The organism is Ensifer sp. Root31 (assembly GCF_001424825.1).
Classification (GTDB): domain Bacteria; phylum Pseudomonadota; class Alphaproteobacteria; order Rhizobiales; family Rhizobiaceae; genus Ensifer; species Ensifer canadensis.
In genome coordinates this window covers 54,968-112,638 of the sequence record NZ_LMCO01000001.1, presented here as the reverse complement: position 1 = coordinate 112,638, position 57,671 = coordinate 54,968, and the positions used below count along the sequence as shown (strand labels likewise).

Annotated in this window: 45 protein-coding genes (2 of these 45 running past the window's edge); 25 read left to right on the top strand and 20 right to left on the bottom strand. The window is 62.9% G+C overall.

What is annotated here, in order from left to right; all coding sequences use genetic code 11:
- The 5 genes from ASD00_RS00535 to ASD00_RS00515 all read left to right on the top strand — a co-directional run.
- A protein-coding gene (locus tag ASD00_RS00535; protein WP_057204260.1) for an SEL1-like repeat protein crosses the window boundary here: on the top strand, nt 1-3,498 show its 3' portion. The gene continues 291 nt to the left of window position 1, outside the view; only the last 3,498 of its 3,789 coding nucleotides appear in the window; the start codon falls outside the window, past its left edge; its stop codon occupies nt 3,496-3,498.
- Nucleotides 3,499-3,745: 247 nt separating this feature from the next.
- Nucleotides 3,746-4,672 carry a sulfite exporter TauE/SafE family protein gene (locus ASD00_RS00530; RefSeq protein ID WP_025425825.1) on the top strand — a complete coding sequence of 309 codons (927 nt, stop codon included), beginning with the start codon at nt 3,746-3,748 and terminating at the stop codon, nt 4,670-4,672.
- On the top strand, nt 4,672-5,475 hold the full coding sequence (locus tag ASD00_RS00525) for a TIGR02186 family protein (protein WP_025425826.1): 804 nt from the start codon (nt 4,672-4,674) through the stop codon (nt 5,473-5,475). Before ASD00_RS00530 ends, ASD00_RS00525 begins: the two co-directional genes overlap by 1 nt.
- Before the next feature lie 184 nt (nt 5,476-5,659).
- The gene (locus ASD00_RS00520) at nt 5,660-5,896 is read left to right on the top strand and encodes an Lrp/AsnC ligand binding domain-containing protein (RefSeq protein ID WP_025425827.1); all 237 of its coding nucleotides are present in this window, start codon (nt 5,660-5,662) and stop codon (nt 5,894-5,896) included.
- A 203-nt stretch (nt 5,897-6,099) separates the two neighbouring features.
- Complete coding sequence (locus ASD00_RS00515; protein WP_025425828.1) at nt 6,100-6,678, top strand: dihydrofolate reductase family protein; 579 nt, start codon at nt 6,100-6,102, stop codon at nt 6,676-6,678.
- 36 nt (nt 6,679-6,714) lie between these two features.
- Here ASD00_RS00515 and pdeM read toward each other — a convergent pair whose 3' ends face one another.
- On the bottom strand, nt 6,715-7,440 hold the full coding sequence (pdeM, locus tag ASD00_RS00510) for a ligase-associated DNA damage response endonuclease PdeM (RefSeq protein ID WP_025425829.1): 726 nt from the start codon (nt 7,438-7,440) through the stop codon (nt 6,715-6,717).
- A 47-nt stretch (nt 7,441-7,487) separates the two neighbouring features.
- Nucleotides 7,488-10,031, bottom strand: a complete 2,544-nt coding sequence (locus ASD00_RS00505; protein ID WP_057204258.1) for a ligase-associated DNA damage response DEXH box helicase — start codon at nt 10,029-10,031, stop codon at nt 7,488-7,490.
- 108 nt (nt 10,032-10,139) lie between these two features.
- Between ASD00_RS00505 and ASD00_RS00500 the strand changes: the two genes are divergently transcribed.
- Complete coding sequence (locus ASD00_RS00500) at nt 10,140-10,643, top strand: Rrf2 family transcriptional regulator (protein ID WP_025425831.1); 504 nt, start codon at nt 10,140-10,142, stop codon at nt 10,641-10,643.
- A 32-nt stretch (nt 10,644-10,675) separates the two neighbouring features.
- On the top strand, nt 10,676-11,140 hold the full coding sequence (locus tag ASD00_RS00495; protein WP_025425832.1) for a carboxymuconolactone decarboxylase family protein: 465 nt from the start codon (nt 10,676-10,678) through the stop codon (nt 11,138-11,140).
- Between the two features lie 64 nt (nt 11,141-11,204).
- Here the strand turns inward: ASD00_RS00495 and ASD00_RS00490 are convergent, their stop codons facing one another.
- Both ASD00_RS00490 and ASD00_RS00485 read right to left on the bottom strand, forming a co-directional pair.
- Nucleotides 11,205-11,840 (bottom strand): YitT family protein, encoded by a 636-nt coding sequence (locus ASD00_RS00490; protein ID WP_025425833.1) that lies wholly within the window; start codon nt 11,838-11,840, stop codon nt 11,205-11,207.
- Nucleotides 11,841-11,947: 107 nt separating this feature from the next.
- Complete coding sequence (locus ASD00_RS00485; RefSeq protein ID WP_025425834.1) at nt 11,948-12,886, bottom strand: class I SAM-dependent methyltransferase; 939 nt, start codon at nt 12,884-12,886, stop codon at nt 11,948-11,950.
- A 424-nt stretch (nt 12,887-13,310) separates the two neighbouring features.
- Here ASD00_RS00485 and ASD00_RS00480 point away from each other — a divergent pair, with 424 nt between their 5' ends.
- From ASD00_RS00480 to ASD00_RS00470, 3 genes are all read left to right on the top strand, one after another.
- Nucleotides 13,311-13,577 (top strand): DUF6460 domain-containing protein, encoded by a 267-nt coding sequence (locus ASD00_RS00480; protein WP_057204256.1) that lies wholly within the window; start codon nt 13,311-13,313, stop codon nt 13,575-13,577.
- A gap of 2 nt (nt 13,578-13,579) precedes the next feature.
- Nucleotides 13,580-14,083 (top strand): CAP domain-containing protein, encoded by a 504-nt coding sequence (locus ASD00_RS00475; protein ID WP_025425836.1) that lies wholly within the window; start codon nt 13,580-13,582, stop codon nt 14,081-14,083.
- 342 nt (nt 14,084-14,425) lie between these two features.
- Complete coding sequence (locus ASD00_RS00470; protein ID WP_025425837.1) at nt 14,426-15,784, top strand: MATE family efflux transporter; 1,359 nt, start codon at nt 14,426-14,428, stop codon at nt 15,782-15,784.
- Here ASD00_RS00470 and ASD00_RS00465 read toward each other — a convergent pair.
- Together ASD00_RS00465 and ASD00_RS00460 are read right to left on the bottom strand one after the other, a co-directional pair.
- Entirely contained in the window at nt 15,760-16,848 is a 1,089-nt protein-coding gene (locus tag ASD00_RS00465; protein WP_025425838.1) for a quinone-dependent dihydroorotate dehydrogenase, read from the bottom strand. The two genes, ASD00_RS00470 and ASD00_RS00465, sit on opposite strands and share 25 nt — an antisense overlap.
- Nucleotides 16,845-17,192 carry a DUF952 domain-containing protein gene (locus tag ASD00_RS00460; protein ID WP_025425839.1) on the bottom strand — a complete coding sequence of 116 codons (348 nt, stop codon included), beginning with the start codon at nt 17,190-17,192 and terminating at the stop codon, nt 16,845-16,847. Before ASD00_RS00460 ends, ASD00_RS00465 begins: the two co-directional genes overlap by 4 nt.
- A 122-nt stretch (nt 17,193-17,314) precedes the next feature.
- Between ASD00_RS00460 and ASD00_RS00455 the strand changes: the two genes are divergently transcribed.
- Both ASD00_RS00455 and ASD00_RS00450 read left to right on the top strand, forming a co-directional pair.
- Nucleotides 17,315-17,734, top strand: coding sequence for a hypothetical protein (locus tag ASD00_RS00455; RefSeq protein ID WP_025425840.1), 420 nt, complete (start codon nt 17,315-17,317; stop codon nt 17,732-17,734).
- A gap of 75 nt (nt 17,735-17,809) precedes the next feature.
- A complete protein-coding gene (locus tag ASD00_RS00450) occupies nt 17,810-18,460 on the top strand; it encodes a response regulator transcription factor (protein ID WP_025425841.1) in 651 nt (216 codons plus the stop codon).
- Between the two features lie 125 nt (nt 18,461-18,585).
- Here the strand turns inward: ASD00_RS00450 and ASD00_RS00445 are convergent, their stop codons facing one another.
- Entirely contained in the window at nt 18,586-22,089 is a 3,504-nt protein-coding gene (locus tag ASD00_RS00445; protein WP_025425842.1) for a PAS domain-containing hybrid sensor histidine kinase/response regulator, read from the bottom strand.
- A gap of 271 nt (nt 22,090-22,360) precedes the next feature.
- Here ASD00_RS00445 and mscL point away from each other — a divergent pair, with 271 nt between their 5' ends.
- From mscL to galE, 3 genes are all read left to right on the top strand, one after another.
- Nucleotides 22,361-22,789, top strand: a complete 429-nt coding sequence (gene mscL / locus ASD00_RS00440) for a large conductance mechanosensitive channel protein MscL (protein ID WP_025425843.1) — start codon at nt 22,361-22,363, stop codon at nt 22,787-22,789.
- Between the two features lie 257 nt (nt 22,790-23,046).
- Complete coding sequence (locus ASD00_RS00435) at nt 23,047-24,213, top strand: pyridoxal phosphate-dependent aminotransferase (protein WP_057204254.1); 1,167 nt, start codon at nt 23,047-23,049, stop codon at nt 24,211-24,213.
- A gap of 286 nt (nt 24,214-24,499) precedes the next feature.
- The gene (gene galE, locus ASD00_RS00430; protein ID WP_025425845.1) at nt 24,500-25,522 is read left to right on the top strand and encodes a UDP-glucose 4-epimerase GalE; all 1,023 of its coding nucleotides are present in this window, start codon (nt 24,500-24,502) and stop codon (nt 25,520-25,522) included.
- A gap of 9 nt (nt 25,523-25,531) precedes the next feature.
- On the opposite strand, the gene ASD00_RS00425 is transcribed toward galE, so the two are convergent.
- From ASD00_RS00425 to ASD00_RS00390, 8 genes are all read right to left on the bottom strand, one after another.
- Nucleotides 25,532-25,849 carry a chorismate mutase family protein gene (locus ASD00_RS00425; protein ID WP_025425846.1) on the bottom strand — a complete coding sequence of 106 codons (318 nt, stop codon included), beginning with the start codon at nt 25,847-25,849 and terminating at the stop codon, nt 25,532-25,534.
- 442 nt (nt 25,850-26,291) lie between these two features.
- On the bottom strand, nt 26,292-27,296 hold the full coding sequence (gene cydB / locus ASD00_RS00420) for a cytochrome d ubiquinol oxidase subunit II (RefSeq protein ID WP_057204252.1): 1,005 nt from the start codon (nt 27,294-27,296) through the stop codon (nt 26,292-26,294).
- On the bottom strand, nt 27,286-28,689 hold the full coding sequence (locus ASD00_RS00415) for a cytochrome ubiquinol oxidase subunit I (protein WP_025425849.1): 1,404 nt from the start codon (nt 28,687-28,689) through the stop codon (nt 27,286-27,288). The genes cydB and ASD00_RS00415 overlap by 11 nt, the downstream gene beginning before the upstream one ends.
- A gap of 326 nt (nt 28,690-29,015) precedes the next feature.
- Nucleotides 29,016-30,185 (bottom strand): M20 aminoacylase family protein, encoded by a 1,170-nt coding sequence (locus ASD00_RS00410; RefSeq protein ID WP_025425850.1) that lies wholly within the window; start codon nt 30,183-30,185, stop codon nt 29,016-29,018.
- Between the two features lies 1 nt (nt 30,186).
- Complete coding sequence (locus tag ASD00_RS00405; RefSeq protein ID WP_057204250.1) at nt 30,187-31,011, bottom strand: ABC transporter permease; 825 nt, start codon at nt 31,009-31,011, stop codon at nt 30,187-30,189.
- Complete coding sequence (locus ASD00_RS00400) at nt 31,008-31,733, bottom strand: ABC transporter permease (RefSeq protein ID WP_025425852.1); 726 nt, start codon at nt 31,731-31,733, stop codon at nt 31,008-31,010. Before ASD00_RS00400 ends, ASD00_RS00405 begins: the two co-directional genes overlap by 4 nt.
- A gap of 59 nt (nt 31,734-31,792) precedes the next feature.
- Nucleotides 31,793-32,575, bottom strand: a complete 783-nt coding sequence (locus ASD00_RS00395; RefSeq protein WP_025425853.1) for a transporter substrate-binding domain-containing protein — start codon at nt 32,573-32,575, stop codon at nt 31,793-31,795.
- A 37-nt stretch (nt 32,576-32,612) separates the two neighbouring features.
- Nucleotides 32,613-33,386: an ATP-binding cassette domain-containing protein gene (locus ASD00_RS00390; protein WP_025425854.1), complete on the bottom strand. Its 774-nt coding sequence runs from the start codon at nt 33,384-33,386 to the stop codon at nt 32,613-32,615.
- A 285-nt stretch (nt 33,387-33,671) separates the two neighbouring features.
- On the opposite strand from ASD00_RS00390, the gene ASD00_RS00385 reads away from it, so the two are divergent.
- The 8 genes from ASD00_RS00385 to ASD00_RS00350 all read left to right on the top strand — a co-directional run bounded on the left by ASD00_RS00385 (nt 33,672) and on the right by ASD00_RS00350 (nt 42,849).
- Nucleotides 33,672-34,295 carry a TetR family transcriptional regulator C-terminal domain-containing protein gene (locus tag ASD00_RS00385; RefSeq protein ID WP_025425855.1) on the top strand — a complete coding sequence of 208 codons (624 nt, stop codon included), beginning with the start codon at nt 33,672-33,674 and terminating at the stop codon, nt 34,293-34,295.
- Nucleotides 34,296-34,312: 17 nt separating this feature from the next.
- Nucleotides 34,313-35,503 (top strand): pyridoxal phosphate-dependent aminotransferase, encoded by a 1,191-nt coding sequence (locus ASD00_RS00380; RefSeq protein ID WP_025425856.1) that lies wholly within the window; start codon nt 34,313-34,315, stop codon nt 35,501-35,503.
- Nucleotides 35,500-37,104 carry a 5-guanidino-2-oxopentanoate decarboxylase gene (locus ASD00_RS00375; RefSeq protein ID WP_057204248.1) on the top strand — a complete coding sequence of 535 codons (1,605 nt, stop codon included), beginning with the start codon at nt 35,500-35,502 and terminating at the stop codon, nt 37,102-37,104. The genes ASD00_RS00380 and ASD00_RS00375 overlap by 4 nt, the downstream gene beginning before the upstream one ends.
- A 171-nt stretch (nt 37,105-37,275) precedes the next feature.
- Nucleotides 37,276-37,701 carry a hypothetical protein gene (locus tag ASD00_RS00370; protein WP_025425858.1) on the top strand — a complete coding sequence of 142 codons (426 nt, stop codon included), beginning with the start codon at nt 37,276-37,278 and terminating at the stop codon, nt 37,699-37,701.
- 101 nt (nt 37,702-37,802) lie between these two features.
- Nucleotides 37,803-40,343 (top strand): protein translocase subunit SecD, encoded by a 2,541-nt coding sequence (gene secD / locus ASD00_RS00365; RefSeq protein WP_057204246.1) that lies wholly within the window; start codon nt 37,803-37,805, stop codon nt 40,341-40,343.
- Nucleotides 40,344-40,853: 510 nt separating this feature from the next.
- The gene (locus tag ASD00_RS00360; protein ID WP_025425860.1) at nt 40,854-41,066 is read left to right on the top strand and encodes a hypothetical protein; all 213 of its coding nucleotides are present in this window, start codon (nt 40,854-40,856) and stop codon (nt 41,064-41,066) included.
- Between the two features lie 171 nt (nt 41,067-41,237).
- Entirely contained in the window at nt 41,238-41,693 is a 456-nt protein-coding gene (locus ASD00_RS00355) for an Rrf2 family transcriptional regulator (protein ID WP_025425861.1), read from the top strand.
- A 145-nt stretch (nt 41,694-41,838) separates the two neighbouring features.
- Entirely contained in the window at nt 41,839-42,849 is a 1,011-nt protein-coding gene (locus ASD00_RS00350; RefSeq protein ID WP_038575867.1) for a KpsF/GutQ family sugar-phosphate isomerase, read from the top strand.
- A 31-nt stretch (nt 42,850-42,880) separates the two neighbouring features.
- On the opposite strand, the gene ASD00_RS00345 is transcribed toward ASD00_RS00350, so the two are convergent.
- Genes ASD00_RS00345 through ASD00_RS00325 form a run of 5 tightly spaced genes read right to left on the bottom strand, consistent with a single transcriptional unit; the run spans nt 42,881 to nt 55,737 of the window.
- Complete coding sequence (locus ASD00_RS00345; RefSeq protein WP_244495990.1) at nt 42,881-44,182, bottom strand: capsule biosynthesis protein; 1,302 nt, start codon at nt 44,180-44,182, stop codon at nt 42,881-42,883.
- A gap of 40 nt (nt 44,183-44,222) precedes the next feature.
- Nucleotides 44,223-45,857 (bottom strand): LTA synthase family protein, encoded by a 1,635-nt coding sequence (locus ASD00_RS00340; RefSeq protein ID WP_038575873.1) that lies wholly within the window; start codon nt 45,855-45,857, stop codon nt 44,223-44,225.
- Between the two features lie 55 nt (nt 45,858-45,912).
- Entirely contained in the window at nt 45,913-46,731 is an 819-nt protein-coding gene (locus tag ASD00_RS00335) for an SDR family oxidoreductase (protein WP_025425865.1), read from the bottom strand.
- Nucleotides 46,732-46,783: 52 nt separating this feature from the next.
- Nucleotides 46,784-48,199: an aminotransferase class I/II-fold pyridoxal phosphate-dependent enzyme gene (locus tag ASD00_RS00330; protein WP_057204242.1), complete on the bottom strand. Its 1,416-nt coding sequence runs from the start codon at nt 48,197-48,199 to the stop codon at nt 46,784-46,786.
- Nucleotides 48,196-55,737, bottom strand: a complete 7,542-nt coding sequence (locus ASD00_RS00325) for a type I polyketide synthase (RefSeq protein WP_057204238.1) — start codon at nt 55,735-55,737, stop codon at nt 48,196-48,198. The genes ASD00_RS00330 and ASD00_RS00325 overlap by 4 nt, the downstream gene beginning before the upstream one ends.
- A 405-nt stretch (nt 55,738-56,142) precedes the next feature.
- On the opposite strand from ASD00_RS00325, the gene ASD00_RS00320 reads away from it, so the two are divergent.
- Together ASD00_RS00320 and pncA are read left to right on the top strand one after the other, a co-directional pair.
- Nucleotides 56,143-57,324, top strand: a complete 1,182-nt coding sequence (locus tag ASD00_RS00320; RefSeq protein WP_025425868.1) for a polysaccharide biosynthesis/export family protein — start codon at nt 56,143-56,145, stop codon at nt 57,322-57,324.
- Nucleotides 57,325-57,506: 182 nt separating this feature from the next.
- Nucleotides 57,507-57,671, top strand: the beginning of a protein-coding gene (gene pncA / locus ASD00_RS00315) for a bifunctional nicotinamidase/pyrazinamidase (RefSeq protein WP_025425869.1). 435 nt of this gene lie beyond the right edge of the window; only the first 165 of its 600 coding nucleotides appear in the window; it begins with the start codon at nt 57,507-57,509; the stop codon falls past the right edge of the window.

Below are 57,671 nucleotides of genomic sequence, written 5' to 3'. Positions count from 1 at the left end.
GATCGCCTGGCCCAGCGCGAGCCCGAGCGTTACGTCGACGATATACGGCCCCAGCCGGTACGTGCGCCCGTCGCCCGGCCGGCGGCGGCCGTCAACGATATCGCCGAGGCACTCGTCGGATTGCGCCAGGACCTCAAGCGCGACATCACCGAAGGCGTCACCCGCGAGATGAACTCCCTGCGCGCCGAAATTCGCGGCATCAAGGTGCAGGCCCAGGACCACAGCTTCGCCGAGGACGTGCGCGGCGACATGCAGCGCCTTGCCGACAGCATCCAGCAGCTCGGCCGCCAGGCGTCGCCTGCCCAGGCGGATGCGCTGCGCAGCGACTTTGACGATCTGCGGGCGATGATCGACGGCTTGGCGCGCGAAGACAGCGTTCGCCGCATGGAAAGCCGCTGGAACGGCGTCGAGGATCGGTTGATCGCCTTTGACCAGAACCGCGACGACGAGCTGGTGGCGCTGGCCTACCGTCTCGACGAGATCAAGTCGCAGATCGGGGCGCTGGGCAACAGCTCTGCGGTCGACGTGCTTGAAGACAAGATGATTGCGGTCGCCCAGGCGATCGAGATGCTCGGCCGCCAGATACAGCCGGACGACCGGCGCCTCGTGTCGCAGTTCGCTGACCTCGACGCGCGGCTTGACGAAATCAGCCGGGCGATTGCCGCCAACAGCCGCAGTGCCAGCGGCCTCGAGGGCGGGTTCGCCAATCGCCTGGAGACCAGGCTCGGCGACCTCTCGCGGCAGATCGACGGATTGTCCCGCCCTGTTGATTCCGGTCTCGGTGCCCGCCTCGAAGCCTTGGCCGCACGGGTTGAGGATCTCGCCGGCGAGAAGGCTGCGGCCGGACTGGAAGAACGCCTCGACCAGCTTTCCATGCTGATGGAGCGCAGCCACCGAAATGTCCAACCGGACCTGACGAACTACCTCAACGACATCTCCCGCAAGATCGAAGCGCTCGATCAAGGCAGCGTCAACGATGCTCTGGCCGAGCGGCTCGACTATCTCGCCCGCCGCATCGACGACCTCGACACGCTCAGCGCACACCCCGTCGCCGATCCGCGTTTCGACCGTCTTGAAGATCGCCTCGCTGGCATCGCGCAGCGGCTGGAAGAAACCTATGCGGCGCCGTTCGACGACCGCGCCGCGCTGCACAACCTCGAAGCGCAGATCGCCAACCTGTCGACCCTGGTCAGCCAGCCCCGCAGTGAGGCGGGTGCCGCCATGCCGGTGGAATTCGAGAGCCGCATGAATGCGCTCGAAGACTATTTCGCCACCAGCGACGAGTACATCGTCGAGGCCGCGCGGCAGGCGGCCGAGGCGGTGATGGAGGCATATTCCAGGAAGGGCATGCCTCAGTCGGCCGGTGGCGGCGATCTCGCGGCGATCTCGGCGCTGGCGGAAGACCTGCGCACGCTCGAAGATCTGAGCCGCTCCAGCGACGAGCGCACGGCGCGCACCTTTGAAGCCCTGCATGAAACCCTCGTTCACATCGCCGACAAGCTCGAGCGTATCGAGGGCCGCGAGCCCGCCATGGCCGCGGCGCATTACGAGGCGCCGGTGGCGCGCGAAATTGCTGCGATGCCCAAGGCAGCTCAACCGGAATTCAACGACCCGTTCAGCGGCGCCGATCTCGATGACCGCTATCAGGATCTGCAGCGCAACGTCCGCGCGCTCCAGGCGGAAGACGACGGCGTCATTGCCGCCGCCACCGCATCTGCGCATGCGACTGCGTTCGCCGGTGACGAAGGTCAGGTTTCGACCATCGAGCCCGATGGCGCGCGCGAACGGCCGGCTACCGCCCGCACGGGCCTGCTTGCTGGCCTGACCCGGCGCTTTTCCGGGAAGCGTGCCGAGCCCGCACAGGAGCTGGCACGACAACTGGTCGAGCCCGCCCCCTCCATCGACCCATCCGAAATGCTGGCACCCGAAGAGGCCAATCAGCTGCTCGAGCCGGGCTCTGGTGTTCCCGACGTCAAGAAGATTCTCGAGCGTGTTCGCGCCGGCCAGATGAACCGCGGCGGCAAACAGGCGGCAGACGGCGACAAGGCGGACTTTATCGCCGCCGCCCGCCGGGCAGCGCAGTTGGCGGTCGAGGAAGCCGATACGCTCAACAAGACCAAGGACGGTGGCGTTGCCAGCGGCGTTGGTGGTGCCTTTGCCCGCCATCGCCGCCCGATCTTGATGGCTGTCGGCGCCGTGCTGCTTGCGATCATGTCCTATCCGCTCGTCGGCGCCATGCTGAAGGGCAGCGATGCGCCCGTTGCCGAACCGGTGGCGATCATCGAACAGCAGTTGGCGCCCGTCGCTGAACAGCCGGCGATCGCCAACGCAACCAAGGTCGCGGGCGACCAGGCACCGGCGGCAGCCGCCGTAGCGACCGAAACACCGGTCGAAGCGCTGCAGCCCATTCCCGAAGCGCCGCTCGATTCCGTCGAGCAGCCGTCAAGCGCCGTTGAGACGCCAGCCGCCGCGACGCCACCGGCCGACACATCCGCATCGACGAAGGCGGTAAACGAAACGCAGGCGCCGTTGCTCCAGCCCGTGCCGGAAGCCAAGGGGCCGGTCGCCGCTTCGACGTTCCAGGCCGCCCCAGTCGATGCCGCGCAGGCCGGAACCTTTGCGCCGGTCGCAAAGGCTGCCGAAGTCGTCCTGCCCGATGGTTTCGGCCCGGTTGCGCTGGTGACGGCCGCCAAGGGTGGCGATCCCCTGGCTTTCTACGAGATCGGTGCGCGCTACACAGAAGGCCGCGGCGTCAATGAAGATCTGGCGGAAGCCGCCAAATGGTATCAGCGCGCCGCCGACGCCGGCGTCGTGCCGGCCGAATACCGGCTCGCCAGCATGTATGAGAAAGGCTCGGGTCTGACGCGCGACGCTGCCAAGGCCAAGGTTCTCTACCTGAAGGCCGCCGAGCAGGGCAATGCCAGCGCCATGCACAATCTCGCGGTCATGCTGGCCAGCGGCCGCGATGGCTCGCCGGATTTCGCCGAGGCGACGAAATGGTTTGCCAAGGCAGCCGAGCTCGGCATCCGCGACAGCCAGTTCAATCTGGCTGTCCTCTATGCCCGCGGCAACGGCGTGCCGCAGGATCTTGAAGCATCCTACAAGTGGTTTTCCGCCGCCGCCCGCGAGGGCGACATGGATGCTGCGGCCAAGCGCGACGACGTGGCCAAGGCGATGAAGCCCGAGCAACTTTCGAGCGCCAAGGCCAAGGCCGACGCATGGAAGCCGCAGGCGGTCGACGCCAAGGCGAACACGGTCGACGTGCCGGATGCCTGGGTAGGACCGGCCAACAAGACCGCCTCGATCGACATGAGCAAGGCCATTCGCAACATCCAGGCGATCCTCAACAATAACGGCTTCGACGCCGGCAAGCCGGACGGCCAGATGGGCAAGAAGACGGTTGCCGCGATCAAGGCCTTCCAGACATCCGTCGGCCAGGAGCCGACCGGTGAAATCACCGACCAGCTGGTGAAGGAATTGCTCAAGCGCAATTCCTGATCCGGCAGGGTCTGCCGCCGCAATAAAGCCGCAGAACCGGGTGACACGGTTCGCGGAGCCGAAGCTGTACGCCATGTGGCTGAAAAGGTTGACAGCTCCGGCCCAGGAGCGCATGACGGAAGCCTATGCCACCTCGCCCTCGGGAGGGGTGTCGGCTTTCAGAGATAATCCCCCCTCCGTGGTGAATTACTTGCCACTGTGACGTTTTTTGCCCGCACCGCGGGCCGTTGGCATATTGAGGTCCGGCGTGACGATTTATCTGCCCATCGCAGAGTTGTCGGTGAACATACTCATCATCCTCGGCATGGGTGCGGCCGTCGGCTTTCTATCGGGCATGTTCGGCGTCGGTGGCGGGTTCCTGATCACGCCTCTCCTGATCTTCTACAACATTCCCCCCGTGGTTGCCGTTGCGACCGGCGCCAACCAGGTCGTGGCCTCCTCGATCTCGGGTGCCATCACCCACTTCCGGCGCGGCACGATCGACATCAAGCTCGGCACGGTGCTTCTGTGCGGCGGCCTTGCCGGGGCAACGGTCGGCGTCTGGCTGTTCTCGCTCTTGCGTCGCGTCGGTCAGCTCGATCTGGTCATCTCGCTGCTCTATGTCGTGCTTTTGGGCTCGGTCGGCAGCCTGATGCTGTGGGAGAGCGTGCGCGCCATGCGCAAGGCGGCCAAGAACCAGGCGACGCCGCTGCGCCGTCCCGGGCAGCACAACTGGGTTCACCGGCTGCCGCTGAAGATGCGATTCAAGAAATCGAAGATCTATCTGAGCGTCATTCCCGTCGCTGCCCTCGGCTTCTGCATCGGTGTCCTGACGTCGGTCATGGGTGTCGGCGGTGGCTTCATCATGGTCCCGGCGATGATCTACCTCCTGCGCATCCCGACCAATGTGGTTGTCGGCACCTCGCTGTTCCAGATCATCTTCGTCTCCGCCTACACGGTCATCGTCCAGGCCTCGACCAACTATACCGTCGACATCGTGCTCGCCTTCGTGCTGATGATTGCCGGCGTCGTCGGTGCGCAATACGGCGTCCGGGTCGGCCAGAAGCTGCGCGGCGAGCAGCTGCGCGCGCTGTTGGCGCTGCTGGTGCTTGCCGTCGGCATTCGTCTGGCAATCGAACTCGTCATTCCGCCGAAGGACATCTATTCGGTCGTGTCAGCGGGGTTCGGCTTCTGATGCGCCGCCTCATCAATATCGCCCTCGCAGCCCTGACGCTCTCCTTCGCCGCTCCGGCCAGTGCCCAGCTGCAGGACGAGAACGCCAACGACTTCACCGAGAAGCTGGAGATCGGCATCTCGACCGACGAGATCGCCATCACCTCGGATTTCCGCGGCGCGGATCTGACGATCTTCGGCGCGGTCGACGGTTTCAATCCCAATCTCCTGGCGCAGGGCAAATACAACATCATCGTTTCGCTCGAGGGGCCGAAGGATAATGCGACGGTGCGCAAGAAGGAACGCGTCTTCGGAATCTGGGTAAACACCAGCTCCATGACCTTCGAGCTGGTGCCGGAATCCTATTCGCTGTCGAGCACGCGTGACATCGAGACGATCGCCCCACCGGGTGAAATGGGCAACATGGGCATCGGGGTCGACCACATGCGGCTTGTGCCCCTCGGCTTCGTCGGCGACGGCAGCAATCTCGGCGAGTTCCGCAATGCCTTCCGCCGCATCCGCGAGACGAGCGGCGTCTATGAGCGCGATCCCGGTGGTGTGCAGTTCATCAGCTCCAGCCTGTTCAAGGCGTCGGTGCGCCTGCCTGCCAACGTGCCGAACGGGGTGCATGTTGTGCGCGCCTATCTCTTCCGCGACGGCACCTTCGTCGCCGCCAAGGCGCTGCCGCTGCGCGTGGTCAAGACGGGTTTGGAGCAGGTGATCACCGAGACGGCGCATGGGCAGCCGCTGTTCTACGGCGTTTTTGCCGTGCTGCTCGCTGTCATCACCGGCTGGGGCGCGAGCCTGCTCTTCCGCAAGGAATAGTCCTCGGCGGCAATCGGCCGACGTTCCCTTTTGGGCGCCGGACGGGTAAAGAAGGCCTACTGAATAGTTCCTTAAATCGGAATCGATTTAAGGAGAAAACGATGCAGCAGTCTAAAGCGTTGCAGCGGCCTTAGCGCGTCATTCTTGTCGCGCGGCGCTGCAAGGCAGAAACAGAGGAAACTCCATGAAAGCGATTTTCGTCCAGTTGCAGTGCGCTCCCGGCAAGACCTACGAGGTTGCCGACGAGATCTACCGCAAGGAGATCGTTTCGGAAATGTATTCGACGAGCGGCGACTACGACCTCCTGCTCAAGATCTACATCGAAGAAGGCCAGGACATCGGCAAGTTCATCAACGACAACATTGCCACGGTTGCGGGCATCTCCCGCTCGCTGACGACGCTGACCTTCAACGCGTTCTGAGCTAGCGGGCGGCCCCGCTTTACCCGGCAGGCCTCACGCTCGACGGTGAGGCACGCCTCTCGCGCTGTACGAAAACAATCCGCGATCATTGCACAGCCCGTCGGCGGAGCACCCACGGCTGTTCGATTTTTCCGAAGGTCAAAACTGCTTGCAATTTGATATCAGTTTGATATCGTCAAACTGCTTCAATTATGCAACCAGTTTTGAAAGAGCGGAAAAATGGAAAACTCATCGTCTGGAATCTGGTGACGCTCGACGGTTACTTCGAAGGCGCGAAGAAATGGGATCTCGATTTCCACAACAGTGCCTGGGGTCCTGAACTAGACGAACTCAGCCGTGAGTTTGGACAAAAGACCGAGGCGCTGGTCTTCGGTCGCGTGACCTACGAAGGCATGGCCGCCTATTGGTCGACGACCGAGGAGGAGGGCGAGGTCAAGACCTATATGAACGCTCTGCCAAAGATCGTCGCATCGCGAACGATGGATAGGGCAGAATGGAACAACAGCCGTGTCGTCAGCGATATCGCCGGCGAACTGCGGCGGATGAAGCAGGAAGCCGCGAAAGACCTCTATATTTTCGGCAGTGCCGAACTGGTCGATTCATTGCTGCCGGAAAATCTGATCGACGAGATCATGCTGTGCGTCGTTCCGCTCCGGCTTGGCAAAGGCACGCCGTTCTTCAAGAGTGCCGAAAACGCGATGTCGATGGCGCTTCTGGAAGCGCGACCGCTTTCTACCGGCAGCGTGATCCTGCGTTACGCGCCGCAACCTGTTGCGGCCTGAAACACCGAACGTCGCCGGCGTGAAGTCCGGTGCGCCTCAGGCGATCAGGTTTGTGAAGCGGACCGAGTAGATCCGATCGCGACCAAGCATGTGGGCGACCAGCTTGGCGCGATCGAAGAGGCCGGTCATTGCCCGGTGGCGCAGATCGAGGCCGCCGGTGGTGACGCCGAAGGCCGGCATCAGCAGCCGTTTCCCATCGGTAGCAAAGCAGGCGCGGCGCACCGATTTCTCGCGCCGGACGACCGTCGCTGCCGGGTGCAGGTGGCCGGCAACTTCCCCCGATGCCTCGCCCCTCGATGGTTCATGACGAAAGGTGAGGCCGGCGTGTCGGAATTCGTCCAGCGATATGCCGGGCAGACCCGAGGCGCCATCGGGGTCGTGATTGCCATTGATCCAGACCCATTCCCGTCCCATCGCCATCGCGGCGATCATGTGGCGGAAGGTATCGGGCATCGCCGCGGATCCGACCCGGTCATGGAAATTGTCGCCGAGGCTGATGACCAATCTGGGGTCATGGCGGGTTATCGCCGCTTCGAGCACGCGCAAGGTGGCAAGGGTGTCGTAGGGCGGCAGCATCATGCCGCGCCGGGCAAAGGCCGATCCCTTCTCGAGATGCAGATCGGAAACGACAAGCGTTCTCGTCTCCGGCAGATAGAGGCTGCCGAGCGGATCGCAGACCGCTTCGACGCCGTGGACGATGGCGCGCGCGGAAGCCGCCGTGCCGTCTGTCGGAGCCGATAGTGCGTGAGCGAGCCTGTGCATGCGTCTCTTCACCGTCCTTGTCGTGTTCGCATGAACACGGGGCTATTCTATAGCGGCTCGCCGCCCATCGCTTCGTTGATCAGGTCGTCTGCGGCTTCGGAAAGCAGGAAATCCTGCGCCTCGCCCTGGATCGCCTCCTTGCCGATCTCCAGCATGACGGGAACGGCAAGCGGCGAGATCCGGTCGAGCCGGCGATGGGTGATGTGGCCCTTGATTCGCTTCAGCATATCCCCAAGACGGCCGATGTCCAAAAGCCCGGTTGCCGCATCGTTGCGCGTGGCCTCCAGCAGCAGGTGGTCCGGCTCGTGCGCGCGCAATACGTCGTAAATGAGGTCGGCCGATACGGTCACCTGGCGGCCGGTCTTTTCCTTGCCAGGGTGTCGCTGGTCGATCAGCCCGGCAATGACCGCGCAGTTGCGAAAGGTCCGCTTCAGCAGAAAGGATTCGTTCAGCCAGGCCTCAAGGTCGTCGCCAAGCATGTCCTCGTCGAAGAGATCGGCGAGCGCCTTGCGGCGCAGTTGGAATGTCGCGCCGAGATCGTCCAGCGCCCAGACCGCCAGCGAGTAGTCGGTGGCGACGAAACCGAGCGGTTTCAGGCCGGCACGGTCGAGCCGGCGGGTGAGCAGCATGCCAAGCGTCTGGTGTGCAAGCCGCCCCTCGAAGGCGTAGATCACCATGTAGTGCCGGCTGCCGCGTGGAAAGGTCTCGATCAAAAGTTCGTCCTCGCGCGGCAGCATCGATACGTCCTTCTGCAGCGACAGCCAGTCACGGACCTGTTCGGGCAGTGCCGCCCGCCGGGCCGGGTCGGCCAGCATCTTGCGCACCTGTTCGGCGAGGTAGGTCGACAGCGGAAACTTGCCGCCGGCATAGCTTGGTACCTTCGGGTCGAAGGAAAGCGCCTGGCTGACGAGGCATTCGCTTTCGCGGATGCCTTCGAAACGCAGCACCTTGCCGGAAAACAGGAAGGTGTCGCCCTGCGACAGCATTTCGAGGAAATATTCCTCGACCTTGCCGAGCGACATGCCGCCGCGGCCGAGCGAACCGCGCTGGTTGCGCTTGACCATGCGCACGTTCAGCATCGGCGATTCGACGATGGTGCCGACATTGAGGCGGTATTGCTGCGCGACCAGCGGATTGGAAACACGAAAGAGCCCCTCCTTGGTCTTGCTGATGCGGGCATAGCGCTCGTAGGTCTTCAGCGCATAACCGCCGGTCGCGACGAAATCGACGACGCGCTCGAAGGTTTCCCAGGTGAGCGACGCATAGGGCGACGCGCTGGTGATTTCCTCGTAGAGCGACAGGGGACCGAACGGTGCGGCACAAGCCATGCCGAGCACATGCTGGGCAAGCACGTCGAGCGCGCCCTTGCCGACCGGCGGCGTATCCTGCGCACCGATGTAATTGGCGTCGAGCGCCGCCTGGCACTCCATCACCTCGAAGCGGTTGGCCGGCACCAGGATCGCCTTCGAAGGCTCGTCCATGCGGTGGTTGGCGCGGCCGATGCGCTGAGCGAGCCGGCTTGCCCCCTTGGGCGCGCCGACATGCACGACGAGGTCGACATCGCCCCAGTCGATACCGAGGTCGAGCGTCGAGGTGGCGACGACGGCGCGCAGCCGGTTCTCCGACATAGCCGCCTCGACCTTGCGCCGCTGTGCGACATCGAGCGAGCCATGGTGAAGTGCGATCGGCAGGTTGTCGTCATTGATGGTCCAGAGTTCCTGGAACAGCAGCTCCGCCTGGCTGCGGGTGTTGACGAAGAGCAGGGTGGTGCCGTGCTCCTTGATCGCGGCGTAGACGTCGGCGATGGCGTAGCGTGCCGAATGTCCAGCCCAGGGGACGTGTTCGTCGGTGCGCAGGATGGAGATATCAGGCTTGGCCCCACCCTTAACGGTCACGAGGCCGGCATGGTCGCTTCGATCGGGTGACTGCGGCGCCAGCCAGCGCTGCAGGTCCATCGGGTCGGCGACCGTCGCCGACAGCCCGATCGTCTGCAGCCTGGGCGCCAGTCTGCGCAGCCGGGCAAGGCCGAGCGACAGCAGGTGCCCGCGCTTCGAGGTGACCAGCGAATGCAATTCGTCGAAGACGACGTAGCGCAAATCCCGGAAAAAGCGCTCTGCCTCGCCGTTGGCAAGCAGCAGCGCCAATTGCTCCGGCGTCGTCAGCAGGATGTCGGGCGGGTTGAGCTTCTGGCGCTGGCGCTTTCCCTGCGGCGTGTCGCCGGTGCGGTTTTCAACGCGAAGCGGCAGGCCCATTTCGTCGACCGGCTTCATCAGATTGCGCTCGATGTCGACGGCAAGGGCTTTCAACGGCGAGAGGTAGAGCGTGTGAATGCCGGTAAAGGCGGAGCCCGGAGGGATTTTTCCGCGCCGGGTGAGATCGACGAGAGAGGGGAGAAAGCCGGCGAGCGTCTTGCCGGCCCCGGTCGGCGCGATCAGCAGCGTGCATTCGCCGGCCTCCGCCCGCGCCAGAAGTTCCAGCTGGTGGGCGCGCGGCTGCCAGCCCTTCTCGCCGAACCAGCGAAGGAAGGGGGCGGGCAAGGCCAACGCGTCGCCTTGCGGGCGCGGGGAATCGATCCTGTTCACGGAGAACAAAGGTAGATCAAATCCGGCAAAAGAGAAGCCCGCGGCCTCGGCGATCCCAGGGCGATTGACTCTTCGGTAAATCGTGGATAAAGAATATCCACGATATGGAGGCGGCGAATGAAACTCGGGGACGGTGTCGAGCAGGCGATCCACAGCATGACGATGCTGAGCTGTCTTCAGCCCGGCAGCACGCTGTCGGCGGCAGCGCTCGCCGAATTTCACGGGGTTTCAACCAGCTATCTCCTGAAGCATCTCCAGGCCATGTCCGGGGCAGGGCTGCTCGAAGCGGTTCCCGGCCCGAAGGGTGGCTACCGGCTCGCCCGCCTGCCGGAAAAGATCAGCCTGCTCGATATCGTGCTTGCGGTCGAAGGGCCGGAGCCGGCGTTTCGTTGCAACGAAATCCGGTTGCGCGGCCCCCATCCCTATGCCTGCAAGCCGAAGGCGGCGTGCACGATCAACGTCGCGATGCTGAAAGCCGAGCAGGCCTACCGCGCCGAGCTTCGGCGCGTGACCATTGGTGACATCATCGCCGATCTCAACGCCATAGATGACGGCAGCATCTCGGCGCGGACCAACACATTCCTGGCGGTCAACGAACGCAAGTCGACCGCCGGCGCCTGAAACAACGATCCCAACCACCTGAAGGAGAAGACATGCATCCGCGTTTGAACTTCGTCAAAGCCGCTCCCGACGCTTACAAGGCTGCGGCAGCCTTCGACAGCTACATCATCAAGGAATCCGAACTGGAGCCGCGCCTGATCCACCTGATCAAGTTGCGTGCCTCGCAGATCAACGGCTGCGCCTATTGCATCGATATGCATGTGAAGGAGGCGCGTCATACCGGCATGAGCGAGCAATGGATCCACCTGATCTGCGCCTGGCGCGAATCGCCGATCTATGATGCCCGCGAACGCGCGGTGCTCGCCTGGACCGAAGCGCTCACCAACCTTGCCCAGACCGGTGCGCCCGACGCGGACTTCGAGCCGCTGAGAGAGCATTTTGACGAAGCCGAGATCACCAAGATCACCATGGCCATCGGCGTCATCAATGTCTGGAATCGCGTCGCCGTCGGCCTGCGTTCGCAGCATCCGGTCGATGCGCCGGCAAAGGCCGCCTGATACCTTCGAGGCGGGCCGAAAGCACAGCCCCGAAGTCTATTCGGGGCTATCGGCAAGTGATGTTCTACAGGGCGATGTAACGATCGGCGCGGTGGTTGATGGCCACGAACAGGTTCAGGACCACAGCGCCGAGCACCGACCAGGCAACCACTGCGGGGGACGTCACGCCGAAGGCGGCGACCAGCACGACCATGTCGATGGCAAGCTGCACCAGCCCGGCGCGAACGCCGAAACGCTCCTGCAGGTAGATGCCGAGAATGCCGACGCCACCGAGGCTCGCGCGGTGGCGATAGAGCGCCAGCAGGCCATAGCCGAGAAGCAGGCCGCCGATCAGCGCCGCCCAGGCCGGGTGGATATCGCCGATGTGGAACAGGCGCGACTGGATGTCAGTCAGGAACGAGGTCACGCCGATGGCGATGAAGGTCTTGACCGTGAAGGCCGGCCCAAGCCTCTTCAGCGAGAGATAGAAGAACGGCAGGTTGAGCAGGAAGAACGCGAGGCCGAAGTTCACGCCGGTCGCGTAATGCAGCAGGAAGGCGACGCCGGCGGTGCTGCCGGTGAGCAACCCGGCGCTTGCCAGGAAATACAGGCCGAGCGCGGCGATCAGGCTGCCGGAGAAGATGCCCTGCAGGTCCTCGATCGGCGTGTGCCGGGTCGGGCTGGTGTTCCAAAGACCGAAAACGCTGCTGCTCAGAGCCATGGCAAAAACCTCGATTGCGATGCGCCAAGCAATGCTGCAACGCACAAAAACAATCAAGAAAAATATGTCAGCAATGCTGACGTAATTTTGCGAACCAGCCCTGCGTTTTATGCAGGCTTGCGGGCCAAAAACAGGATGCCCGAGATCGGCTGGCCAGCATCCATGCGGATGATCGTGCGCTCGACAGCCACCATTTCCAAGCCGTGGGATTGGAGAAGCTCGCGGATATAAGCCTCGCTATGGGCGTAGCGCAGCGACGGGCGCAGGACGAAACCATCGTCCGTGCCGGCATCCTCCACCGAGAAGGCAAACAGGCCTCCATCGGAAAGCAGCTTGCCGACGATCTCGGCGACGCCATCGAGGCTGCCGAGATACATCAGCACGTCCGCGGCACTGACGAGATCGGCGCGGGCTGCCGCGAAATTCCCGAAGACATCAGATTGTTCCGGAGGCAGCGATAGGTCGGCCCGCGCCAGCCGGTCATAGACGGCTTTCGTCTCTGCCTTCGACAGCATGTTGGCGGAAATGTCGAAGCCTTCGAGAAATGCCGCCCGCTCGCGGATGCGCTCGCCGAAGAGCCCGGTGCCGCAACCGAGGTCGACGACATGCTCGAAATGCCCGCCGGCCGTTGACGTCTCGATCAGCGCAGCGAGCTTTTCCGGCACGCTGTAATCGAGCTTCTCGACGAGCGCCTGGTCGAACCGGTCGGCGTAGTCATCGAAAAGCCGCTCGACATAAAGGCTCGGCGGTTGTTCCGGCATCTCGGTCGCGCCGAGCAGCGCCAGCTTCAGCCCCGCGCCAAAAATGTCTTTCGGATTGAGGCGCAAGGTTTTGCGCAGCGCGTCGATCGCCGCCTCTTTCCGGCCCGATTTTTCCTCATAGTCCGCCAGCCGGAACCAGCCGGCAGCCCATTCCGGGACACGCTCGAGCGCCTGGGCCATGAGATCGGCCGCGCTCTCGGGCTCGCCGGCCTCGGCAAGCATTTTTGCGTAGTCGGCGCGGCGATCGGCGATCAGGTCGCCGGAGGAGAGCTGGTTGAGCGTCATCAATGTGAGATGTTGGTTGCGATCAGCGCTTCTGACGCCGGACCGGGCAAAACACAAGCGGAATCTGAAAACCGGGCATAATACCAACCTGCGCTGATATTGACCTATTGCGTGGGACCGTCTGCGGTCATCCGGCGAGGAGCATACCGCAAGAGCGATGCCTTGGCATCGGTCGAGGATTGCGACGCTGCCGCTGGCCGACAGACGGCCCACCCGAAGGGCCGGGCGCTTTTGGCCTCCGGATAGCGTCGATAATCCTCACCGGACCACTTGGTCCGGTTCCGGTTTTCTCCTTGCCGGAAACCAAAATCGCTCCGGCGCAATAGGTCAATATCAGCGCAGGTTGGTATAAGCCCGCCTTTTCCGGTGACTTGCGAGGGTGCGAATGGCAGCTTATGTGAAGGGAAACAGGAGTATTTCGCCGATGTCGGACGGAGTGAACAAATTCTTGGGGGATTCGCCGCTGCGCGTCCTCGTCAAGCTCGTCGTGGTGTCGATCCTGGTCGGGTTCGTCATGACCGTTTTCGGCTGGTATCCCGCCGACATCTATTTCGGCATCCGCAACTTCCTGCTCGACCTCTGGCACACGGGCTTCTCCGCCCTTGGCCGGGTCGGCGACTATCTGCTGCTGGGCGCTGCGATCGTCATTCCCGCCTTCGTCATCCTGCGTGTCATGAGCTACCGGCGTTGAGCATGAAGGATCAGCTTTTCCTCATCGAGCGCCGCGGCTTTCTGCGCGCCGGTGCCGTGCTTTCGCTTGGCGCTCTCGCCGGCTGCACCACATCCAACGTGCTGTCGCCGGCAACTGGCACCGGCAGCGACCAGACCGCGGCGAGCCTCGGCTATGTCAACGTCCTGCGCAAGAACAAGGGCCTGTCGCCGCTGGTGGCGGACAAGGCGGCTTCCGCTGCGGCCATGAGCCAGGCGGCGAGAATGGCCAAGGTCGGCAAGATGCAGCACCTGATCGGCTGGAACGACAGTTTCTACGACAGGATGAAGAGCCAGGGCGTGGTCCTTCCGGCTGCCGAGAACATCGCTGTCGGCCAGGACGACGCCGAACGCGCCTATGACGCCTGGTACAAATCGCCGAAGCATCTGGAAAACATGCTTGGCAACTATCGTGGTCTCGGCGTGGCCGTGGCGCAAAACGCCGCTTCGGGCAACCGGCCCTATTGGGCCATGGTGCTGGCGGGCTGATCGCTCGTTTCTCTGTCACCGCGTTCGAGGCCGCCCCTCATCCCCCGGACCTTCTCCCCGCGGGCGGGGAGAAGGGACGACGCTCTACCGTTTTGCCTTCCATCGGGACGTTGCGTTTTCCCGCGGGCTTGCCGGCAGCTCCAATCTTGCCTGCAAACCTACGAGGCATTCGGCATCTGTCGCCCGTGTGCGTCCTCTCTCCCCGCAAGCGGAGAGAGAGTTAGGGTGAGGGGCCATCGTGGCGCTGAGGTATCGACTGCTGTCACCAACCGCAGTCTCTTGCGCCCGCCTATGATCTTTCCCTAAAACGGTCGTCACGCACTCATTCCCCTGGACCGTTCGATGACCGCCATTTCTCCCGCCGCGCAGACCGAAACCGCCGGCCCCTTTGAGGTCACCCACCGGCTGATCCTGGCGATTGCGCTGCCGATGACGCTGGGCTTTCTGACCACGCCGTTGCTCGGCCTCGTCGATACCGCGGTGGTCGGCCGCATGGGCCAGGCGACGCTGCTGGCCGGACTTGCTGTCGGGGCGATAATCTTCGACCTGATCTTCACCACCTTCAATTTCCTGCGCGCCGCCACGACGGGCCTTGTCGCGCAGGCCTATGGTCGGGGTGACCGGCGCGAACAGCAGGCCGTGTTCTGGCGCTCGCTGGTGATCGCGCTTGCGGCCGGTGTTACGGTTGTCGCCCTGTCGCCGCTTTTGCTCGCCGGTGGTCTCTGGCTGATGGACCCACCGGCAGAAGTGGAAGCTGTTACGCGCACCTATTTCCTCTGTCGCATCCTCTCGTCCCCGGCGGCACTTGCCAATTATGCTATCCTCGGCTTTGTGCTCGGGCGCGGCCAGGGCACGACCGGGCTGTTGCTGCAGGCTTTGATCAACGGGGTCAACATTGTGCTGTCGATCCTACTCGGATTGATCCTGGGCTGGGGTGTCGCCGGTGTCGCGATCGCAACCGTGACCGGCGAGGTCATCGGCGCTCTGGTCGGCTTTGCCATCGTCTATGGCCGCTTTGACAGGACGGACGCGCCGAGCTGGGCGATGATCTTCGACCGCGAACGGCTCCGGCCGCTGTTCGGGCTCAACCGCGACATCATGATCCGGTCCTTCGTTCTCGTCGCGGCCTTCGCGCTGATAACGCGGATCGGCACAGCTTTCGGCCCGGTGACGCTGGCGGCGAACGCGGTGCTGATGACCATTTTTCTCGTTGCCGGCTATTATCTCGACGGGCTTGCCAATGCGGCCGAGCAACTGATCGGCCGTTCGATCGGTGCCCATTACCGTCCGGCTTTCGATCGGGCACTGAAGCTGACGATGGCATGGTCGCTCGGTCTCGCCGCCTTGACGACGATGGCGCTCCTGCTTTTCGGCCGCGGGATGGTCGATCTCTTGACCACGGCGCAAGACGTTCGCATGGTCGCTTACGAATATCTGCCCTGGGCGGCCCTGACGGCGATGACCGGCGCGCTCGCCTTCCTGATGGATGGGGTCTTCATCGGCGCTACCTGGTCGCGCGACATGCGCAACATGATGCTGGCAGCCCTGGTCGGATACATAGCCGCCCTGGGGATCCTTGTCCCCGCCTTCGGCAATCACGGCCTATGGGCGGGGCTCAACCTGTTCCTGCTGATGCGTGGCCTGTTCCTGCTCGCCAGAATTCCGGCAAAGGCCGGTCAGACCTTTCGTTCGGTCCAGTAGTCGAGGCGGCTGTCACGAAGGTCGCGGATCGATGTCAGGCCCTGGCGATCGCAGAGCTCGGAAAGCCCGCGCACGATCCGGCCGGGCAGCGCCGGACCTTCATAGACCATGCAGGAATAGAGCTGGACCAGGTCGGCGCCGGCGCGGATCTTCTCTGCAGCCGTTTCGGCCGAACTGACGCCGCCGACACCGATGATCGGCAGGGCCGGGCCGACGCGCTTGCGCATCCGGGCAAGAACGGCCGTCGATTTCTCGAACAGCGGCTTGCCGGAAAGGCCGCCGGCTTCCTTCGCCTGGGCCTGGTCTTTGAGGCCATCGCGCGAAAGCGTCGTGTTCGAGACGATCAGCCCGTCGAGATCTTGGGCGAGCACTTCGGCCGCGATGTCATCCAGGCCTTCCTCGGTCAGATCGGGAGCGATCTTGAGGAAGACCGGCACGCGCCTGTTGCTGCGCGAGGCTTCCTCGTCGCGCGCGGCAAGCACGGCCGAAAGCAGCGTCGCCAAACTTTCGCGCGCCTGCAGGTCGCGAAGACCGGGCGTGTTCGGCGAGGAGATGTTGGCGGTGAAATATCTGGCGACGGAGTAGAAGGTGTGGATGCCGCTGACATAGTCGCCGATGCGATCGGCACTGTCCTTGTTGGCGCCGATATTGACGCCGATCAGCGCGTCGCGCGAGCAGGCCTTGAGGCGGGCCAGGGCTGCGCCGTGGCCCTCATTGTTGAAGCCGAGGCGATTGATCACCGCTTCGTCTTCCACCAGGCGGAAGATGCGCGGCTTGTCGTTGCCCGATTGCGGACGCGGCGTCACCGTTCCGATTTCGGTAAAGCCGAAGCCGATCTTCAAAAGCGCTTCCGGCACCTCGGCATTCTTGTCGTATCCAGCTGCCATGCCGAGCGGATTGGGGAAGGCAATACCGGCAACGGTCTGGGCAAGCCGCTTGTCCTGTCTGGACGGACAGCTCGGCACGAGGCCGGTCTTCAGTGCCTTGATCGACAGTCCGTGGGCTGCCTCCGGATCGAAGAGGAAAAGGCCGCGGCGGGCAAGATTGGCAAAGGGATTGGTCATGCCTCGAGTTCCGGGAAGACGTGAAGGCCATCGGCGCCGAGCGGCAGCGGCTTTTCCCACAGGACGGCCGAAAGGAACAGCGGTGCGTAGAGATGCGGGAAAAGGGCACCGCCGCGTGACGGCTCATAGACCAGCTCTTCGCCGAGCGCATCGCCATCGATCGCCACCAGCAGCAGGCCTTCCTGCCCTTCGAAGTGGCGGGCGGCGGTTTCGATCGCCTGCTCGCCGGTCGAAAAGTGGATGAAGCCGTCCGCGAGGTCGATGGGCGCGCCATCAAAACGGCCGGTGCGTTTGGCTTCCTGCCATAGTGCGGCCGGAACGATCTTGTATATGATTGAGCTCATGATGCCCGCTTGTCCGTCGTGATATCCTGTCGTGGCCTTGCCGCAAATATCGGCGATTGTCCATTGCTGAAGATCTTTCACCGGCGGATTTCCGCCCGTATGTCCGCAACGGAGAGGAAATCATGAGAAGAGCAATTGCAGTCATGCTTATAGGCGGCAGCCTCGGCCTTGCCGCAGGCGCACGCGCCCAGGAACCGGCGCCCGGTCGCTACGCCATGCAGAAGTCGGACACCGGCATTGCCCGGCTCGACACCCAGACCGGCGAGGTCTCGCTCTGCCAGGAGAAAGACGGTCAGCTCGTTTGCCGCATGGCTGCCGATGAGCGCACGGCTTTCGAATTGGAGATCGATCTCCTTACCAAGCGGGTGGAAGCGTTGGAAAAGGCCGCTAAATCCGGTGGGGCCGTCGCAAAACCGGACCTTCCGACCGACGAAGAGATTGACCGGACAATGGGCATCATGGAAAGAATGATGCGCAAGTTCATGGATATCGTGAAGGATCTTGAAGGCAGCAGCGACGGAACGTCGCCGCAGAAGACCTGACGGGTCGGACGGACTGTGCGGCTACAACCGGCGTGGGGACGCGGGCTGCAGCCGAAGCTCTTGGGAGGGAGCGACATGACGCCGGACATGACCATCATCATCGCAGACGACCACCCGCTCTTTCGCGGCGCCATGCGGCAGGCATTGAGCGGCATGGCCGGCGCGCCTGCCATCGTCGAAGCCGGCGACTTCGCTGCCGCGCGCAAGGCCGCCGCCGATTGTCCCGACGCAGACCTGATGCTGCTCGACCTCACCATGCCCGGCGTCAGCGGCCTGTCGGGCCTGATCGCCCTTCGCGCCGAATTTCCAAGCCTGCCGGTCATGGTGGTTTCCGCACATGACGACCCGGCGACGATCCACCGGGCGCTCGATCTCGGCGCCTCCGGCTTCCTGTCGAAATCGGCGGGGATCGAGGAAATCCGCGATGGCATCGAGAAAGTCATGGCCGGCGAAGTCTTCGTGCCGGCCGGCTACGAGCAGGGGCAGGAATACGAGCCGGAGGTCGCCGATCTCCTGCAGCGGCTGCAAACCTTGACGCCGCAGCAATCGCGCGTTCTGAGCATGCTCGGCGAGGGCCTGCTCAACAAACAGATCGCCTATGAGCTCGGGGTTTCCGAGGCGACCATCAAGGCGCATGTCTCGGCGATCCTGTTGAAGCTCAACGTCGACAGCCGCACGCAGGCCGTCATCCAGCTTTCGAAGATCGGTACTGTGGCGGCGGCCTAGAGCATCCCGCGCAAAAGTGGGCACCCGGTTTTGCGATCGCGACATGCGACGGAACCAGCGCTTTGAGTTCGAAAAGCGTTCCTAAAAGAACGCAGCGCGCTTTATGCGCGACACCGCATTAGCGACTATTCCGCAGCCGTCTTTGCCGCCGTCGAGAGCTGGGTCAGCCATGCCCGCATGGCGGCTGGCCGCACCGGCTTGTTCTGCAGGCCGACGCCGTCGCGCTCCGCCGCGCCGCGCACTTCCGGCGACCGGTCGGCGGTGACGAGCAAAGCCGGTATGTTGTCGCCGAACAGCGCCCGGATGCGCGCGATCGCCTCGATGCCGGTGCCGTCGTCGAGATGGTAGTCGGCGATGATGGCGTGCGGACGCTCCTGCGTGGACGTCGACATCTCGGTGCAGGCGTTAAGCGATTCCGCCGTCGTGACGACGCAGCCCCAGCCCGATAGCAGCACCCGCATGCCTTCGATGATGCGCGGCTCGTTGTCGATGCAGAGCACGCGCAGGCCGTTGAGCGCCTCGCTGGCCTTGGTCGTCGGCACGGGCGGGACGGCGACCCGTTCTCCCGCCGTTGGATCGAGCGGCACCGTGACCTTGAAACCGGTGCCCTTGCCGGGCTTGGACTGCAGGCTGACGGGATGGTTAAGCACCCGCGAAATCCGGTCGACGATCGAAAGCCCGAGGCCGAGCCCGGATGCGGTGCGGGCGCCCTCGTCGAGGCGCGCAAACTCCTTGAAGACGGTGCGGAACTTCGATGACGGGATGCCGATGCCGGAATCCAGCACTTCGATCGTCGCCATCTTGCCGCGCCGGCGCACGCCGACGAGCACCTTGCCTCGGAGCGTGTATTTGACGGCGTTCGAGACCAGGTTCTGCACGACGCGCCGGAGCAGGTTCGGATCCGTGCGCACCACCAGCGACGTCGGCATCACCACCAGCTCGAGGTCTTTCGCCCGTGCCATCGGCGCGAAATCCGTCTCGACCCGGCGCAAGAGGTCGTTGAGCGGGACCGACTGCAGGCGCGCCTTCATCGCGCCGGTGTCCAAGCGGGATATGTCAAGAACGGCACCAAGAATGGCTTCTACCGATTCCAGCGAGGAATCGATGTTTTCCACCAGCGTGCTGTTGTCCGATTCCCCGAGGCGTTCGACCAGCGAGGAGGAGTAGAGCCGGGCGGCGTTGAGCGGCTGCAGGATGTCGTGGCCGGCGGCGGCAAAGAAGCGCGTCTTGCCGATATTGGCCTCTTCGGCGGCGGCGCGAGCCTCGGCGAGTTCGTGGTTCACCCGGGTCAGTTCGCCGGTGCGCTCGGCCACCCGAAGCTCGAGCGTCTCGTTTGCCTGCTTCAGCGCCATGTCGGCGGCGACCCGCTGGGTGATGTCGGTGTAGGTCGTGACGATACCCTTGTCGGGCATTGCGTTGGTGCGCACTTCAATGATCTGCTGGCCGTTTCCAAGCTCCATCAGGAATGGCTTGTCGAGCGTCAGGAAGTTGGCGATCAGCCGCTTCTCGTCCTCCTTGCGGATATCGCCCCGCTTGGTGAGGATCGCGACGATGTCGGCAAGCGGGAAACCCACCTGGCCGGCGGCTTCCGGCAGGTCGAGCAGCTGGCGGAAACGCCGGTTCCAGATGATCAAGTTGTTGGCGTTGTCGAAGACGGCGATGCCCTGGTCCATCTGCGAAAGCGCGGTCTGCAGCATGTCCTGATTGTACTGCAGCGCTTCGCTTGCCTGGTCCAGCAGCCAGGCCGTATCCGACGAGGTGTCGTCGACCCGTTGCAACACCAGCGAAAACACGAGGCGGGCCGAGGACGAGCCGATGGCGCTGCCGAGCAGCTGCTCGGAAAAATGCACCAGCGCCATGTCGGCGGGCGCATTGTCGTCGAGCCAGCGGCCGGACTGGCGCTCATAGGTATGGAACGAACGCTGCATGCGCTCGTCGCCCATATAGCGGGCGATCGTCGCCTTGAGGTCGCGGACGGTGATCTTGGTCTTTCGGCCGCGAAACGCCCTCTCGCTGCGCGAGCGCCGGGTGATGAAGACCCCCGCCTGAAAACGTTCGAGCGGCTTGGGTGCCCGGGTCAGCGAGGCGAGCACGTACATGGTCAGATTGACGAGCAGGCTGAGCGCGGTGGCGTTGACCAGAGGATCGGCGTCAGTGCCGGAAAAGACCTCGGTGAAGGGTAGCAGGAAACTGAGGACCGTCGTTGCGACATGCGAATTATCCGGTCCGCCGAGGCTCGGCAGGAACAGGAGATAGGCCCAGACGAAGAAGCCCGAGACCATGCCGCAGATGGCGCCGCGGGCATTGGCCTGACGCCAGACCAGGCCGCCGAGCAGAGAAGGTGCCATCTGCGAAATGGCAACGAAGGAGAGAAGCCCGAGCGAGGCGAGGCCGGCGCTGATATCGGCCGAACGGTAATAGGCATAGCCGAGCAAAAGCACGACGAAGATCGCCGTGCGGCGAATATTGAGCAGTGTGCCCGCGAGATTTTCCTGCAGCCCGCCGCGCTGGCCGAGATTGCGGCGCAGGAAGACTGGCATGACGATGTCGTTGGAAATCATGATCGACAGCGCCACGGAGGCAACGATGACCATGGCCGTCGCTGCCGAAAAACCGCCGATGAAGGTAATCAGCGTCAATAGCGGCAGGCCGTTGGCGAGCGGCAGCGTCAGCAGGTAGAGGTCGGCGTCGCCGGATCCCGAGAAGGTCAGGATGCCGGCAATGGCGATCGGCAGAACGAAAAGGTTGATGGCGACGAGGTAGAGCGGAAAGAGAATGCCGGCGGTGCGCAACTCGCCTTCGGTGCGGTTCTCGACGACAGTGACATGAAACTGCCGCGGCAGCATGATGATCGCAAAGGCCGAGGTGACGATCAGCAGGATCCAGCGCGCGATCGGCGTTTCGTAGGAGAGCGCCTTTTCGACCGCCGGGCTTTGCTGGGCGAGGGTCCACAGATGCGTCGGCCCGTCGAAAATCACGAATACGATGTAGAGGCCGGCGGTGATCAGCGCCACCAGCTTGACCACCGATTCCATCGCGATCGCGAGGATCAGGCCGTCCTGGTGTTCGGTTGCATCCGTATGGCGGGTGCCGAAGACGATGGCGAAGCAGGCGAGGAACAGGGTGACGAGGAGCGGCAGGTCGATGAAGCTTTGCCCGGCGCCGATGCCATAGTCGCTGGTGTTGATCATCGCCGCGACCGAGCTCGAGATCGCCTTCAGCTGCAGCGCAATATAGGGCACGGCGCCCACCAGCGAAATCAGCGCAACGATCGCCGCCACCGCCGGGTTCTTGCCATGGCGGGCGGCGATGAAGTCGGCGACCGATGTCAGCTTCTCGGTCTTGGCAAGCCGGATGATCTTGCGGATCAGCGGCATGCCAAGCGTGAACATCAGGATCGGGCCGATATAGATGCCGGTGAACTCGAGGCCACGCTCGGCCGCAAGGCCGATGCCGCCGAAATAGGTCCAGGACGTGCAATAGATCGCAAGGCTCAGCGCATAGACCAGCGGCCTGCCGTTGACCGCAGTGCTTTTTTTCCTGGCCCGCCGGTCGCCGTAGCTTGCGACTGCGAAAAGCAGCAGCAGATAGGCGAAGGCCGAGGCGAAGATGACCGAACCCGAGAGCATGCCTCATTCCTCCGGGGGCAAGCATAGGCCAACTGCAAGAGGTTGAGAATTGCCTCGGCATCAGTCTTAAGTTCAAGGCGGCGTTGAAGAAAGCGCGCGGCCCGCCGGTGTCGTCAGCGGGCGATCGCAATCGGGCAACTCGCTTGCATACGATTTGATCAAAGGCAAAGAATGGTTTCCCCCCTGCCCGCTTTGGTTTAGTTTCCGTAAACGGTTGCAGCGCGGGACAGCGCCAGCGGTCGCTTTCAACGGGGATAATACGGAGAGACGTATGCTGAATGAGTTCAAAGAGTTTGTTGCCCGCGGGAACGTGATGGATCTCGCGGTGGGTGTGATCATCGGCGCCGCTTTCAGCAAGATCGTCACGTCGATCGTCGAAGACCTGGTGATGCCCGTTGTCGGTGCGCTCACCGGTGGCGGTTTCGACTTCTCCAACTACTTCCTGCCGCTCTCGGCCAACGTGACGGCGACGTCTCTTGCCGCTGCCCGTGAACAGGGCGCCGTCTTCGCCTATGGCAACTTCATCACTGTCCTCATCAACTTTCTGATCCTCGCTTGGATCATCTTCCTGATGATCAAAGCGGTAAACCGCGTGCGTGCATCGGTCGAAAAGCAGAAGGAATCCGAGCCGGCCGCTCCGCCGCCGGAAGATGTCCGGCTGCTTTCGGAAATCCGCGATCTCTTGAAGCAGCGCGCCTGAGTTTCCTCTTCCCGCGGGCTCCGGCGTCGTCGACCGAAGCCCGCGAAACATCACAGAAATCAATAAACCGGTCAGATAAAGTCGCGTGATCGCCGCTGCGAAAGCGGCTAGAAGCGACGGGCGATCCGGAGCGGGATCAGGAAAAGTGTGGGCGGTTTTCCGCCCGCATCCCGCTCTAACTCATGAAAATCGATCACGTTTTTGATTTGGGTCGAGCCAACCCGACCAAATCAAAAACGTGATCCAGGAGCCCGTCGATGACCATCATCACCACCCTCAGTCCCCGTGCACTCTCGGCGCCGGAAAGCGGCATCGTCGAGGTCGTGAACTATGCCCGTGGGCGCGACGGTCTGATCCCGCTCTGGGTCGGCGAAGGCGATCTTTCGACCCCGACCTTCATTTCCGAGGCCGCCAGCGAAGCGTTGCTCGCCGGAGAAACCTTCTACACCTGGCAGCGCGGCATCCCGCCACTGCGCGAAGCGCTGTCGCGCTATTACCAGCGCCGGTTCAAGAAGACCCTTTCACCGGAGCATTTCTATGTCACCGGCTCCGGCATGCAGGCAATCAAGCTTTCGATCGAGGCGATCACCTCGCCGGGCGACGAGATGGTGCTTTTGACCCCGGCTTGGCCGAATTTTGCCGCGGCTGCCGAGCTGTCGGGCGTCAAGCCCGTCTCCGTTGAGCTCCGCTTCGAAAACGGCACGTGGCAGCTCGATCACGAGCGGCTCGAAGCGGCAATCGGTCCGAAGACCAAGGCTCTCTTCATCAACACGCCGTCCAACCCGACCGGCTGGACCGCCAGCCATGACGATCTTCGCGCCATTCTGGCGCTGGCGCGCAAGCACGGCCTCTGGATCGTCGCCGACGAGATCTATGCGCTTTATCACTACGCAGGCGGCCGGGCGCCTTCTTTCCTTGATGTGATGGACGACGACGAGCGCATCATCTTCGTCAACTCCTTCTCCAAGAACTGGTCGATGACCGGTTGGCGCGTCGGCTGGATCGTCGCCCCGCCGGCAATCGGCCAGGTGCTTGAAAACCTGGTGCAATATGCAACCTCAGGCGTGGCGCAGTTCATGCAGCGCGGCGCCGTCGTGGCGTTGGAAGAGGGCGATGCTTTCGTCGACGCCAACATTGCCAAGGCCGCACAGAGCCGTGACCTCTTGTGCGACGCGCTGATCGCCACCAATCGGGTCGAAACGCTGAAGCCGGACGGTGCGATCTATACGTTCCTCAAGATCGACGGCGTCACGGATTCGCGCGCTGCGGCGATCGACATCGTCGACAAGACAGGCGTTGGCCTTGCGCCGGGAACCGCATTCGGCGATGGCGGCTCCTTGTTCATGCGCGCCTGCTTCCTGCGTGATCCGGCGCAGGTCGCGGAAGCGGCACACCGCCTGCAAAATTACATTCTCGGTCGGTAACGGTCGCCATCGCTTAGGTCGGCGTGCGCTCCTGCATAATTCCTTAAATCAGGATAGATTTAAGGCAAAAATTATGCAGCAAGTTTAGAATGTTACAGCGTCCTTAGCGCGTCAGATTTGACGCGCGGCGCTGTAAGTGCCCCGCCGACCTTTCGGCGTGACTATTTCTTAACTCTACACCAAGGAATTGTGGTCCCGCGGCCGCGCAGACGTGCGGCCCTTACCTATTCCGAAAGCATCTGTGGGTTTTGCTGTCTCCTATGTTCCAGGGAACGGGAAGCAGTAAATGGCTGTGTTGGTAACGGGCGGTGCCGGCTATATCGGCAGCCACATGACGTGGGCGTTGCTCGACGCCCACGAGGATGTGGTCGTGCTCGATCGACTGTCGACCGGTTTCCGCTGGGCCGTGCCATCAGAGGCGCGTTTCTACCGTGGCGATGTCGGCGACAAGGTATTGCTGGCACGCATCTTCGACGAGAACAGCATCGATGCGGTCGTGCATTTCGCCGGTTCGGCGATCGTTCCTGAATCGGTTGCCAACCCGCTTGCCTATTACGAAAACAACACCGGCAACACGCGTACGCTGATAGAGGCCGGCGTGAAAGCGGGGATCGGCGGTTTCGTTTTCTCGTCGACGGCGGCCGTCTATGGCAGCCAGGACGGCGCGGAACCCGTGCGCGAGACGACAGCCCTCCACCCCGAAAGCCCCTATGGGCTATCGAAGCTGATGGCCGAATTGATCCTGCGGGATGCCGCTGCAGCCCACGATTTCAGCTATGTGGCGCTGCGCTATTTCAACGTCGCCGGCGCCGATCCCCTGGGTAGGACAGGTCAGTCGACGACCGGCGCAACCCATCTGATCAAGGTCGCCTGTGAAGCCGCGCTCGGCAAGCGGCCGAAGGTCGATATCTACGGCACGGATTATTCCACGCCCGACGGCACCGGCATCCGCGATTACATCCACGTGGCCGACCTCGTCGAAGCCCACATGCGTGCGCTTGCCTATCTCAGGGCCGGTGGCGAGCCGTTGATCAGCAATTGCGGCTACGGCGAGGGTTTTTCGGTGTTGCAGGTCATCGACACCATCAGGCGCATCTCTGGCCGTGACATTGCGGTTAAGCATGGGCCGCGGCGACCGGGCGATATCGCTCGCATCGTTGCCGATCCCGCGCTCGCACGGCTGAAGCTTGGATGGGTGCCGGCCCATGCAAGTCTTGACCAGATCGTAGAGAGCGCCTTCGCCTGGGAAGAGCATCTTTCACGCAAGAACAGCTACGACCTGCCACGCCCGCAGATGCGATTGGTCTGAGGCCCTCGATCAGGGCGTTTGATCGTCGCTCGTTTCGCCCAGTATCTTTTGTTCATGCGCGATCGCGTGGTTGATCAGCCGTGCCCAGATCTCCTCGTAGAAATCCGGGTCCAGGTTCTGGCTCTCGGCATTCTTGCGGGCATTCTCGCGCACTTCCATGACCCGCGCCGGGATATCGGCCTTCAGCTTCAGCGGTCGCTTGATCTCTGCGGCGCGGTCGATATAGCCCCAGCGCTCGGCGAAAAGCGCCATCAGCGCCTGATCGAGCCGATCGATCTCGGCGCGCACATCGGCCATATCAGTGCATTCGGCTGGGGTCTTTTGCATCTGTCTCGTCCGGTTGCGGCAGGGATGCCTTGCGCCCGCAGGGGCACGCGGCGCTCTTGCGGCGCACTGCTAACAAACGGCGGGGGATCTGAGAAGAGGCAACAGGGTCGCACGGTCCCAGTGTCAGCGGAACGGTGATCACGAGGTGACACCGGGACCGTAATCACCAGGTGCCACCGGGTTGGTGGTCACCTCAGCAGGCGATCGCTTGGCGAGGGAGGAGGGTGCGGTCCTGTCTCCGTCCGCGGCGATCGCCTGCTGACGTGTTGGGAAAAGCTAACCCGCCAAGCTTGAGCGAGGCTTTATGCCCTGTCACCGAACCATCATGATCAGGTGCCGATCATCAGCTTGATTATCAGGCCGACGACGGTGACGGTCACCACGCCCGCACACCAGAGGCCGACAAACCACAGAAGCTTGCGACCGGTTCCCGTTTCGCTTTTCAATGGTAGCCCTCCTCCGGGTCGATCTTGCCGCGGAAGACCCAATAGGCGTAGCCGGTATAGGCAAGGATGATCGGCACCAGCACCAGCGCGCCGGCAAGCAGGAACGACAGGCTGGCGTCAGGTGCCGCCGCATCCCAGATCGTCAGCGATGGCGGCACGATATAGGGAAAGAAGCTGATGCCGATGCCGGCATAGCCGAGCACGAACAGCCCCAGCGCGGCAAGGAACGGCCGGGTGTCATGACGGGTCCTGATGCCGGTTATCAGAAGATAGAGGCAAGCGAGCACCAGCAGTGGCACGATGATGCTGAAGATTGCCGTCGGCCAGCCGAACCAGCGCTGCAGATAGAGCGGTTCGAGGAAGGGCGTCCACAGGCTGACGATGCCCATGGCGGCGATTGTGCCGAACGAGCATTTGAGGGCAAGGCTGCGAGCCCGCTCCGCCAGATCCCCATGGGTCTTCATGACAAGCCAGGTGGCGCCGAGCAGTGCATAGCCGACGACGACGGCGATGCCGGTCATGATCGAGAATGGCGTCAACCAGTCCCACCAGCCGCCGGTATAGGCCCGGTTCTCAACCGGAATGCCCTGAACCAGCGCCCCCAGCGTGATGCCTTGGGCAAATGCGGCGAGCATCGAGCCGCCGGCAAAGGCCCAGTTCCAGAGATACTCGGCCCGCTTGGTGCGCCAGCGATATTCGAAGGCAACGCCACGGAAGATAAGGCCGATGACCATGGCGATGATGGGCGCGTAAAGTGCCGGCAGGATGGTGGCGTAGGCGAGCGGGAACACCGCCATCAGGCCGCCACCGCCCAGCACGAGCCAGGTCTCGTTGCCGTCCCAGACGGGTGCGACCGAGTTCATCATCACGTCGCGATCATGCTTTTGCGGAAAGAACGGGAAAAGGATGCCGACACCGAGGTCGAACCCGTCGAGGATGACATAGGCGAGCACCGCAAACGCGATGATGCCGGCCCAAATCAGCGGCAGATCAATGTCCATGATGACCTCCATGGGGGTTGGCGAGGGCGGCACCGGCCGTGCGGATCGGCCCCTCGTCGAGATCCGGCGTCGGATCACGCGGCAGCCGCGCCATCAGCCGCAGGATGTAGAAAGTGCCTGCGCCGAAAACGAAGAAGTAGACGATGATGAAGGCCAGCAGCGAAGCGCCGACGGCAGGGGCCGCAATCGGTGCGACCGAGTCTGCCGTCAGCAGATGGCCGTAGACCGTATAGGGCTGGCGGCCGACCTCCGTGGTGATCCAACCGGCAAGCACGGCGACGAAGCCGGCCGGGCCCATGAGGACTGCTGCACGGTGTAGCCAGGCATTGCTGTCAAGCGTGCCGCGATACCGACACCACAGGCTCCACAGCCCGATACCGAGCATGGCGAAGCCGAGGCCGACCATGACGCGGAACGACCAGAAGATGATACCAACAGGCGGATGCAGTTCGTCGGGAATGGTGTCGAGGCCGGCAAGCGGCGCATTGAGATCGTGCTTGAGGATGAGGCTCGACAGCTTCGGCACGTCGATGGCGTAGTCGACGCGCTTTTCGGCGGAATTGGGAATGCCGAAGAGGATGAGCGGCGCGCCGTCCGGGTGGCTCTGGTAGTGGCCTTCCATCGCCATCACCTTGGCCGGTTGATGTTCCAGCGTGTTGAGGCCGTGCATGTCGCCGGCAAAGATCTGGATCGGCGCAACGATCGCCGCCATCCACATCGCCATCGAGAACATCTTTCGCGCCCGGCGCGGCGCCGTCTTGCGGATGAGGTGCCAGGCGCCGCAGGCGCCGACGACGAAGGCGGTCGTCAGATAGGCGGCAAGCACCATGTGCACCAGGCGATAGGGAAAGGACGGGTTGAAGACGATAGCCCACCAATCGACCGGCACAAACTGGCCGACCGCATTGATCTCGAAGCCCCTCGGCGTCTGCATCCACGAATTTGCCGAAAGGATCCAGGTGGCCGAGATCAGCGTGCCGATCGCGACCATGGCAGTCGCCAGAAAATGCAGTTTCGGGCCGACGCGGTTGAGGCCGAAGAGCATGACGCCCAGGAACCCCGCCTCGAGGAAGAAGGCGGTCAACACCTCGTAGCCCATCAGCGGCCCGATGATCGGCCCTGCCTTGTCGGAAAAGACGCTCCAGTTGGTGCCGAACTGGTAGGACATGACGATGCCGGAGACGACGCCCATGCCGAAGGCGACGGCAAAGATCGTCTTCCAGAAATTGAAGAGCTCGAGATAGACCTCGTCCTTCTTCCACAGCCACAACGCTTCGAGCACCGCAAGGTAGCTCGCAAGCCCGATCGAAAAGGCGGGGAAGATGATGTGGAACGAGACGGTGAAGGCGAACTGGATGCGGGCAAGTATCGTCGCATCGAAATTTTCAAACACGGCACAATCCTTTCAGACGTGCAGCGCCGCGTGTCCATTTGGACGCGCAAGGCTCACTGCAGCTCTCTGGTCTGCTGCGCACTTTCGGCCTCGGATCGTTTCCGACCTAAGGCGTTACGCGGTGCCTTTCGGGCCGGGCCAATCCTGTGGTTGCACCCGAATTTCAGCATGTGATTGAATCTGAGCCAAAATTGCCAAAGGTCAATGATGGGCCGGCCGCCACGTTGTCACACTGCGGCAATGTCGCGCTTGCGGCAAAAGGGAGCGGGCGCGCCGGTCATCGATGGCACGAGCACATGGGGGCGCTTGGTGTTGTGTCGCCGTTTTCAGCGCGTCGGCAGATAGGCTTCCGCAAGCTCCGTCCAGAAGGCGGCGCCGACGGGCAGAAGATCGTCGTTGAAGTTGTAGGCGGGATGATGGAGCGGCTTCTCCTCGCCGCTCACTTTCGAGCCGAGGAAGAAGTAAGTCCCCGGCCGCTCCTGCAGCATGTAGGCGAAGTCCTCGCTGCCCATGAACGGGCGGGCGAGATCGATCACCTTGTCGGCACCGGCAAAGCGGACGGCAAGATCGCGGACAAAATCCGTCTCTGCCTTGTGGTTGATGGTCGCGTCGTAGCTGCGCAGATAGTCGACCGTTGCGCGCATGCCGAAGCTTGCGGCTTGCGCCTCTGCGATCATGCGGATACGGCGCTCCAGCTCGTCGCGCACGGCGGGGTCGAAGGACCGGATGCCGACGACGATCTCGGCGCGCTCCGGGATGATGTTGCTGGCGGAGCCGGCATGGAAGGCGCCGACGGTGACGACGGACGGATCCATCGGGTGAATGTTGCGCGAGACGATCGACTGCAGCGCCATGATGATCGAAGCGCCGCAGACGATCGGGTCGGCGGTGTCCTGCGGTTCGGCACCATGGCCGCCGCGTCCGTGCACGGTGATCCGCGCTTCGTCGACCGCCGCCATGATCGGCCCTTCGCGCAAAGCGAACTGCCCGAAGGGCAGGCCCGGTTCGTTGTGAAGCGCAAAGACCGCGTCGCAGGGGAATTTTTCAAACAGCCCTTCGTCCATCATGATCTTGGCGCCGCCGAAATTCTCCTCGGCCGGCTGGAAGATCAGGTGAATGGTGCCATCGAAATTGCGGCGTTCGGCAAGGGCGCGTGCCGCGCCGAGCAGCATCGTCGTGTGGCCGTCGTGGCCGCAGGCATGCATCAGCCCCGGTGTCTTGCTGGCGTAGCCGAGGCCGGTTTCCTCAAGGATCGGAAGCGCATCGATATCGGCGCGAATGCCGATCGAACGTAACCCGCTGCCATTGCGCAACGTCCCGACGACGCCGGTCTTGGCAAGCCCCGTCGTCACCTCGTAGCCGAGTTCGGCGAGGTGCCGGGCGATGAAGGCGGAGGTGCGCGTCTCCTCCAGGCCGAGTTCGGGGTGGGCATGCAGATCGTGCCGGATGGCGACGAGGTCCGGCATGGCGTTGTCGATGGAGGAGGAAAGCTTCATGTCATGCACCACGGGTTGGTATGCGATTCTCGAACGTGCGGAAGGCCACCACCAGAATGCCGGTGAGGCACATGTAGATGAGCGCGAGCAGCAGCAGCGGCTCGTAGGTCAGGAACGTTTCCTGGCGGACCTTCGAAATCACCGCGTAGACGTCAACGACGGTGATCGTCGCCACCAGCGGCGTTGATTTCAGCTGCAGCACTGCCTCGCCATTGAGCGTCGGCAGGGCACGGTGGATGGCGCGCGGCAGCCAGATGCGGCGGAACATCGTCCAGCGGCTCATGCCATAGGCCTTGGCAGCTTCCAGTTCGCCGGCGGGAACGCCTGCAAAAGCGCCGCGCATCACTTCGCCCTCGTAGGCTGCGAAGGATATCGTCAGCGCCGCGACGCCATAGGGCCATGCTTCGCGCAGATACGGCCAGAGAAAGGATTGGCGGATGGCAGGAAACTGCGGGAACAGCGAGCCGAGCCCGTAATAGAGAAGCCAAAGCTGGAGGAGCAGCGGCGTGCCGCGAATGACGGTGCAGAACACCTTTGCCGGCAACTTGAAGAACCACGGGCCGGTCACCTGCGCCAGGCCGATCGGTACGGCGAGCAGGAAGCCGAGGATCGATGTGCTGAACAGCATCACCAGGCTGATGAGAATGCCCCAGCCGAGACGCGGCAGGTAGCGCGGCAACCAGTCCCAGCGCATGAAGACGGCGACGGTGACGACGAACGCGGCAAAGACCAGCATCATCACGATGCGATGCGGCTGGAAGAAACTGCGCGCGGTCGGCAGGTCCTCGGGCGTGAAGGCGATGGCGTGGGTGGTTTGATCCGTCATCGCTGCTCCGCGAAACCGCGCCTCGCATGTCGTTCCAGCATGCCGATGAAGATGTTGGAGATGAGCGTCAGCGCCAGATAGAGCGCGCCGGCCGCAAGGAAGAACAACAGATAGGCCTTGGTCGTGCCCGCCGCCTGGCGCGTGACGAGCGTCAGTTCGCTGAAGCCGACGACGGCCAGAAGCGCCGTGTCCTTGGTGGCGATCAGCCACAGATTGGAAAGGCCCGGGATGGCGTAGGGCAGCATGGCCGGCAAGGTGACACGCCGCAGCACCTTCAGGGGCGACATGCCATAGGCGCGGGCGGCTTCGATCTGCCCGGCCGGAACCGCCTTGATCGCGCCGCGAAGCACCTCGGTCGAATAGGCGCCCTGAACCACGCCGATGACGAAGATGCCGGCCATCAGGCCGCTGATGTCGACCGGGCCGATGCCGAACAGCGCCAGCAACTGGTTCAACAGATCGGTGCCGGCGTAGTAGAGCAGAAGGATGAGCACCAGCTCGGGCACGGCCCTGACGACCGTGGTGTAGCATTCGAGCAGGTCACGCAGGATCGGACCGCCATAGAGTTTGCCGAAGGCGCCGCCGACGCCGAGCGCCATGCCGAGCGCAAAACCGCCGACGGCGATCTGGATCGAGTTGAAGAAACCCTGCAGCAGCACGCCGCCCCAACCGGGTGCGGACAGTGCGAGCAGGCTCCAGTTGACGATAGAATCCGATGCCATGCGTCTTCGACCTCCGAAGGCACCGGCCGGCAGCCCGAGGGCTGCCGGCCGGTTGCGCCTTATTTGCCGTAGATGTCGAAGTCGAAGTACGTCTTCGAGAACGTGTCGTAGGTGCCGTTGTCGCGGATCGCCTTGATCGCGGTGTTGAGCTTGTCCTTGAGTTCGGTCTCGCCCTTGCGCAGGCCGACGCCGACGCCCGGGCCGATCACGGCCACGTCCTCGGCCACATCACCCTTGTAGTCGCAGCACTCCTTGCCCTGGTCCGTCGCAAGGAAGGCCTTGAGCGCGATCGCGTCCGCCTGGACCGCGTCCACGCGTCCGGCGGCCAGATCGTTGTTGGCCTCGTCCTGCGTCTGGTATTCCTTGACCTCGATGCCGGCCGAGGCGAAATGCTTGGCGGCATAGGCCTGGTGCACGGTCGAGACCTGGACACCGATCGTCTTGCCAGCAAGGCCTTCAGGCGTCGGCTTGAAGTCGACGCCCTTGGTGCCGATGACGCCGGTCGGTGTGTTGTAGTACTTGTCGGAGAAGTCGATCGTCTTCAGCCGCTCGTCGGTGATCGACATCGAACTCATGATCATGTCGATCTTCTTCGAGGTCAGCGCCGGGATGATGCCGTCCCAGGCGACGGGGGTCAGCACGCATTCGAGCTTCGCCTCGGCACAGACGGCCTTCATGAACTCGACTTCCCAGCCTTCCCAGTTGCCGTTCGCATCCGGCGCAGTGAAGGGCGGGTAAGGCTCGGCGGCGACGCCGACCTTCAATGCTTCCGCCGAAGCGGCGATGCCGCCACTGACGGCGATGGCGGCCGCAACCGCCAGGACTTTCAATGTCTTCTTCATGCTGTTCCCCTTTTTTGGTTGTTGAGCATTGTTGAATTCAGTGAATGGAGCTGATGAACTTCTTGAGCCTTTCGGATCTAGGCGCGCCGAAGATGGCCTCAGGCGAGCCCTGTTCCTCGATGACGCCGTTGTGCAGAAAGATGATGTGATTGGCGACGTCGCGCGCGAACTTCATCTCGTGGGTGACGAGGATCATCGTGCGCTTCTCGCGAGCGAGATCGCCGATCACCGAGAGCACTTCGCCGACCAGTTCAGGATCGAGCGCCGAGGTCGGTTCGTCGAAGAGCATGACCAGCGGCTGGATGGCGAGCGCGCGGGCGATGGCGGCACGCTGCTGCTGACCGCCCGACAGGAAAGCCGGATAGGCATCGCGTTTTTCATAGAGCCCGACGCGCTTGAGCAGCGATTCGGCGGTGGCGATCACCTCGGCCTTCGGTTTGCCGAGCACATGGATCGGCGCCTCGATGACGTTTTCGAGGATTGTCATGTGTTGCCAGAGATTGAAGCTCTGGAAGACCATGCCGAGCTGGCTGCGGATGCGCTGGACCTGTTTTCGGTCTTCCGGGACAAGTCCGCCGCGGCCGTCCGGTTTCATCCGGATCTTTTCGCCGTGTACGCTGACAGTGCCGGCGGACGGCAGTTCCAGCATGTTGATACAGCGCAGGAAGGTGGACTTGCCGGAGCCGCTGCCGCCGATGATGGCGATGACGTCGCCCTGTTTCGCTGTGAGCGAAACTCCCTTCAGCACTTCCAATGGCCCGAAACGCTTGTGCAGGTCAGTGACCGCGATTGCCTGGGCCGCATCCGTCATCGACGCGCCGATCCAATGGCTCTGCGAGCTTTCCGTGAAGGCATGAAACAGTTCCCCTGTCGTCTTTCCGTGCAGCATCTTTGGCTTGTCACGGTCTTTGTTGGCAGGCATGGTTGCACTTGTGCCGCTATTGTTCAAGCGTATAATAACACGTATCGTCGTTTTTTTATCGCCCGCCGCGTGCCCGATTTTCCCTGAAGGAGCTCCCATGCATCCGTTCCGCTCGAAGGATTTGACGAACCCGTTCGCCGACCCCCGTGCGCGGATGATGGCACGGATGACGGCATGAATCGTCGCGCGTTTCACCGGGCCCCTGAAGGAGAACGCCGCCAGGAGCTGATCGAAGCGACGCTCGATTGCATCGCCGAATTCGGCCTGAAGGGTGCGACAGTGCGCCAGATCGCTATCCGCGCCGGGGTGACGGCTGGGCTGGTCCGGCACTATTTCGAATCGAAGGACCAGATGGTCGCCGAGGCCTACCGTGCGGTGATCGCGTCGCTGACCGACAAGGCCGCCCATGTCGAAGGCGACCCGGAAACGCGGCTGAGGGACTTCATCGCCATCAACCTGACCGAGCCGGTCGCCGACAGCCGCAGCATCTCGCTCTGGGCGGCTTTCATCAGCCAGGTCCGCGTCGACCCGATCCTCGCCGAAATCCACCGGGACGGCTACCTGACCTTTCGCAACACGCTGCAGGACCTGCTTGCCGATTTCTTGGCGGTGAAGAACAAACCGGCCGACGCGGAAACCTGCCGCGCCTACGCGATCGCGATCAACGGCCTCGTCGACGGCCTGTGGATCGAAGGGTGCCTGGCGGGAGATCTGTTTCGGGAAGGCGAACTGGTCGCCATCGCCATGGCCTCGGTCGAGGCGCTGCTCGGCACCTCGATTGGCAGTGACAAACAATGAAAACGGGAGAAAACACCATGCGCTATGCATCGATCACCGAACGCCTCGCCGACCTCGGTTCGGGAAAATGGTCGCTGCACATCCGTGCGCGGCAACTGAAGGCGAGTGGTGCCGATATCATCGAGCTGACGATCGGCGAGCCGGACGTGCCGCCGGACCGCGCTCTGCTCGATGAATGCCAGCGTGCCATGAATGCCGGTCGCTATCGTTATTCCAACGGCCGCGGCGAGCATGCGGTCGTGGCGGCGCTCGTCGAGAAGTACCGCCGTCGCCGCGCCGATGTCACCACCGAAAACGTCATGTGCTTCCCGGGCACGCAGACGGCGCTCTTCGGCGTCATGCTGGGCCTGGTCGAGGCCGGCGATGCCGTTCTCGTCGGCGATCCGCTCTACGCCACCTATGAGGGCGTCATCCAGTCGACGGGCGCCCATCACGTGCTGGTGCCGCTGAAGCCGGAGTTTGGTTTTCACATGCAGGCCGCCGATATCGAGAAGGCGATCACGCCGGAATGCCGGGTGCTGCTGCTCAACACGCCGCACAATCCGACCGGGGCCGTACTGACCGCGGCTGAAATCGCCGAGATCGGCGAGGTCGCGCGCCGCCACGATCTCTGGATCGTCTGCGACGAGGTCTACGAGGAATTGGTGTTCGACGCCGTGTTTGCCTCTCCGTTCGACAATCCGGATCTGGCCGAGCGCACTATCGTCGTGTCGTCGATCTCCAAGTCGCATGCAGCGCCAGGCTTCCGCAGCGGCTGGGCCGTCGGGCCGGAGGAGTTTACCAATAGGCTTCTGCCGGTGTCGGAAACCATGCTGTTCGGCGTGCAGCCGTTCATTGCCGATATGACGGCTTACGCGCTGACGCATGACATCGATACGGCGCGGCGGATGCGCGAGACCTACAAGTCTCGCTCGCGCCGCATCGTCGAGGGCCTCGCCAATGCGCCAGGCATCCTGGTCTTGCCACCGGAGGCTGGCATGTTCACGCTGATCGACGTGTCGGCCACCGGCATGACCGGCGAAGCCTTCGCCTGGGCGCTTTTGGAGGAAGAGGGGGTCGCGGTGATGCCGGGATCCTCCTTCGGTGACGAGGCGCAGAACTTTCTGCGCGTCAGCCTGACCGTGCCCGACAAGGACATCGACGAGGCTTGCCGTCGCATCACCGTGCTTGCCGAGCGCGCCACACTGCGTCAGGAGCGCCGCGCATGACCACGAAAACAGTAGGCGAAGCCCTGGTCGATCTGCTCGAGGCCAATGGCGTCGAGGTGGTGTTCGGTATTCCGGGCGTTCATACGGTCGAGCTCTATCGCGGCCTGGCGGCATCGAAGATCCGCCACGTCACCCCCCGTCACGAGCAGGGCGCCGGCTTCATGGCCGATGGCTATGCCCGCGTCAGCGGCAAGCCGGGCGTCGCCCTTGTCATCACCGGACCGGGCTTGACCAACACCATCACCGCCATGGCGCAGGCCCGGCAGGATTCGATCCCGATGCTGGTAATTTCAGGCGTCAATCGTCGCGATTCGCTTGGGCACGGTCGCGGGCTGCTGCATGAGCTTCCCGACCAGCACGGCATGATCAAGACGCTGGCGCTCTATTCGCACACCTTGCTCAATCCCGACGACCTGCCTTTTGTCGTCGACCGGGCTTTCTCTGTGCTGCTGTCCGGCCGGCCAGGGCCGGTGCATATCGAGATCCCGACCGACGTCATGACGGCACGGATCGAGCCGAAGACGATCCGCTCGGCCGCCGCGACCCGTCCGCGCTCCGACAGCGAGACGCTACAACGCGCCGCGATCCTCTGCGCCGACGCGACCCGCCCGGTGATCATCTGCGGCGGCGGCGCTCTGACTGCCGAGGCGGAGGTCAGGGCACTTGCCGAGCAGATCGGCGCGCCCGTCGTCACGACGGTGAATGCGCGCGGCATGCTGGCCGGCAGCCCGCTGCGCGTTCCGGCAAGCCCCAGCCTCAAGGCGGTGCGATCGCTGCTCAAGGAGGCTGATCTCGTGCTGGCGCTTGGCACTGAGATGGGCCAGACCGACTACGACATGTATGCCGATGGCGGGTTCCCGGTGCTGCGCAACCTGATCCGTACCGACATCGATGCAGCACAGCTGGCCCGCGGTCCGCATGCCGCACTTTCGATCCTCTCCGGCGCCAAGACGGCGACGGCGAGCATTCTGGCTTTCCTGCCGGGACATGCGCCGAAGGATGGAGCGGCCCGCGCCGAGGTAGCGCGTAAGGCGGCGCTGAAGGAGCTGACGGCGAAGATGCGGGCCGAGATTGCCGTGATCGATGCGGTCTACAAGGCGCTGCCGGACTGCACCATCGTCGGTGACTCCACTCAGGCCGTCTACGCCGGCAACCTTTATTGCGACGCGCCGCGCCAGCGCAGCTGGTTCAACTCGGCGACGGGGTACGGGGCATTGGGCTACGCGCCGCCGGCAGCCGTCGGTGCTGCCGTGGCCGACCCGTCGCGGCCGGTCGTCTGCCTTGTCGGCGATGGTGGTTTCCAGTTTTCGCTTGCCGAGATTGGTTCTGCCGTCGATGTCCAAGCGCGGGTGATCTTCCTCGTCTGGAACAACGACGGCTATCAGGAGATCGAGTCCTACATGATCGATTCCGGTGTGACGCCGGAGGGTGTGAGGCCGTCTGCGCCGGACTTTATCCTCGCCGCCAAGGCCTATGGCATCGAGGCGGAAAGGCTGACGTCGGTCACTGACCTTTCGCGGGCACTTGCGGATGCCGTCGCGCGCAGCGGGCCGTCGCTGATCGAGATTCATCAGGTGAAAACCAGCGGCGCAACCGCGTAACCTGCAAATCATGTCACCGTTTGAGCGGCGCGAAATTTGACATTTCGCGCCCGCAATGGTGTTAAGAGCGCCTCGTGCTCGATTCCGGCCATGTTCTTCGGCTAGATTTGTTGCATTCCGGCTGAATTGAACTTTCAGGCGCCAAGCGCCGAGGAAGGGGCGGCGTCCCGAATGGACCCAGTGTGTGGTGGCAACAGAGGCAAGTTTGCCGGCCGGCTAATCGCCGTGCTGTGGCTCTTCTGTGCCTCGCTCGCCATGCAGCTGATCGTCGTCGGGCAGGGCTTCTCCTCGCGTCTTTCAGCCGAACAGCAGGCGGGCAATTTCTCCGCGCCTGACACCGTTCCTTCGGATCACCCCGCCGCGCGCCAGATTTCGCGCGCCACCCCGGTTTCGGATCTGCGCTTTACCGCCGAACGCAAGGATGGCAAATCCGCGACCGGCGACGGCGCGGTGCCGATGCTGCTTGCGTCGGTCCAGTTTCTTGCTTTCGAGCCGTCCGGCGAAGACCTCGCTTTCGGCCGTACGCCCTTCGCCGATGGTTTGTCGAACCGCGGCCCGCAAATCCGTGCGCCTCCGCGCGCCTCTGGTGATTGCTGATATTCGGGCACGATGATCGCTGCGATCGTGTTCATGCCCTTGATGAAACAAAGTCCTGATCACGCGGCTTTCGCCCGTACAGGCTCTCTTGGAACCACAACATGCGTACATCCAAATGGGCGATTTTCGCCTATGTCGTCGTTATCATCTTCGGATGCATAGCAGCGCTGCCAAACGTTCTCTCGCCGGCACAACGCGAGCAATTCGGCGCCTGGCTGCCGGTGAAGCCCGTTACCCTCGGCCTCGACCTGAAGGGCGGCTCTCACCTCGTCCTCGAGGTCGACGCCGCCGGCCTGCGCAAGGCGCGGCTTGAAACCCTGCTCGACGATACGCGCAGGGCGCTTCGCGGCGAGCGCATTCCCGCCTCGTCGGCGCGCATCAGCGGCGATGCCGTCACCGTCAAGATCGACGATCCGGCCGACCTCGAAAAGGCGCTGCCGAAGCTCAAGGAGCTCGCAGCCCCTGTCGGCACGCTCGGTTTCGGTGGTTCGGCCTCGGATATCGAAGTCACCGAGAACGGTGGCAACATTAGCCTGGCAATGACCGAAGCCGGCCTCAACGACCGGATGACCAAGGCGGTCGAACAGAGCCTCGAGATCATTCGCCGGCGCGTCGACACGGTCGGCGTCGCCGAGCCGTTGATCCAGCGCGTCGGTTCCAACCGTATTCTCGTCCAGCTTCCGGGCCTGCAGGATCCGACCGGGCTCCGCCAACTCCTGGGCTCGACCGCCCAGATGAGCTTCCACATGCTGGATCAGACCGTCGACGTGACGCAGCCGGCGCCCCGTGGCGTCGACATCCTGCCCGGTGCCAACGACGGCAACAGATATCCGGTCGAAAGCCGCATCGCCATTTCAGGCGAGCGTCTGGCCGATTCCAAGGCCGGCTTCGACCAGCGCACCAATGAGCCGATTGTCTCGTTCACCTTCGATTCGCTCGGCGCCCGGCAGTTCGCCGAAATCACCCGTGACAATGTCGGCCGGCCCTTCGCCATCGTGCTTGACGGCAAAGTCCTGACCGCGCCCGTCATCCGCGAACCGATCATCGGCGGTAACGGTCAGATCAGCGGTAATTTCACCGCACAGGAAGCAACCGTTCTTTCGGCACTGCTGCGCTCGGGCGCACTGCCCGCACCGTTGACCGTGATCGAAGAGCGTTCCGTTGGCCCGAACCTCGGCAGCGATTCCATCCGCATGGGCATCTTCACCGGCCTTGCCGGTTTCGGCCTCGTGGTTGCCCTCATGGTCGTGCTCTACGGCGCATGGGGCATGATCGCTAACGTCGGCTTGGTACTGCACACCATTCTGACGATCGGCGTGCTCGCAATGCTCGGCTCGACCCTTACGCTTCCCGGCATCGCCGGTATCATCCTCGGCATCGGCATGGCGGTGGACGCCAACATTCTCATCAATGCCCGTATTCGAGAAGAAACCGAGGGCGGCGCCGGCGCCATGAAGGCGCTCGATATCGGCTTCAACAAAGCCTATGCGACGATCATCGACTCCAACGTCACCACGCTTTCGGGCACCGTGCTGCTGTTTGCGTTCGGCTCCGGACCGGTCAAGGGCTTTGCGGTGACCATGATGCTCGGCATCGTCATCTCGATGTTCACGTCGGTGACCGTCGTGCGCCTGATGATGCGTGAAGTCGTCATCCGCCGGAAGATGAAGAAGCTCGAGATCCCCTCGCTCTTCGGACGTGTTCCGCATCTGCCGTCCTTCTCCTTCATGAAGGGCCGTTTCGTTGCCATCGGCATGTCCGCCTTCCTGTCGATCAGCTCGGTCGTGTTGTTCTTCACGCCCGGCCTCAACTACGGCATCGACTTCGTCGGCGGTATCCAGGTGGAAGCGACATCCAAGCAGAAGCTCGATCTGCCGGCGCTGCGCCATGGTCTGGAGTCGCTCAACATCGGTGAAGTCGCCCTTCAGGAATTCGGCCAGGACAAGTCGGTCCTGATCCGCGTTCAGCGCCAGCCCGGCGGTGAGCAGGAGCAGACGGTTGCCCTGAACAAGATCAAGGATGCAGCCGTTCAGACCATTCCCGACGTGACCTTCGAGCGGACGGAAGTCGTCGGCCCGACGATCAGCACGGAACTCGCGCGTTCGGGCTTCCTTGCCGTCGGTCTCGCGATGGTGGCGATCCTGTTCTACATCTGGTTCCGCTTCGAATGGCACTTCGCCGTCGGCGCGATCGCGGTCCTGCTGCTCGACATCACCAAGACGATCGGCTTCTTCGCGCTCACCGGCATCGACTTCAACCTGACGGCCATCGCCGCACTGCTGACGATGATCGGTTACTCCGTCAACGACAAGGTCGTGGTCTACGACCGCATGCGCGAGAACCTGCGCAAGTACAAGTCGATGCCGTTCTCCGACCTCATCGACATGAGCATCAACCAGGTGATCGCGCGATGCATCTTCACCTCGATGGCCACGGCGCTGTCACTGGTGCCGATGGCAATCTGGGGCGGCGATGCCGTCAAGAGCTTCGCCTGGCCGATGATCTTCGGTGTTATCGTCGCGACGACGTCGTCGATCTACATCGGCGGCCCGATCCTGCTCTTCCTCAATCGTTGGTGGAAGGATCGCGAAGCGACCCGCACCGGCACCGGAACCACGCAGCCGGGCGCACCGGCCGCCTGATATCAGGGCTGAGGTTATAAAATGTGAAGGGGCGGTCCTATGGGCCGCCCCTTTTTTGTCAGAAAGTGCTGTCTTTATCGCCCCCGTACCTTGCAGGTTGATTCGTCGCTTCCTAGATAGCGAGGGTCTCCGGTTTCGGATCGGGAGAACGGATATTGCATCCGGGACCCCTAAAATTTGATGGGTTGAGAAATATTTTTCGCGTCATCATGTTTTTAATTGACGGAATTGGTAGATTATTCTAGTTTGCAGCTCTGTGACGCGGGCGAGTCCGCCTCACAGTTGTTCATGAACCGCTCCGGCATTGCGATGCCGGACCAAGCCAAAGGAGTGTGACATGTCCGAAACCGTCTCGACCGCCGCCTTCTTCGGCACGCGTTCCCATTGTCGTGCAACAGTGAAGAAACGTCTCATTCGCCTCTGCCGAATGTGATCCTCGAACTCTCGAAATTCATCCTTTGCCGAAATTGAAATGTCCGCGCCTCCGGGTGTGGAAGGAGCGTTATTTGCATGAGCAAGCAGGTTATCGAATATGGCGGCGAAGCCGTCGGGGTCGTCGTCCCGGACGACGGCCGGTTCAAGTTCCTGGCAGTCAAGTACCATGTCTGGGATCTGGACGCTCAGCGGTTCCGGTCGGCTGACGAAGCACGCGCGGCAATTCGCCATCTGCTCGCGCGTCAGGCAGTGCCTGCCGAACGCCATGGCGATGCGGCCGCAGCATAATGTCTGGGGCGGCCGCCCCCTTATTCCGAGTATAATCCCAGACCAAGCTTTGCATTGATTCTGTGCCACAATTGTGTGTTTGCCGCACGATTCTTGTGCTATGCCAAAACAAGATTGCGTTTGCGCGGATGATTCCCGTTCTCAAGGGAACCGTAGGGAAAGCTTGCCGGAATGCTGACGAAGAAGGGAAAGTACGGATTGAAGGCTCTTGTCGACCTCGCTCGACTGGAGCCGGGAGAGACGGCTTTCATTACCGAAATCGCCCAGCGCAACAATATCCCGAAAAAATTCCTGGATACGATCCTGCTCGAACTGCGCAACGCCGGCATGCTGCGTTCGAAGAAGGGGCCAGGCGGCGGCTATTCGCTGTCGCGCCCGGCGGCGGAAATCCGCATCGGCCATGTCATCCGGACGCTTGACGGTCCGCTTGCGCCGATCCGCTGCGCCAGCCGCACGGCTTACGAGGTCTGCGAGGACTGCAATGATCCCGAGACCTGTCAGGTCCGTGTGTCGATGACGACCGTGCGCGACGCGGTTGCCGCGATCCTGGACTCCATGACGCTCGAAGAGTTTGCGGCCGACAAGTCGATGCCGCTCGAAGCGCCGGAAGAACAGCGCGTCGGCTGACGAAACCGTCGTCTTTGTGGGATTTCCTGCCGAAACTCGATGGCTTTGGCTTGGTTTGCCAAGAAAAAGCGCCTATCTGCCTGCAATGGGTCTGAGAAACGCCGCTTCTAACCGGCGCAAACGTCTTCGCGGGAATGGAAACATCATGGGTTTGAGACACGCATCAGCGGATGAGCGACGCGGTTCTGCCGCATTGGAGTCGGTCGGCAGGACGCTGACGACGGCGATGGCAGGCATCAAGGCGCTGGCCGATCATCTCGGTGCCGATACGGCGTTTGCGCAAAGCATGGTCGAAGCGATCGAACTCATTGGCGAAAGCCAGGGGCGCGTTGTCGTTTCCGGCGTCGGCAAGAGTGGCCATATCGGCCGCAAGATGGCGGCGACCATGGCATCAACAGGCACGTCCGCCTATTTTGTCCATCCGACCGAGGCGAGCCACGGCGATCTCGGCATGGTCACGTCGCAGGACGTGCTGATCCTGTTGTCCTGGTCGGGCGAAACGGCGGAACTCGCCAACATGCTCACCTATGCCAAGCGCTTCAAGGTGCCGGTCGTTTCGATTTCGTCCAACCGCGACAGCGTTCTCGCTCGCAACTCCGAAGTGCCGATCGTGCTGCCGAAGGTTCAGGAAGCCTGTCCGCATGGGCTGGCGCCGACGACGTCGGCGATGCTGCAGCTTGCGGTCGGCGACGCGCTTGCCATCGCCCTGCTCGAGCGCCGCGGTTTCTCCGCCGAAGATTTCAAGACCTTCCATCCCGGCGGCAAGCTCGGCGCTCAACTGCGTCTCGTGCGCGAACTGGCGCATGCCGGGGAACAGGTGCCGCTCTTGAGCGTCGGTCGCCCGATGAGCGAAGCCGTCATCGAGATGTCTTCCAAGGGCTTTGGTGTCGTCGGCATCGTCGACGAGGATGGCAAGCTGACCGGCGTCATCACCGACGGCGACCTCCGTCGCCACATGTCGGGCGATCTGCTTGCGCAGACCGTCGAGGCGGTCATGTCGCGTAACCCCCGTGTCATCAGGGGAGATGTTCTGGCAAGCGGTGCAATGGAGTTCATGCAGGATCACAAGGTGACCGTGCTGTTTCTCGTCGACGACGACGGGCTTCCCGTCGGCATCCTGCACATTCACGATCTGCTTCGCGCCGGCGTTGCCTGAGTTAAGCCGTCTTGGAATTTTTACGGCCAGCCTATGCCGATCGCGAGGCTGGCCGTTGTCTTTTCTGCGGCTTCCGGCGCGGTGGCGGATCGATGAACGCGCCGGGCTGGTTGACCGTGTTCTCGTGCAGGCGCTCGGCGATTGCCCGGGCGCCTGCGTCGGTTCCTGTTCTTGAATAGAGATTGCCCCGCACCTGGATCGAAGCCGCAAGCAGCCGGAACATGGCGCTGCTCACCTCGGCGTCGGGTGCTGTCGGCCTTTGCCAGAAATCCTCCAGCGGCTGCTGGTCCGTCAAACCGGCAATGTCGAACACAGCCGTGCCCAGCACCCTGACCGGGCGTCCCTGCTTTAGCGCGTGCAGACCGGCGGTCGAGTTGACCGTGACCATGCCGGCGCTGGCCTCTGCCAGCACATCGAGATTGCCGCCATCGAGATAGAACACGCGACCGGTCAGCCCGAGTTCCGCTGCCTTGTCGTCGATGAATTTGCGCCAGGCGATCAGATCGTTGTCGAGCGGATGAACCTTGAAGACCAGTCTGGTTGCCCTAGCCGCATCGGCTGCAAACGAGTGCATGACCTCGTCGATCGCGTCCTTCTGGCTGTGGAACGGCGAGTGGGCGCGCAGCTGGAAATCGGTTTCGAGCTGCAGCGGATAGACGAAAAAGGGCACGCGTTCCGAAAGCAGGATGCGGACCGTTTCCTCGGCCTCGGCACTGCGTCTTTTGCCGGTGAAAAGGCGGCGGATCCAGCCGGCATATTCGGCAAGTGGATGAAAGATCGCGTGACGGCGATAATGCGGAAAGAGGAACCACAGGAAGACGTTGGGCAGGTTGTAGAGAAGGTCGTAGCTGGCATCGGCGAGAAAGGTCTGGCTGTAGTGCTTGCGCCAATCCGGCTCCGGCAGGGTCTTCGCGGCTTCGACGATATGGGCGGCGTCGGCGGGAAAGTGGGAGTTCGACGACATGCCGTCGCGCTCGAGTGTTAGCCAGTCGGGTCGGAGATAGCCCATCTCGACGATGGCGATCGCGACCCCGGTCCGCCGGGCGACCGCAGTGGCAGCCTGATGATAGGGGCGCTCTTCGCCAAGCAGGATCATGTCGGTGACCTGGTGCAGGCCGATGAAGCGTGCCAGATAGTCCGGCCAATCCTCCGCTCTCCCGCGGTAGTTGGATGCGCCTTTGCGACGCCAGATGATCTCGTCGCCGACATTGAGGTTTATCCGCAGGCAGGTGTGGCCGTAGCTCTCAAGCCGATCGGCGATCTTGCGGAAGATCGGCGATGACGGGCCTTGCAGGAACAGGAAGACCCGTCGGCTTGGCCGATCGGCTGACACACGGGTGTTCAACGCTGCGTTTTCCATCGTCTCGCCGCCGCTAACGCAGCGTGTCCTTCTTGAGGTTGGCGTGGTTGAGCAGCGCCTCGATCAGATCCCAGGCAGCGACATCCCGTGGTTCGACCGGTCGATGATGCGTCGATTTCGCCTTGGAAAAAGGCACGATGAGATAATCCGTGCGTGGGTCGGGGAAGGGGTCTGCGAACGATTTCAGCAGCGGCGCATGATCGCCATAAAAGACGAACCAGACAGGCCGGTCGAGCCTGTCGAGCCGATCGGTCAGCTGCTTCAGTGCTGCGTCGGATTGCTCAAGGATCGCCAGATAGATGTCCACCGGGTTGGCAAGATCGCCAACGCGACCCGGTTCCCAAGGTCCGTGGTTTGCCATCGAGGCGACGAAAACGAAACCGCTCTTGTCTTCCGGCAGGTTCTCGCAGGCATCGATGACCCTGGCGGCGAGCTTCTCGTCGGAGACGTAAGGCCCGTCGCGCGCCGGCACGTGGTCGAATCCATCGAGCATCGTCAGCTCGGCAAAGCCGAGCTGCGGCATCGCCTTGTGGCGCAGGAAGAACGTGCGGTCGTAAGGATGCATGAAATGGGTGTGCCAGCCGGCGCGTTTCATCTTTCCCGGCCAGACGACGTCGGAATAGTGGGACGCGCGCAGATAAGGGTAGCTTGCATCCACGTGGATATCGTCGGGCACGAGCCCGCTGATGACGGCAAACTCGGTGCGCAGCGTATAGCCGCCTTCGAAGACGCTGCTGAGGCGTCCCCACTGGGCGGCCTGACGCCGCAACCGGTCGAGTGTCGGCATCTTCAGCGTGTCGACACCGAAATGGCGCATGTCGATGAAGGACTCCGACTGCCAGACGACGATGAGCGGCGAACCGTCGTCACCGATCAGGTCCTGGACGGCCGCCCGAACGATTTGTGAGAGTTCGGCGACGATCTTCTCCCGCTTGACGCCGAGCCAGATGATGAAGCGGAAGATCACCGACCCGAAGGTGCCGAAGCGCACCGTATTCATTTTGACGTCGAGCACTTTGACGAGCCTCTGAACGAGGGCCGCCGTGGGTCGGTTCACCGGGCCGTAGAACAGCAGGAGCCATGGGCCTGCGGCGACTGCCACCATCACCAGGATCCAGAAGGCCTTGCCGCTGTTGGGCAGAACAGACGGTTCGAAATAGAGGTAGAGCCCGGAAACGCCGAAGACATAGAGAAATGCAACGGTCCAGAACACGATGTTCAGCGAACTGGCATAGAAGATCGTCTTGTATTTGAAGACGTCGACGACGAGGGCGATGTCGGAAAAGATCAGCGGCTCGCGGATGAACTTGAACTTGGCCCTAGAAATCCCGGTGAAGATGATGAAGAAGCTCATCGTGCCGGCGGCGGCATAAAGTGGCCGCCAGGAGCCAGCGAAAAAGCCGGCGAACACCAGCGCGATGACCGGCAGGCGGGCAATAACATCGATGATGTCCTGCTTGCGGCCAAAGGGAGACGGGTTTTTCCGGCGTTCCCGTTTCGGCAGAGCGAAGCGGTCGGTGAAGAAGATCACCGCACAGGACAAGATGAAACAACAGATCGTCAGCGTTATCGGATAGTCGTGCAATTGAAAGGGGAGCAACGCCAAGCGGAAACCTTCATGCTTTCTTGCACACCGGCGCCGCCTCATGCAGCACGGCATCCGCCTGACACTTAGATCCTATCGCCGGCGCGCACAAGCGCCGTCACCTGCCGCCCTTTGATACTCCACCGCTACTGCGGGCGATTGCGCGGTCGAACCACCAGTTGAGGAGTGGTCTGACGGTGGGGCCGAACCGACCGAGAAGAAAAAGCGTCATTCCAAAATAGACTTCGAACCGTCCGCGCTCGATGCCGTAGACGATCTTGCGGGCAACTGCTTCCGCCGGCCAGGGGCTGACCGTACCCATGACGGCGGCGGCTTCAGGGGGACGGAAGGCAAGCTCGCGCTGGAACTGCGGCGTCTGGGTGTCCGGCGGGAAGCAGATCGAGACGTCTATCCCATGCGCGCGCGCCTCGGAGCGGAGTGCCTGGGCAAAGCCGTGCAGTGCGAACTTCGAGGCGCAATAGGCCGAATAGCCATAGATGCCGAGAAGGCCGGCACCGGAGGAGATCATCATGATCTTTCCGTGCCCACGCTGCTTCATGCCGGCGTAGACGGCGCGAACCGCATGGACGGTACCGGAAAAATTCGTTTCCATCTGACGCCGGAAGGCGGCGCTGCCGAGTTCGTCGAACCGGCCCGGCTCGACGACGCCGGCAGAGGTCACCAGGATGTCGCAGGGCCCGAATGCCGCTTCGCAGCGATGGATGGCGGCGATGATTTCCTCTTCCCGCGCGACATCCGCCGTCTCGATCCGGATGTCGCCGGCTGTTGCCGACTTGGAGGAGAGTTCATCCTGGGCACGCTTCAGGATCTCGGCCGAACGGGCGATCAGCGAAAGGCGCGCGCCACGACCCGCATAGATCGATGCGATCGCCAGCCCTATGCCGCTCGAGCCGCCGGTGATGATCACATGGGTCATGCTGGTTTCCGCCTGCGGCATCCGGCCCGTGAAGGGCGCCTGCACGTCATCCTCAGCGCGCCGAGAGCGCCTTCATCATCTGATCGATATCGATGCCGCCGAGGCCGAAGTTGCGTTCGGTCAGGTCCTTCAGGCGTTCCGCCGTCAGGGCCACCGTCTTGCGGATCTGCTCTTCGGTATGGTCGCTGGTGATGAAGAAGCGCAACCGCGCCAGTCCTTCGGGAACGGCGGGGTGGATGATCGGCAGCGCATTGACGCCGGCCGCAAGCAGATCGTTGGACAGCTGAACCGCGCGCAGGGAATCCCCGACCAGCACCGGCACAACCGAAAAGCCGCTGCTGAGGCCGGTGTCCAGACCCGCTTCCTTGGCAAGCTTGAGGAAGAGCGCGCCATTGCGCCGGAGGGCGGCAGTGCGCGACGGCTCGCGCGCAAGCACGTCGAGGCTGGCGGCCGCCGAGGCGGCCAGAACCGGCGCCAGGCCGACGCTGTAGACGAAGCCGCCGGCAGAGGCCTTGAGCACGGCAACAAGCGCCTCGCTGCCGGCAATGTAGCCGCCGCAGCTGGACGTCGTCTTCGAAAGCGTTCCCATCCAGATGTCGATCTCATGCGGATCGACGCCGAAGTGCTCGGCAAGACCACGACCATGCTTGCCGACGACCCCCAAGGAATGGGCCTCGTCGACCATCAGCCAGAAGCCGTATTCGGCCTTGAGCTTCAGGAGGGCCGGCAGGTCGGCGATGTCGCCGTCCATCGAGTAGATGCCCTCGACGATGACAAGGATACGACGATAGTCGCCCGAGACCGTGCGCAGCACGTGTTCCAGGTCGCTCGCGTCATTGTGCTTGAACAGCCGGCGCGTGGCGCCGGAGAGCTTGATGCCCGCAAGCGCGCTATTGTGAATGAACTCGTCGTGGACAACCAGATCCTTCGGGCCCATCAGGCAGCTGATGGCCGCGACATTGGTGAGATAGCCACTGACGAAGCAGACCGCGGCATCGACGCCGTAGAAGCGCGCGATCTTTTCTTCGAGCTCCACATGAACAGGGCGCTCGCCAGCGACAAGCCGGCTGGCAGAAGCCGAGATCCCGAAGGCGTCGACGGTTTCCTTTGCCCTTGCCAGCACTTCCGCGTGCCGGTTGAGGCCGAGATAATCATAGGAGGCGAAGTTGATCAGCTTGCGCCCGTCGATGACGGTGGTGGCGCCGGCTGCGGTCTGATGCGCGCGGTAGAACGGATTGGCGATCCCCAGCTGTTCGCTGGCAAACTTCTGGGTCAGAACCTGCTTGTACTCCGGCAGGTCCTCGAAACGGGCCTGTTGCCGGCGGGCCGGCGGCGGCATCTCCCGCTCCGAACGCGCCATGCGGTTGCGCTCGGAGGATTGATGCGTGTTTCTCATCCGGTCCAGCAGGTTCTCCTTGAGGCTGCTGGTCATCTTGGATGAGCCGGGACCATTTCCGTTCGTGCTCATTGGCTCTGTGCTTTTTCCTTTGCCGTGCCGACATGCCGTTGCGCCAGTTCTGTGACCAACTTGTCGTCCGCACCGTCGCTCTCTTCGCCCTGGTCGCGCTTGCTGACCTTGTCATAGAGCTTGCGGGCGACGTCGCCAACCGTCGTGTTGTCTGCGACACCACTGAGCGGCATGTCGAAACCGGTATTCTGCTGGAAGCTCATGCCGAGTTCCACGGCCATCAGGCTGTCGAGGCCGATTTCCTTCAGGACCTTGCTGCGCGTGACCGTATCCTTCGAGACCCGAAGGATGGCGGCAATTTCGCCTGCGACCAGTTCGAAGAGAATATCCTCGGCTTCCTGCGCCGACTTGCCCTCGATCATCGCGACGAGGTCCATCTTGGTGCCTTCGCCGCCGGACGAATGCTGATCGGCGCTACGCAGGATGACTTCGAAGAGCGCGTTGCGCGCGACCGGCAAGTTGCGGGCGGCCGACCAATCGATCTCCGATATCATCACGACGGCGGCGTCGACTGTGCCGGGATCGCTGGCGAGATGGCTCTCGACCATGTCCAGCGCCGTCTGCGCCTTCAGTGCCGTCTTGCCGATGCGCTTGGCCAGCAGATCGTTGACGTCGGTGTTCTGCACGAGATAGCCCTTGTCGGCGATCGCGCCGAAACCGACCGCCAAACCGGCAAGACCTTCCGCGCGCCGGGCGCGGGCAAGACCTTCGAGGTAGCCGTTGGCCGCAACGTAGTTTGCCTGGCCGGGATTGCCCACCAGCGTCGTTGCCGACGAGAACAGGATGAAGTTGTCGAGCGCATCGTTGCGGGTCAGCTGATCGAGAACAGCGGCACCCTTTGCCTTCGTGTCGATAACCGGCCGGTTGCGCTCGCGATTGAGATTGCTGATCAGCGCGTCATCCAGCACCATCGCTGCATGAACGATGGAGCGTAGCGGTGCGATGGCTCGCAATTCGGTGAGCAGGAGATCCGCAGCGGTTGCATCGGTGATATCGCAGGCGTGAACCGTGGCCGAAATGCCGGCCTTGGCCCAAAGCTCGATCATCGCCGTCGTTTCCGCGTCGGCAAGGCCGCGCCGCGAGCAGAGCGCGATCGTCTTGGCGCCCTTTTCCGCAAGCCAGTTGGCGGCGGCCAGGCCGAAGCCACCGATGCCACCGACGACCAGGTGCATGCCTTCGGGGTCGACCTTGACGCCACCGTGCGGCCGGGTCGCGACCTGGTGTTTGCCGGCCACCGGCGGCAGCACGACGATCTTGCCGATGTGACCCGCGTTCTGCATCAGGCGGAACGCATTGCCGATCTCGTCGAAATCGAAAGCACGGTACGGCAGCGGCGTAAGCTTGCCGTCCTCGAACAGGGCGCCGATCTCGGTGAAGATGCGCTTGGTCAGGGCCGGCGCGTTGACCAGCAACTGGTCCGCGTCGATGCCGAAGTAGCTGACATTGCGGCGGAACGGCCTGAGGCCGATCTTGCTGTCTGCGTAGTAGTCACGCTTGCCGAGTTCGAGGAAGCGGCCGAACGGTTTGACCAGTGCCAGGCTCTGCTCCATCGCCTCGGCGAAGAGTGAGTTCAGCACGAGGTCGACGCCCTCTCCATCAGTCACGGCGCGCACGTCGTTGACGAAACCGAGCGAGCGCGAATCGAACACATGATCGGCACCGAGCATCGAAAGGAAGCGGCGCTTCTCGCGGGTGCCGGCCGTGGCGATGACTTTCGCGCCCTTGAGCTTGGCAACCTGCAGCGCTGCGAGGCCGACCCCGCCGGCCGCACCATGGATGAGGATCGTTTCACCGGCCTGGATGCGGCCGAGCTCGACCATGGCGTAGTAGGCCGTGAGGAACGCAACAGGCACGGTGGCCGCGGCAACCGGGCTGACCGATTGCGGCAGCCTGGCGACGCCGGCGCGCGAAACGACGGCATGGGTGGAGAAGGCCGCAGACGCGATCGCCATGACCGCATCGCCGACCGAAAGGTCGTCCACGCCTTGACCGACGGCAACCACGTGACCGGACAGTTCCATGCCGATCGTCGCACCGGCAAAGCCGTCCTCGAGGGCTTCTTCAGGCAGAAGACCCATCGCCCACATCACGTCGCGGAAGTTGAGGCCGGTGGCCGCAACCTTGACGACGACGTCGCCGGGGCCCGCGGACGGCACGTTGCTTTCTTCCCAAACGATGCTGCCGACCTGAGAGGCGACACGCTGGCGGATGGTGGCGGCCTCGAAGGAGGCCGTCGAGCCATGGGCGTTGTCGGTCGGACCGGGAACCGCACGGATTTCCGAAAGCGATCCGTTCGGTCCTTCCAGCAGCCATTCGCGATTGCTGCCGGAAACGGTGAGCAATGGAAGCGATGCGGCAATCTGCTCGTCAGACGTCGAGGCGTCTGCGGCCAGATCCAGAGCATGAACGTCCAGGAACTCATATTCGTTCTGCAGCACCCGGGCGAAAGCCCAAAGGCCGGCATTGGTGCCGGAGCTTGCGGCCGTCGTGCCTGAGACACGGCTGGCGACCGGCGCCCCGCCAGGCGCGACAAGAACGAGCCTCGGACGTGCGTCGCCACTTGGATCGGTATCGCCGACATGCCGCCGCAATACTTCGGCTACGGCGCTAAACGCCAGAACCTGGTTTTGCAGCGAGGCAGAATCGTCCGTCCGGCTCTTCGGCGCAGGCGACGAAAGGAAGACGGCGCGAACGGGGCGATCGCGGAAGGCCTCAAGTGCATCGCGAAGCAAGGCCGCATCCGTCGCCGCATCACCCGTCAGGTCGACGGGGATGGCGCCGGTGGACGACTGCTTTGTCTTGGGCGCGCCGATCTGCAACAGAAGGTAGGAGCCCGCCGCTGAGGCAGCAGCATTCGCACCGGTCTCGACAGCCGCCGGCGCTTCCACGCCGCGTGCTTCAAGAACGATGACATTGCCGGACGCGCATTCACGGTCGGTGACGTCAATCTCGCGAAGATCGAGGTCGGCCAGACATTTCTGCCAGTGAGGAACGGCGGCGAGGTTGCCGATCGGGAACTCGGCCGCCTGGCTGCGGGCAAACCAGCCATCCGACAGTCCAAGCGCAAAATCGTTGAAAAGGGATGGCGCGCCGACGCCAGCGACGAGACCACCCGTCCGGCGCAGCGTCGAGCGGAGTGCCGTGCGTACATCGATGTCGTCTTCGATCAGGCCGTAGAGCCGGTCGGAGGCACTGATGGCGAGATCGAACGGCGCCTGTGTCGCAAGCTCACCCTTCTTGAGAATGCGCACATGGGCATCGTTTTCGAAGGCGAGTTCAAGGCCGCGTTGGGCATTGTCACGCGGCTCGACCACACCGAGGCTCGCGCCGTGTTTGGCTGCAAGCGTCGCGATGCGGCGCGTGAACCCGGCAGACACGCTGCCAAGCTCGAGAACGCGCAGACGTGTTCCCGTCGGCTGCGCCCGTAGCGCGCTTTCGACCGCATCAAGCACGAGCGCCATACGCTGGCGGCTTACTTCAGAATGCACGGCCTGATGATCGAGCGTCGCATCGCTGATGAAGCCGGCATTGGCAACGATTTCGGCATCGCCACCGGCTGGGGCCGCCAGCAGGACGTCGAGGCGTGCGAGCGCTTCCGCATAGGCGTTGTTGATCAGCACCGCCTCGACGGCACGATCAGGACGTTCGCCATAGAGTTCGCGCAGGATTTCTGGAACGCTCGGCAGGCTGAATTCCTGGGCGACGACCCAGACTCCATCCTTGTGCTCGCAGAGGCCGGCATCCTCAAGCACGTAAAGGCAGCTCGCCAGGAAACACTGGAAGGCGAAATCACCGGGCAGGCTATCGCTGCGCACGATCGATCGGCCCTTGCCGAGCTTCAGCGCAATCTCCTGGCAGGCGCGGTAGATCGCCGCGTTGAACAGCAACGTCGTGTTGTCGACGCCGGCATCGGCCGCCGTCTTGACGCCGAGGGTTACCGGCGTGCGGACGTCGGCCTCAACTGTCGGCAGGAACGTTTCGGAAAGGACTGTTTCGTAGTGGAAAGAGAGAGCGTCCAGCGCCTTGTGCTTGCGCAGATAGGTGCGTCGGAAACGGCAATCCTCGAAATGAGCGATCGGGTCGCCCGACTTGTCGAAGAAATGGAACTTGGCCTTGATCGAATTGGCGCTGACACGTTCGATCTCGATCGTGGCGCGCGCGATCGGCTTGCCGGCATTGACGACGCGCACGGAACCGAAGCGCACCGGAATATAGGGTGCGCCGCTCTTGTCGCCGGTGAAGCGGTCAAAAAGCGCGACGAGGCCGTGGAACGTGGCGTCGACCGAGATCGGATTGAGGGCATAGGTGACGAGCGGATGTCCCGGTTTGTCCGGGCTCTTCAGCTCGACGTCGACGATCCGGTCGTTATAGGCAACCGCCTTTGCCAGCAGCTGGAAACGCGGACCGTAGTCGAGGCCGAATTGCCGTGCGGTATCATAAGCCTTGGCCGGAGCGACGGTTGCCGTCTTCTGCATGCCGGCAAAGGAAGGCAACGCGCGTTCTTCACTCGGCAACGGCTTGCGGGACCGGGCGACCGCATGAACGGCCCAGTCGTCTTCGGACAGGCGCTCGCGCGAGCGGATCTCGATATCGCCGGTTTCCGGCGACAGGATGGTCGACAGTTCCATGATGCGGCTGTCGCTGAGCTCCAGCGGCCGGACGATTTCCAGATTGGTGATCTCGACTTCGTCTGTCCCGTAAAACTGCTGTGCCGCTGCGACGGCAATCTCGATGAAGCCGCTGCCCGGCAGGATAGCCTTGCCATCGACAACGTGCTCGGCCAGATCCGGGAAGAGGGGCGCATCGATGTGGTTCTTCCAGCTGCCGCTGTTCGGGTCGCTGCGCCATCCGATCAGGCGATAGGGTTTGGCGGTGCGGCCAAAGAGATCCGTGGCGTCGGTCGTGGCCGCCGGTCGCAATTCGACCGGCTCGAACGGCAGGCTCGGCAGCGAAATCGCCGCATTGCGCTTGCCGAATACGCGCGCGGTGTCGACGATTGCGCCGTGGGCGACAGCACGCGCCATAGCGGCCGAGATCGGATCCTGACCGGTCTCTCCGACATCTCGAAGCAGCGTCGGCACGACCATGCCTGGTGCCGCCGCCTGCTTGATCGTCTCCTTGACGTAAGAGGACAGGATCGGGCGCGGAGAAATCTCGATGAAGAGCCGGCAGCCGAGCTCGATCGCCGCCTCTGCCGCCGCCTGGAAGCGAACCGGCTCACGAACATTCTTCCACCAGTAGTCGGGGTCGAGTTGCGTGCCATCAAGGGCAGCACCCGTAACCGTCGATAGGTAGGTAACGTCCGCACGACGGGGCGCGATATCGGGAATATCCGACAGGAATGCGTCCTTGGCCCGGTCGATGATCGGGTGGTGGAAGGGATAGTTGATGTCGAGGATCTGAGCAGGGATCTTCGCCTTGCGTGCCGCGTCGCGGAAGGCGGAAATCTCATGGGCCGGGCCCGAGATCGTCACCGAATTGTGGGCGTTGACGGCAGCGACGCAAAGCTCATCGAGGCCGTGCGCCTCGGCGAAGGCGCGCGCGGCGTCTTCGCCCAGCATCACGGCGGCCATCGTGCCGTGGCCCGCGAGCAGATCCTGGTGCAGCGACCGCTTTGCAACGATCGAGACGGCGTCGACCATCGACAGCGCGCCGGCTGCATAAGCAGCGGCGATCTCGCCGACCGAATGACCGAACACGGCGACTGGCTTGACGCCCATGGCGACAAGCGAATCGGAAAGAGCTGCCTGGACGGCAAAAAGCAACGGCTGGGCGATCTTCGTGTCGGACAGCTTCTTGTCGAGGTCAGGATCGGTCAGAAGCTCGATGAGCGAGATGTCCGAATGGAACTTGAAGAGCGCGCTGACAGATGTGAAACACTGGCGGAAATGCAGGTTCTCACGGAACGCTTCGACGCCCATGCCGGCCCATTGCGAACCGTTGCCCGAAAAGACGAAGGCGACCTTGGCATCTCTGGTGACGGCTTCGCCGACTTCGCCGATATCGGAGCCCGGCTTTTCCACATGGCTTGCGATCGCACGGACGATATCTTCGGGATGATCGCTGCGGGCCGCGAACCGATAGCGCATATGGGTGCGGTTGGCGCCCGACGCTGCGACCATCGAGCGGATTTCGCCCTTGGAAGCGTTGGCAAAACGCGTCTTGTAGTCCTTCAGCAGTGCTTCGAGGCTCGACGCGGTATGGGCGCTTGCAAGGAAGACGTGACCGGACGACGGCGGATTGTTGATCTTGTCTTCGGAAACGGGCTCCGGATCGCTGATGACCACGTGGGCATTGGCGCCGCCGAAGCCGAAGGAGTTGATGCCGGCAAGCCGCGCACGCTTGCCGCGCAGCAGTTCGATCGGGCTTGCCGTGACGCGCACGTTCAGGCCATCGAAATCGATATGTTCGTTCGGCGTGTCGAAGTGCAGCGACGCCGGCAGGTAGTTGTTTTCGAGCGCCAGGATCGCCTTCATCATGCCGAAAAGGCCGGAGGCAGGCTCCGTGTGGCCGATGTTCGACTTGATCGAGCCGATCGGAACCGGTGCCCGGCGATTGGCGCCGATGACCGTGCCGATGGACCAGACTTCCGCTGGGTCGCCGACCTTGGTGCCGGTGCCGTGGCCCTCGACGAAAGCCACCTGATTGGCATCGATGCCGTTGCCTTCGTAGATCGCCCGCAGCAGATTTGCCTGGGCTTCGCGCGAGGGCAGGGAGATGCCGTTCGTGCGGCCGGCCGAATTGACGCCAGTCGCAACGATCCGGGCATAGCTCCGGTCTTTTTCGCGGCGCGCCCGGTCCGAGCGGCGCAGCACGAACACGACGCCACCTTCGGCGCGCACATAGCCCGCGCCATCGTTGTCATAGGCGCGGCAGAGCCCTTCAGGCGACAGCATGCGCGCCTGCGCAAAGCCGACGAACGGCAGCGGATGGGCGAGAATATTGACGCCGCCGACGATCGCCGTGTCGATTTCGCCGGCGTTCAGTGCGCGCATCGCCTGATCGAGCGCGACGAGCGAGGACGAACAAGCCGTATCGACCGTCATGCTCGGACCGCTCAGCCCGAAGATGTGCGAAATGCGGTTGGAGACGATCGACAGGGTGTTGCCGGTCATGAAATACGGGCCGGCCGCCGCCGGGTCCTCAACCGTCAGGTTGGCGTGGTCGAGGCTCGATGCGCCGATGTAGACGCCGACATTCTCGCCGTGCAGCGACGTCGTCGAGATATTGGCGTCCTCGAGCGCGCGCCAGGCGAGCTGCAAGAGCACGCGCTGCTGCGGATCCATATACATGGCTTCGCGCTGCGACATGCCGAAGACGGCCGGGTCGAAGTCATAGAGCTGATCCAGCACGCCCGCGGCGAAGGAATAGGTCTTGCCCTGCGTGCCCATGACCGGGTGCCAGAAACGCGCAACGTCCCAGCGATCGGACGGGATGCTGGTGACTGTGCACTTGCCCTGACGAAGAAGTTTGAACAACGCCGAAGGCGATTCTGCTCCAGGGGCGAGGCATGCACGCCCAATAATTTCAACAGCCATATATGATCGAACGCTCTAAACTGACGTTAAAGTTGCATCTGCGATTGCGCTTCCAAGCGGAAAACGCAACTGCCAATCATTCCGCCCCAGGGTTATCCCCACGTATATTCGTTCCGCCTCATTAGTCAGCTTTTAACTTAAAGTACCTAGCTTTCAAGTCCAATGGCCTAACATATACATGCCCAGAACCTTCATCCAAGACAAATCGGGCCGCAAACCCGTCAAGGTGTAGGAGGTATGACCGGAAAGGCGCAGGGCCAATTATTTTGCTCGTCTTCGTCTGCAAGTGACTTGTTGTGAGACGGCTATTGTGCTTTTCAGAGACCGGCGGATTCCCGACCGGGAGATCATGCGGTGCAGAACTATGAACAGAATCATGGCTGTGCCGAATTCGGAGTGTCTTAGTTGAAACGTGTAGCTGCCCTTCTGCTTTCTACCGCGCTTGCGGGATGTCAGGCTGTTCCGGGCGAGGGGCCGCTGGCCGGGGCCATTGTTGCGGATGCCGGCCAATCCGGCGCCGAAATCGGTCGAAAGAACGCCACCGTATTTGATATCGTCGATGTGACCGGTCAGTCCGCACGCCTTGTTTCCGACTACGTGTCGTCGACGCTCAACCGCCGGTTCGGTATCGGCGGCGGTGTGGGCCGGGTCGTCATCGGTGTTGGCGACGCTCTGAAAGTATCGATCTTCGAGGCCGGCAGCGACGGTCTGTTCTCGACGCAGGACTCCAAACAGACAAGCATCGACCTCGTCGTCCAGCCGGACGGCAAGGCAGCCATCCCCTATGTCGGCTCGGTCCGATTTGCCGGCCTGACGCTGGAACAGGCGCGCCAGGAAATCCTGGAAGCGCTGAAGCAGAAGGCGGTCGAGCCTGATGTCATCGTCACGAGCATGAGCACCGCCTCGCGCAACGTCACCGTTTCGGGCGCTGTCGGCAAGTCCGCAGTCGTCCCGCTCAGCCTCGTCGACGAGACGATCAACGAGGTCATCGCCAAGGCGGGCGGCCCCGTGGCGCAGCCCTACGAGACCTATGTCACGCTGGTGCGCGGCAAGAAGACCGGCACGGTTCTCCTGAAGTCGATCATCGAGAACCCGTCTGAAAACATCCATGTGAAGCCGGGAGACCAGATCTTCGTTGCGCGCGATCCGCGCCGCTTCACTATCCTTGGCGCCGTCAAGGCCAACCAGCGCGTCGAGTTCGGCGCCAACGACCTCAACCTGCTGGAAGCCATGGGACTTGCCGGCGGCGGTTCCGACTATGCGCTCGACATGAAGGGCTACTTCATCTTCCGCTACGAAGAGCCGGATGTCGTCATGAGCCTTCTCGGCCAGCAGCGCTTCAACGAGATGTTGCGCAAGGGCATGCAGACGGACAGCCAGGGGCGCTATCCGATCGTCTACCGCTTCGACATGAGCAAGCCGGACAGCCTGATCGTCGGCCAGACCTTCCCGATCAAGAATCGCGACGTGATCTATGCCTCGCGTCATCCGTCGGTGGACTTCTCGAAGTTCCTGAACTTCGTGGCGCAGCCGGTCGGCATTGCCAATTCCGGCTTCTCCATCGCCGACAACCTCAACGGCAACTGATCCAATTCAGGCTGCAGTTCTTGAGAGGGCGCCGACCGTGGTCAGCGCCCTTTTTCTATGTGCGTCAAGGATCGTGCCGTGGGGTGTCGAAGCGGGTTGCCGTCGCTCAAATTCTGTGATTGATCTTGGACTTAAATCGATTTTGGTGATCGATAGGGATTGGTCCGCTCAAGGGGAAAGCGATGGCTGGTGAGGCGTTGATCGTCGTCGACGTGCAAAACGATTTTTGCCCGGGCGGAGCGCTTGCCGTTTCCGGCGGCGATGAGATCGTGCCTGCGGTCAACGATCTGATCGGGAGGTTCGAGCATGTGGTGCTGACGCAGGATTGGCATCCGGTCGGCCATTCG

Bases quoted from the DNA above. Each gene is read 5' to 3' on its own strand.
- ASD00_RS00470 (WP_025425837.1), top strand. From the start codon at position 14,426: ATGACCGCCATTTCTCCCGCCGCGCAGACCGAAACCGCCGGCCCCTTT.
- ASD00_RS00325 (WP_057204238.1), bottom strand. From the start codon at position 55,737: ATGGCTGTTGAAATTATTGGGCGTGCATGCCTCGCCCCTGGAGCAGAA.
- ASD00_RS00465 (WP_025425838.1), bottom strand. From the start codon at position 16,848: ATGACCAATCCCTTTGCCAATCTTGCCCGCCGCGGCCTTTTCCTCTTC.
- pdeM (WP_025425829.1), bottom strand. From the start codon at position 7,440: ATGCACAGGCTCGCTCACGCACTATCGGCTCCGACAGACGGCACGGCG.
- ASD00_RS00405 (WP_057204250.1), bottom strand. From the start codon at position 31,011: ATGACGGATCAAACCACCCACGCCATCGCCTTCACGCCCGAGGACCTG.
- ASD00_RS00520 (WP_025425827.1), top strand. From the start codon at position 5,660: ATGAAAGCGATTTTCGTCCAGTTGCAGTGCGCTCCCGGCAAGACCTAC.
- ASD00_RS00475 (WP_025425836.1), top strand. From the start codon at position 13,580: ATGAAGGATCAGCTTTTCCTCATCGAGCGCCGCGGCTTTCTGCGCGCC.
- ASD00_RS00370 (WP_025425858.1), top strand. From the start codon at position 37,276: ATGGACCCAGTGTGTGGTGGCAACAGAGGCAAGTTTGCCGGCCGGCTA.
- cydB (WP_057204252.1), bottom strand. From the start codon at position 27,296: ATGGACATTGATCTGCCGCTGATTTGGGCCGGCATCATCGCGTTTGCG.
- ASD00_RS00445 (WP_025425842.1), bottom strand. From the start codon at position 22,089: ATGCTCTCGGGTTCGGTCATCTTCGCCTCGGCCTTCGCCTATCTGCTG.
- galE (WP_025425845.1), top strand. From the start codon at position 24,500: ATGGCTGTGTTGGTAACGGGCGGTGCCGGCTATATCGGCAGCCACATG.
- ASD00_RS00485 (WP_025425834.1), bottom strand. From the start codon at position 12,886: ATGACGCTCAACCAGCTCTCCTCCGGCGACCTGATCGCCGATCGCCGC.
- ASD00_RS00380 (WP_025425856.1), top strand. From the start codon at position 34,313: ATGCGCTATGCATCGATCACCGAACGCCTCGCCGACCTCGGTTCGGGA.
- ASD00_RS00375 (WP_057204248.1), top strand. From the start codon at position 35,500: ATGACCACGAAAACAGTAGGCGAAGCCCTGGTCGATCTGCTCGAGGCC.
- ASD00_RS00350 (WP_038575867.1), top strand. From the start codon at position 41,839: ATGGGTTTGAGACACGCATCAGCGGATGAGCGACGCGGTTCTGCCGCA.
- secD (WP_057204246.1), top strand. From the start codon at position 37,803: ATGCGTACATCCAAATGGGCGATTTTCGCCTATGTCGTCGTTATCATC.
- ASD00_RS00340 (WP_038575873.1), bottom strand. From the start codon at position 45,857: ATGAGGCGGCGCCGGTGTGCAAGAAAGCATGAAGGTTTCCGCTTGGCG.
- ASD00_RS00455 (WP_025425840.1), top strand. From the start codon at position 17,315: ATGAGAAGAGCAATTGCAGTCATGCTTATAGGCGGCAGCCTCGGCCTT.
- ASD00_RS00425 (WP_025425846.1), bottom strand. From the start codon at position 25,849: ATGCAAAAGACCCCAGCCGAATGCACTGATATGGCCGATGTGCGCGCC.
- ASD00_RS00400 (WP_025425852.1), bottom strand. From the start codon at position 31,733: ATGGCATCGGATTCTATCGTCAACTGGAGCCTGCTCGCACTGTCCGCA.
- ASD00_RS00450 (WP_025425841.1), top strand. From the start codon at position 17,810: ATGACGCCGGACATGACCATCATCATCGCAGACGACCACCCGCTCTTT.
- ASD00_RS00490 (WP_025425833.1), bottom strand. From the start codon at position 11,840: ATGGCTCTGAGCAGCAGCGTTTTCGGTCTTTGGAACACCAGCCCGACC.
- ASD00_RS00525 (WP_025425826.1), top strand. From the start codon at position 4,672: ATGCGCCGCCTCATCAATATCGCCCTCGCAGCCCTGACGCTCTCCTTC.
- ASD00_RS00395 (WP_025425853.1), bottom strand. From the start codon at position 32,575: ATGAAGAAGACATTGAAAGTCCTGGCGGTTGCGGCCGCCATCGCCGTC.
- ASD00_RS00355 (WP_025425861.1), top strand. From the start codon at position 41,238: ATGCTGACGAAGAAGGGAAAGTACGGATTGAAGGCTCTTGTCGACCTC.
- ASD00_RS00335 (WP_025425865.1), bottom strand. From the start codon at position 46,731: ATGACCCATGTGATCATCACCGGCGGCTCGAGCGGCATAGGGCTGGCG.
- ASD00_RS00500 (WP_025425831.1), top strand. From the start codon at position 10,140: ATGAAACTCGGGGACGGTGTCGAGCAGGCGATCCACAGCATGACGATG.
- ASD00_RS00385 (WP_025425855.1), top strand. From the start codon at position 33,672: ATGAATCGTCGCGCGTTTCACCGGGCCCCTGAAGGAGAACGCCGCCAG.
- ASD00_RS00390 (WP_025425854.1), bottom strand. From the start codon at position 33,386: ATGACGGATGCGGCCCAGGCAATCGCGGTCACTGACCTGCACAAGCGT.
- ASD00_RS00410 (WP_025425850.1), bottom strand. From the start codon at position 30,185: ATGAAGCTTTCCTCCTCCATCGACAACGCCATGCCGGACCTCGTCGCC.
- ASD00_RS00480 (WP_057204256.1), top strand. From the start codon at position 13,311: ATGTCGGACGGAGTGAACAAATTCTTGGGGGATTCGCCGCTGCGCGTC.
- ASD00_RS00460 (WP_025425839.1), bottom strand. From the start codon at position 17,192: ATGAGCTCAATCATATACAAGATCGTTCCGGCCGCACTATGGCAGGAA.
- ASD00_RS00495 (WP_025425832.1), top strand. From the start codon at position 10,676: ATGCATCCGCGTTTGAACTTCGTCAAAGCCGCTCCCGACGCTTACAAG.
- mscL (WP_025425843.1), top strand. From the start codon at position 22,361: ATGCTGAATGAGTTCAAAGAGTTTGTTGCCCGCGGGAACGTGATGGAT.
- ASD00_RS00330 (WP_057204242.1), bottom strand. From the start codon at position 48,199: ATGAGCACGAACGGAAATGGTCCCGGCTCATCCAAGATGACCAGCAGC.
- ASD00_RS00360 (WP_025425860.1), top strand. From the start codon at position 40,854: ATGAGCAAGCAGGTTATCGAATATGGCGGCGAAGCCGTCGGGGTCGTC.
- ASD00_RS00435 (WP_057204254.1), top strand. From the start codon at position 23,047: ATGACCATCATCACCACCCTCAGTCCCCGTGCACTCTCGGCGCCGGAA.